At 65.7% G+C, this 57,671-nt stretch carries 46 protein-coding genes, 3 tRNA genes and 1 pseudogene (2 of these 50 only partly in view); 18 read left to right on the forward strand and 32 right to left on the reverse strand.

Annotated elements, in window-relative coordinates; all coding sequences use genetic code 11:
- Nucleotides 1-59, reverse strand: partial view of a hypothetical protein gene (locus tag E9229_RS12905; protein WP_183511721.1) — the 5' end (the start) only. Its footprint begins 232 nt before the window's first position; the window shows 59 of its 291 coding nt (coding positions 1-59); the start codon lies at nt 57-59; its stop codon lies off the left edge, out of view.
- Nucleotides 60-454: 395 nt separating this feature from the next.
- Between E9229_RS12905 and E9229_RS12910 the strand changes: the two genes are divergently transcribed.
- Nucleotides 455-1,579: a hypothetical protein gene (locus E9229_RS12910; RefSeq protein ID WP_183511723.1), complete on the forward strand. Its 1,125-nt coding sequence runs from the start codon at nt 455-457 to the stop codon at nt 1,577-1,579.
- A gap of 202 nt (nt 1,580-1,781) precedes the next feature.
- Nucleotides 1,782-3,296, forward strand: coding sequence for a sensor histidine kinase (locus E9229_RS12915; RefSeq protein ID WP_183511724.1), 1,515 nt, complete (start codon nt 1,782-1,784; stop codon nt 3,294-3,296).
- Nucleotides 3,297-3,310: 14 nt separating this feature from the next.
- Here the strand turns inward: E9229_RS12915 and E9229_RS12920 are convergent, their stop codons facing one another.
- Nucleotides 3,311-4,009, reverse strand: coding sequence for a response regulator (locus tag E9229_RS12920; RefSeq protein WP_183511726.1), 699 nt, complete (start codon nt 4,007-4,009; stop codon nt 3,311-3,313).
- Between the two features lie 1,028 nt (nt 4,010-5,037).
- On the opposite strand from E9229_RS12920, the gene E9229_RS12925 reads away from it, so the two are divergent.
- Nucleotides 5,038-5,598: a Dps family protein gene (locus E9229_RS12925; protein ID WP_183511727.1), complete on the forward strand. Its 561-nt coding sequence runs from the start codon at nt 5,038-5,040 to the stop codon at nt 5,596-5,598.
- Nucleotides 5,599-5,724: 126 nt separating this feature from the next.
- Nucleotides 5,725-5,994 (forward strand): GlsB/YeaQ/YmgE family stress response membrane protein, encoded by a 270-nt coding sequence (locus E9229_RS12930; protein ID WP_183511729.1) that lies wholly within the window; start codon nt 5,725-5,727, stop codon nt 5,992-5,994.
- 1,524 nt (nt 5,995-7,518) lie between these two features.
- Here the strand turns inward: E9229_RS12930 and E9229_RS12935 are convergent.
- From E9229_RS12935 to E9229_RS12945, 3 genes and pseudogenes are all read right to left on the reverse strand, one after another.
- Nucleotides 7,519-7,935, reverse strand: coding sequence for a hypothetical protein (locus E9229_RS12935; RefSeq protein ID WP_183511730.1), 417 nt, complete (start codon nt 7,933-7,935; stop codon nt 7,519-7,521).
- Between the two features lie 496 nt (nt 7,936-8,431).
- A pseudogene (locus E9229_RS12940) lies at nt 8,432-8,588 on the reverse strand (IS110 family transposase); the annotation flags it as partial.
- Nucleotides 8,589-8,851: 263 nt separating this feature from the next.
- Entirely contained in the window at nt 8,852-9,796 is a 945-nt protein-coding gene (locus tag E9229_RS12945; protein ID WP_183511731.1) for a threonine/serine dehydratase, read from the reverse strand.
- A 278-nt stretch (nt 9,797-10,074) separates the two neighbouring features.
- Here E9229_RS12945 and E9229_RS12950 point away from each other — a divergent pair, with 278 nt between their 5' ends.
- Genes E9229_RS12950 through E9229_RS12960 form a run of 3 tightly spaced genes read left to right on the forward strand, consistent with a single transcriptional unit; the run spans nt 10,075 to nt 12,776 of the window.
- Nucleotides 10,075-11,514 (forward strand): ferredoxin reductase family protein, encoded by a 1,440-nt coding sequence (locus E9229_RS12950; protein WP_312855686.1) that lies wholly within the window; start codon nt 10,075-10,077, stop codon nt 11,512-11,514.
- Complete coding sequence (locus E9229_RS12955) at nt 11,511-11,987, forward strand: FMN-binding protein (protein WP_312855687.1); 477 nt, start codon at nt 11,511-11,513, stop codon at nt 11,985-11,987. Before E9229_RS12950 ends, E9229_RS12955 begins: the two co-directional genes overlap by 4 nt.
- 6 nt (nt 11,988-11,993) lie before the next feature.
- Nucleotides 11,994-12,776 (forward strand): FAD:protein FMN transferase, encoded by a 783-nt coding sequence (locus tag E9229_RS12960; RefSeq protein WP_312855688.1) that lies wholly within the window; start codon nt 11,994-11,996, stop codon nt 12,774-12,776.
- Here E9229_RS12960 and E9229_RS12965 read toward each other — a convergent pair.
- Nucleotides 12,754-14,400 carry an ABC-F family ATP-binding cassette domain-containing protein gene (locus tag E9229_RS12965; RefSeq protein WP_183511734.1) on the reverse strand — a complete coding sequence of 549 codons (1,647 nt, stop codon included), beginning with the start codon at nt 14,398-14,400 and terminating at the stop codon, nt 12,754-12,756. The genes E9229_RS12960 and E9229_RS12965 overlap by 23 nt on opposite strands.
- A gap of 66 nt (nt 14,401-14,466) precedes the next feature.
- Nucleotides 14,467-15,606 (reverse strand): D-alanyl-D-alanine carboxypeptidase family protein, encoded by a 1,140-nt coding sequence (locus tag E9229_RS12970; protein ID WP_183511735.1) that lies wholly within the window; start codon nt 15,604-15,606, stop codon nt 14,467-14,469.
- Between the two features lie 259 nt (nt 15,607-15,865).
- Between E9229_RS12970 and E9229_RS12975 the strand changes: the two genes are divergently transcribed.
- Nucleotides 15,866-16,084: a hypothetical protein gene (locus tag E9229_RS12975; RefSeq protein WP_183511736.1), complete on the forward strand. Its 219-nt coding sequence runs from the start codon at nt 15,866-15,868 to the stop codon at nt 16,082-16,084.
- Between the two features lie 39 nt (nt 16,085-16,123).
- Here the strand turns inward: E9229_RS12975 and E9229_RS12980 are convergent, their stop codons facing one another.
- Together E9229_RS12980 and E9229_RS12985 are read right to left on the reverse strand one after the other, a co-directional pair.
- Nucleotides 16,124-16,615 carry a MarR family winged helix-turn-helix transcriptional regulator gene (locus E9229_RS12980; protein ID WP_183511737.1) on the reverse strand — a complete coding sequence of 164 codons (492 nt, stop codon included), beginning with the start codon at nt 16,613-16,615 and terminating at the stop codon, nt 16,124-16,126.
- Nucleotides 16,608-17,714, reverse strand: coding sequence for an LLM class flavin-dependent oxidoreductase (locus E9229_RS12985; protein ID WP_183511738.1), 1,107 nt, complete (start codon nt 17,712-17,714; stop codon nt 16,608-16,610). The genes E9229_RS12980 and E9229_RS12985 overlap by 8 nt, the downstream gene beginning before the upstream one ends.
- Before the next feature lie 143 nt (nt 17,715-17,857).
- On the opposite strand from E9229_RS12985, the gene E9229_RS12990 reads away from it, so the two are divergent.
- Nucleotides 17,858-19,360 (forward strand): MFS transporter, encoded by a 1,503-nt coding sequence (locus tag E9229_RS12990; protein ID WP_183511739.1) that lies wholly within the window; start codon nt 17,858-17,860, stop codon nt 19,358-19,360.
- 446 nt (nt 19,361-19,806) lie between these two features.
- Here E9229_RS12990 and E9229_RS13000 read toward each other — a convergent pair whose 3' ends face one another.
- The 15 genes from E9229_RS13000 to E9229_RS13065 form a co-directional block, all read right to left on the reverse strand.
- Entirely contained in the window at nt 19,807-20,037 is a 231-nt protein-coding gene (locus tag E9229_RS13000; protein ID WP_183511740.1) for a hypothetical protein, read from the reverse strand.
- A 604-nt stretch (nt 20,038-20,641) separates the two neighbouring features.
- On the reverse strand, nt 20,642-21,094 hold the full coding sequence (locus E9229_RS13005; RefSeq protein WP_183511741.1) for a pyridoxamine 5'-phosphate oxidase family protein: 453 nt from the start codon (nt 21,092-21,094) through the stop codon (nt 20,642-20,644).
- 85 nt (nt 21,095-21,179) lie between these two features.
- Nucleotides 21,180-24,506 (reverse strand): efflux RND transporter permease subunit, encoded by a 3,327-nt coding sequence (locus E9229_RS13010; RefSeq protein WP_183511742.1) that lies wholly within the window; start codon nt 24,504-24,506, stop codon nt 21,180-21,182.
- A gap of 264 nt (nt 24,507-24,770) precedes the next feature.
- Complete coding sequence (locus tag E9229_RS19025) at nt 24,771-24,980, reverse strand: hypothetical protein (protein WP_221184455.1); 210 nt, start codon at nt 24,978-24,980, stop codon at nt 24,771-24,773.
- A gap of 454 nt (nt 24,981-25,434) precedes the next feature.
- On the reverse strand, nt 25,435-26,415 hold the full coding sequence (locus E9229_RS13015) for a nucleoside hydrolase (protein WP_183511743.1): 981 nt from the start codon (nt 26,413-26,415) through the stop codon (nt 25,435-25,437).
- Nucleotides 26,416-27,258: 843 nt separating this feature from the next.
- Nucleotides 27,259-28,752: a malate:quinone oxidoreductase gene (locus E9229_RS13020; RefSeq protein ID WP_183511744.1), complete on the reverse strand. Its 1,494-nt coding sequence runs from the start codon at nt 28,750-28,752 to the stop codon at nt 27,259-27,261.
- Between the two features lie 77 nt (nt 28,753-28,829).
- The gene (locus E9229_RS13025) at nt 28,830-30,683 is read right to left on the reverse strand and encodes an ABC transporter substrate-binding protein (protein ID WP_183511746.1); all 1,854 of its coding nucleotides are present in this window, start codon (nt 30,681-30,683) and stop codon (nt 28,830-28,832) included.
- Nucleotides 30,684-30,790: 107 nt separating this feature from the next.
- Nucleotides 30,791-30,875: transfer RNA gene (locus tag E9229_RS13030), tRNA-Leu, on the reverse strand.
- 87 nt (nt 30,876-30,962) lie between these two features.
- On the reverse strand, nt 30,963-31,448 hold the full coding sequence (gene bcp / locus E9229_RS13035; RefSeq protein ID WP_183511747.1) for a thioredoxin-dependent thiol peroxidase: 486 nt from the start codon (nt 31,446-31,448) through the stop codon (nt 30,963-30,965).
- Nucleotides 31,449-31,587: 139 nt separating this feature from the next.
- Nucleotides 31,588-32,784, reverse strand: a complete 1,197-nt coding sequence (locus E9229_RS13040; protein ID WP_221184456.1) for a low temperature requirement protein A — start codon at nt 32,782-32,784, stop codon at nt 31,588-31,590.
- Between the two features lie 482 nt (nt 32,785-33,266).
- Nucleotides 33,267-33,339 (reverse strand) — tRNA-Lys (locus E9229_RS13045).
- Nucleotides 33,340-33,464: 125 nt separating this feature from the next.
- Nucleotides 33,465-33,986 carry an HAAS signaling domain-containing protein gene (locus E9229_RS13050; RefSeq protein WP_183511749.1) on the reverse strand — a complete coding sequence of 174 codons (522 nt, stop codon included), beginning with the start codon at nt 33,984-33,986 and terminating at the stop codon, nt 33,465-33,467.
- Nucleotides 33,983-34,276: a PadR family transcriptional regulator gene (locus tag E9229_RS13055; RefSeq protein ID WP_183511750.1), complete on the reverse strand. Its 294-nt coding sequence runs from the start codon at nt 34,274-34,276 to the stop codon at nt 33,983-33,985. Before E9229_RS13055 ends, E9229_RS13050 begins: the two co-directional genes overlap by 4 nt.
- Nucleotides 34,277-34,724: 448 nt before the next feature.
- Nucleotides 34,725-35,570: a GIY-YIG nuclease family protein gene (locus E9229_RS13060; protein WP_183511752.1), complete on the reverse strand. Its 846-nt coding sequence runs from the start codon at nt 35,568-35,570 to the stop codon at nt 34,725-34,727.
- 112 nt (nt 35,571-35,682) lie between these two features.
- Nucleotides 35,683-35,755: transfer RNA gene (locus tag E9229_RS13065), tRNA-Lys, on the reverse strand.
- A 170-nt stretch (nt 35,756-35,925) separates the two neighbouring features.
- On the opposite strand from E9229_RS13065, the gene E9229_RS13070 reads away from it, so the two are divergent.
- A complete protein-coding gene (locus E9229_RS13070) occupies nt 35,926-36,873 on the forward strand; it encodes a 2-hydroxyacid dehydrogenase (protein WP_183511753.1) in 948 nt (315 codons plus the stop codon).
- A 203-nt stretch (nt 36,874-37,076) separates the two neighbouring features.
- Nucleotides 37,077-37,577: a hypothetical protein gene (locus E9229_RS13075; protein ID WP_183511754.1), complete on the forward strand. Its 501-nt coding sequence runs from the start codon at nt 37,077-37,079 to the stop codon at nt 37,575-37,577.
- Here E9229_RS13075 and E9229_RS13080 read toward each other — a convergent pair.
- Nucleotides 37,574-38,029 carry a hypothetical protein gene (locus E9229_RS13080; RefSeq protein ID WP_183511755.1) on the reverse strand — a complete coding sequence of 152 codons (456 nt, stop codon included), beginning with the start codon at nt 38,027-38,029 and terminating at the stop codon, nt 37,574-37,576. The genes E9229_RS13075 and E9229_RS13080 overlap by 4 nt on opposite strands.
- A gap of 117 nt (nt 38,030-38,146) precedes the next feature.
- Here E9229_RS13080 and ilvD point away from each other — a divergent pair, with 117 nt between their 5' ends.
- The 4 genes from ilvD to ilvC all read left to right on the forward strand — a co-directional run bounded on the left by ilvD (nt 38,147) and on the right by ilvC (nt 43,571).
- The gene (gene ilvD / locus E9229_RS13085; RefSeq protein ID WP_183511756.1) at nt 38,147-39,850 is read left to right on the forward strand and encodes a dihydroxy-acid dehydratase; all 1,704 of its coding nucleotides are present in this window, start codon (nt 38,147-38,149) and stop codon (nt 39,848-39,850) included.
- A 267-nt stretch (nt 39,851-40,117) separates the two neighbouring features.
- Nucleotides 40,118-41,998, forward strand: coding sequence for an acetolactate synthase large subunit (locus E9229_RS13090; protein ID WP_183511758.1), 1,881 nt, complete (start codon nt 40,118-40,120; stop codon nt 41,996-41,998).
- A gap of 3 nt (nt 41,999-42,001) precedes the next feature.
- Nucleotides 42,002-42,520 carry an acetolactate synthase small subunit gene (gene ilvN / locus E9229_RS13095; protein WP_183511759.1) on the forward strand — a complete coding sequence of 173 codons (519 nt, stop codon included), beginning with the start codon at nt 42,002-42,004 and terminating at the stop codon, nt 42,518-42,520.
- A gap of 28 nt (nt 42,521-42,548) precedes the next feature.
- Entirely contained in the window at nt 42,549-43,571 is a 1,023-nt protein-coding gene (gene ilvC, locus E9229_RS13100; protein WP_183511761.1) for a ketol-acid reductoisomerase, read from the forward strand.
- Between the two features lie 393 nt (nt 43,572-43,964).
- On the opposite strand, the gene E9229_RS13105 is transcribed toward ilvC, so the two are convergent.
- The 3 genes from E9229_RS13105 to E9229_RS13115 all read right to left on the reverse strand — a co-directional run bounded on the left by E9229_RS13105 (nt 43,965) and on the right by E9229_RS13115 (nt 48,297).
- On the reverse strand, nt 43,965-46,253 hold the full coding sequence (locus tag E9229_RS13105) for a S8 family serine peptidase (protein WP_183511762.1): 2,289 nt from the start codon (nt 46,251-46,253) through the stop codon (nt 43,965-43,967).
- Nucleotides 46,254-46,463: 210 nt separating this feature from the next.
- Entirely contained in the window at nt 46,464-46,694 is a 231-nt protein-coding gene (locus E9229_RS13110; protein ID WP_183511763.1) for a hypothetical protein, read from the reverse strand.
- A 142-nt stretch (nt 46,695-46,836) separates the two neighbouring features.
- Nucleotides 46,837-48,297 carry an aldehyde dehydrogenase family protein gene (locus E9229_RS13115; protein ID WP_183511764.1) on the reverse strand — a complete coding sequence of 487 codons (1,461 nt, stop codon included), beginning with the start codon at nt 48,295-48,297 and terminating at the stop codon, nt 46,837-46,839.
- Nucleotides 48,298-49,809: 1,512 nt separating this feature from the next.
- Here E9229_RS13115 and serA point away from each other — a divergent pair.
- Together serA and E9229_RS13125 are read left to right on the forward strand one after the other, a co-directional pair.
- Complete coding sequence (gene serA, locus E9229_RS13120) at nt 49,810-51,405, forward strand: phosphoglycerate dehydrogenase (RefSeq protein ID WP_183511766.1); 1,596 nt, start codon at nt 49,810-49,812, stop codon at nt 51,403-51,405.
- 318 nt (nt 51,406-51,723) lie between these two features.
- Nucleotides 51,724-52,953: an AI-2E family transporter gene (locus E9229_RS13125; protein ID WP_246380491.1), complete on the forward strand. Its 1,230-nt coding sequence runs from the start codon at nt 51,724-51,726 to the stop codon at nt 52,951-52,953.
- On the opposite strand, the gene E9229_RS13130 is transcribed toward E9229_RS13125, so the two are convergent.
- The 4 genes from E9229_RS13130 to E9229_RS13145 are packed head-to-tail and all read right to left on the reverse strand — an operon-like array spanning nt 52,943 to nt 57,197.
- Nucleotides 52,943-53,758: a carbohydrate ABC transporter permease gene (locus E9229_RS13130; RefSeq protein WP_183511767.1), complete on the reverse strand. Its 816-nt coding sequence runs from the start codon at nt 53,756-53,758 to the stop codon at nt 52,943-52,945. The two genes, E9229_RS13125 and E9229_RS13130, sit on opposite strands and share 11 nt — an antisense overlap.
- Nucleotides 53,755-54,681: a carbohydrate ABC transporter permease gene (locus E9229_RS13135; protein ID WP_183511768.1), complete on the reverse strand. Its 927-nt coding sequence runs from the start codon at nt 54,679-54,681 to the stop codon at nt 53,755-53,757. The genes E9229_RS13130 and E9229_RS13135 overlap by 4 nt, the downstream gene beginning before the upstream one ends.
- A complete protein-coding gene (locus E9229_RS13140; protein ID WP_183511769.1) occupies nt 54,656-56,020 on the reverse strand; it encodes an ABC transporter substrate-binding protein in 1,365 nt (454 codons plus the stop codon). Before E9229_RS13140 ends, E9229_RS13135 begins: the two co-directional genes overlap by 26 nt.
- A gap of 49 nt (nt 56,021-56,069) precedes the next feature.
- Nucleotides 56,070-57,197, reverse strand: coding sequence for a PfkB family carbohydrate kinase (locus E9229_RS13145; RefSeq protein WP_183511771.1), 1,128 nt, complete (start codon nt 57,195-57,197; stop codon nt 56,070-56,072).
- 185 nt (nt 57,198-57,382) lie between these two features.
- Here E9229_RS13145 and E9229_RS13150 point away from each other — a divergent pair, with 185 nt between their 5' ends.
- Nucleotides 57,383-57,671: the 5' end (the start) of a DeoR/GlpR family DNA-binding transcription regulator gene (locus tag E9229_RS13150; RefSeq protein WP_183511772.1), read on the forward strand. 461 nt of this gene lie beyond the right edge of the window; only the first 289 of its 750 coding nucleotides appear in the window; its start codon is at nt 57,383-57,385; its stop codon lies off the right edge, out of view.

The following is a 57,671-nucleotide window of genomic DNA, read 5'->3' on the forward strand; positions in this document are numbered from 1 at the left end:
GCCCGTGCCTGTGGGGTGCAACCGCTGAGCAATGAGACGAGGGCCGCGGCCCCCGCCATGGGTTTCGGCGTAAGGCGCAGGTGTTCCCCGGACGAGCCTGTGACGCGTGGAAGGCCCGGCCCCAGCCTAAACCGAGCGGTGGCCGGTTCTGGTGACTGGCCACCGCTCGGCTCCCGTTGGAGGCAGCGGCGAATCGGATCCCCCGCAGTGGTGCGCCGCTTCGTTGTCCGATGGCGACGCCATCGTGCCCCAGGTGCCGGAGTAGCACCCGGCGAAGCTGCGGAAGCCCTGATCAGAGCCTGATATACGATGAATCTACGATCGGGTCGGTGACCCGGCCGGAACTGCCCTGCATGAGACAGATGCACGCCGTGGTGAACCCGTTTCCGGCATGGCAGGCGCGGGGCATTGATGCTGCGCGTGCCGGGACACCAACGAACATCAAGGAGAACGCGTGCCAGAACGCGGCAAATGGCCCACCGTCGGTTCGGGGTTCAGGGGATTGCGCATGATTGCAGCGGCACTGGCCATGGTGGGCCTGCTGGCCGGTGCGACGCCGGCGGTGGCCACGGCGGCCCCGGCCAAGTCAGCGGTGTCCGTGGGTGTCATTGCCACGAAGAGCGTGGCGCCCGGGAAGAAGACCACCATCAAACCGGTGCTGGTGAAGCGCGGAACCGTCAGGATCGCCTCCTCGACACTGAGCGTCACCCGGAGCAAGAAATCCGTGGCGAAGAACAAGAAGTCGGTCAGCCTGGCTGCCGGCAGCTATGTGGTCAAGACCAGGGTCACTTACCAGCTGAAGAGCGGTAGCAAGTGGGCCAGGGCGAAGACCGCGACGAAGTCGCAGAAGCTGATCATCAAGACTGCCAAGGCGTCGGCCAAGGTCAATACCGTGGCTGGCAAGAAGGAGCTCGTCTCCCGGATAAATGCCAAGCGCAAGAGCAACGGGCTCAAACCCCTCACGCTGGTGCATGAGGACGTGTTGCCGCCGGTGGAGCAGTTCCTCCACTCGGCCGGGGATAGTCTGACCTGGCCCTATTTCTTCGAGGGCAGCCACTGGCCCACCGCCAAGGAATGGCTGGAGGTCTGGTACGCACATGACTACCAGGTCAAGCGGCTGTTGAAGAACAAGAAGGCCGCCTCGATCACGATGGTCAATGCCGTGGCGCATGAAGTGAACCACGGGTTGACGCTCAACGTGCTCGACATCGACCTGTATCAGGGAACCAAGGGCGCAGTGCGGTTCAAGAAGGGGACCCGGCTCGGCCAGGAGCTGGGCCCGGCCGGAAGCCGCGACCGGATAGTGGGCGCCCTCCAGCAGGTGCGTGCCGCAGCCAAGCTTCCCCCGCTCAAGGTCGGCAAGGGCGAGCCGGTGCTGAAAAAGGGAGAAAAGTCGGGTGGTTCCATCGGAACCGGGCGGACCGGACGCTTCAGCCTGCGGGACGTGCTCGTCGACGAACACAGTGGAGTCATGCGCTACGCGATGGACAAGAAGTACACCCATCTGATGGTCTCCTTTAAGAAGCAGGGCTCGGGCTACCGCAGTTCGTTGACGTTCTACCAGATCGCTAGGTCCTAGCAACCGGCGCCAAGTCAGTGTCCCCCCACCTACGCCGGTGGGGGACGCTGCCGCCCCCCGCACAGGGAATTCTCCCTGGATGAGCACGATGGCTCCGGGGCCGGAGGACTACCGGGGACCGAGAGCTCCGGCGTATCGTGGGGAAAAACGGGCCCGGACGCCGCACCGCCGGGGCCCGACGTGGTGCCGGGAGGGCGGGGACATGGCCGAAGCGGGGGATGTGGATACCCGGATGCAGGCGCTACTGGAGCTCTTTGCCGCGCTCGCCGGTGACTTGGAGGTCCACGAGGTACTCCAACGCATGGTCGATGCCGCACGGCGGCTCTTCGAAGCACGTGGCGCCTGGCTGGTGGTGCTTGACCCGGCCGGCGCTACCGGAGACATCGTCTCCTCCGGCGGCGTGACAGTGGTCCGCGGACCACACAAAGTCCCGGCGTCCGGGCCCGGGGACCTTGAATTGGAGATCCCCGTGCGTGGGCTTCTCTACGGCCGGTTGTTCCTCGAGCATCGCAGGGCGGCCGCCGGCTTCACCCCGGCGGACCGGACCCTGGCCGAAGCGCTGGCGGCGGCGGCCGGGGTGGCCATCGACAATGCCGGGATCTACCGCGACGCCCGGCTGCGTGCCCGCTGGCTGGAAGCCTCGATGCATGTCGGGCGGATGCTTGTCGATTCGGCACCTGGGCGCCGCGGCGGAGGATTGGACCCGGTCACCGAACTGATCCGCCGTGAATCCGGCTCCCGGCAGGTGCTGCTGCTGATGCCGGTGGGCGAGGGTCCGGTGTACCGGGTTTCCTCGGCCGCCGGGTCCGGGCGTCGGCGCATGCATGGAAGGTTGTTGGAGCCCGGGACACCCGAACTGCTCACCGTTGCCGGAAACGGTGTGCCGGCGGTGTTGGGCGCGCTACCCGAACTCGGTGAGCTCGGGGCCATCGGAGGCGAATCCGAAACCCTGGCGGTCGATCTACATGCCCATGGGATCCACTACGGGCTGCTGCTGCTGGTCCGGGCGGCCGGAGCCGAACCGTTCACCGACACCGACCAGGAGATGAGCGCAGTGCTGGGCGCGAACATCGGGCAGGGCCTGGGATTGGAGCGGCTGCACCGGCTGCGTGAGCAGGTGCTGCTCTTCAGCGACCGCGAACGTATTGCGCGGGACCTGCACGACGTGGTCATCCAGCGGATCTTCGCCGCCGGGCTCTCCATCCAGGCGCTGGGCCGGCACCTGGATTCCGAGGCGGCCCGCACCCGTGCGCTGGACATCACCGGTGAGCTGGACGAGACCATCAGGGAGCTGCGCGAGACCATCTACGCGCTGCGCTCCAGCGCCGGGGAGGCCGAACAGCTCTCCAGCCGTATCCTGCGTGCCGTACGCACAGCGAGCGAGCCGCTGCCCTTCACCCCGCAGCTGCGCCTGAGCGGGCCCCTCGACGGGATCGACGACGAGGCGGTGATCTCCAACCTGCTCGCTGTGCTCACCGAATCGGTGTCGAACGCTGTGCGCCACGCAGCGGCCGAGAGCATCTCGGTGGAGGTGGTGGCCGGCCCCGACGCGCTGCGCCTGCAGGTGAGGGACGATGGCGCGGGCATGAGCTTCCCGGTGACCGAAAGCGGGCTGGCGAACATGGGCCAGCGCGCGCGGGAACTGGGCGGGCGCTTCAGCGTCGACTCGAAGCCGGGCGCGGGCACCACGGTGAAGTGGAGGGTCCCGCTGCCCTGAACCGCACCGGTTCCTCAGGTGCCGCCGTCGTTGGGCGAGGGCATCGGGTGGGTTATGAACACCGCCGCCTGGGTCCGGCGCTCGAAGCCCAGCTTGGCAAGCAGCGAGGAGACGTAGTTCTTCACCGTTTTCTCCGCCAGGCGCATGCGCTCGCCGATCTGCCTGTTGCTCAGCCCTTCTCCGACCAGTTCGAGCACCCGGCGCTCTTGCATGGTCAGCGTGGCGACGCGCGGGTCCACCTTGTCGGCGGAGAACAGGCCGTGGATGATCGCGGACTTCAGTCCGGGGGTGAACAGGGATTCCCCGCGCGCCGCACGGCGCAGTGCCCCGAGCAGGTCGTTGCCAGCAATCTGCTTGAGCACATAGCCGACGGCGCCGGCGAGCACCGCCCCGCGCAGCGCCTGCTCGTCATCGTAGGAGGTAAGAATCAGGCAGTTCAGGGTGGAGTCCACGGAACGCACGTCGCGGCAGACCTCGATGCCGGTGCCATCGGGCAGCCGGGCGTCGAGCACGGAGACATCAGGGCGCAACGCGGGAATCCTTCGGCGGGCGTCTTGGGCGGATCCGGAGGTGCCGACGACCTCGAACCCCTCGCCTTCGAGCAGCTCGCGCAGGCCGCGGCGCACCAGCTCGTGGTCATCGAGGATGAAGACCCTGATGGCGGGCGTGGGTGGAGCCGGGGCACCGGACGGCGAAATAGTTTCGGTGACCATGATCTCTTCCCTCTGCGCTGAAGCACGCTCCGCAATCCACAGGGGCGGCCGGATGGCTGCGGGGTTCCCCTCACAGTCATTGTGCTGGGCCGATGGCGTGACTACAAGGGGCAAAAGGCCCGCCATTCGGGGGTGTTTACGGGCGGGCGGGGGGGTCGGTTCGCCGCGTCCGACCCGGTGGCTTCGGCCCTACCGGGATTCTGGCCTGCGGAGCAAGGCCCGTGCACGGCGCGGCGGCTACGATGGCGTTTCACCGGCCCTTGATGGCTGGCGCGAACGGTAGCCAAGGACGGATTCGCCATGGAACGATGGATGTCCGGGCGTCCTGGAAACGGTGCGCCAGCGCGCCAGATACAAGGAGGAACCCCTCATGTCCACCTTCGAAACAACGGCCGGAATTTTGGGCCGTGTCCCGACGCCGTCGCCGCGGGATCAAAGTCTTCCGCCGGTCCACGAGCCGCCACCGGAACCACCCACCGCCCCGCCTCCGGGCCCGGATCCCGTGGGGCCGCCATTGCCGCCGACAGGTCCGTCCCCGGCGCCAGAACCCCCTCCGGGGCCCATGCCCGACCCCGGTCCGCTACCGGATCCGTTCCCAGTCCCCAACCCCCTGCCGGGTCCGGATCCGATGCCCCATCCCGATCCGACCACGATTCCTTTTCCCTCGGCGGGATAAGGGCCAAGGCGGGTTACCGCGCCACGTATCCGTTCCGGTCCCCGGCCCTGTGCTTCACGATGCGCACTGGCCGACGGCACGGCATGAGTGGATTCATATGTCCGGAAGGGACCGACTTGTGCCGGTGGGCGGACCCGGTTTCAACAGCGGTCCGAGGTCGGGCCTTCCCGGTCATACGGGGACGGGAAGGCCGTTGAAGACCTGAAAATTCACCGGCAGGTCATGGTTTCACACTGAAGCCCCCGTGGGCGCGGGGTGAATTTATGGCTGGACGATTCGCTTTGCATGGGGTTACGGTGAAGTAACAAGCCGACAGAAAGCGGCGGCGAAGAGGAACTCCAAGGAGCTGAGTATGGCTACGAAGAAAACTCCCCGGGCCGGATATACCGTCCCCGGAATGAGCATGGACGATGGGCAGAAGGTCGCCGAAATCCTGCAGGGTAGGCTGCATGCGCTCAACGATCTCCAGTTGACCCTGAAGCACGCGCACTGGAACGTTGTCGGACGCGATTTCATCGGCGTCCATGAAATGCTCGATCCGCAGATCGATCTCGTTCGGGCGATGATCGATGAAATGGCCGAGCGTATCGCCACGCTGGGAACCTCACCCAACGGCCTTCCAGGCGCCTTGGTCAAGGAGCGGGATTGGGATGACTATTCGATCGGCCGGGCCAGGACAAGCGAGCACCTGGCCGCACTTGACCTGGTGTACGACGGCGTCATCGCCAGCCACCGCAAGGCCATGGCCGCCACCGGAGAGCTAGATCCGATCACCGAGGACATGCTCATCGGACAGAGCGCCAAGCTGGAACTGTTCCAGTGGTTCATGCGGGCCCACCTCGAAGACGACGCCGGTAACCTCAGCGATGCCGGCGCCCGTACCGAGACCGCGGCCGCCAAGAAGGCCACCTAGCTGTTTTCCGCACCGGGCAAGGAGTTGGGCGCACTGAGTGGCTGAGGTTCATGGCTGGGGCCAGGAAATCCTGTCTCTGTTCCGCGGCGGAGAACGAAGAAACAGCATCTACTACGAGGAGGAATCATGGGTTTCATCGGTTGGATTATTTTGGGTTTGATCGTCGGCGCCATCGTCAAGGCGGTTCTTCCTGGCAGGGTCGGCGGCGGCTGGGTCACCAGCTTGATCCTGGGTGTGGTCGGAGCCATCGTGGGCGGGTGGATCGGTGACGCGCTCTTCAATGACGGCAGAATGAGTTTTTGGAGCGTGGGCTCGTGGCTGCTGGCCATCGTCGGTGGATTGGTGGTCGCGGGGATCTATGGCGCCATCACCGGACGGAACAAGTCCACGGCCTGACGCCGGTCATATGAACCCTCGGGGCCGGTCGGTGCATACGCATCGACCGGCCCCGTTAGATCACGGCGAGCGGGAAATTCAGGCGCCACAGCGGTGGCGCAAGCATCTTGGTGGGTACGGCCGGAGCGGCCTGGCACCTGACGGTCTGCCAATCGTGGCCCATGCACCACAAAACACGAGGGCGGCCTTCTCCCACACGCTGCCGGGGGCCGGTTCCGCGTTGCCCTGGCATCCACGGATTCACGGAGCCCAGGAGCGCTGGATCAAGGGCCTGAACGCGACCTCCCGTAACGGCCATGGCCGTTCCCTGCCCGCCCCCACTGAGCCAACTGGACAGGAGATTCTGTGCGTAGAGCTCCCACCAGCGCTTTCCGATGCAAACGCCGAAAGGGTCGGGATCTTGGAAATCGTTTCGCGATGGGTGGACCTCATTCTGTGTCGGGTCCGGCGTGGGGGATTAAACGTTCGCCCACGCAATGCCGGGCCGCAGAGCCGGTACCGATCGTGGTCTGGAAAGTCCGGCCCGGGATTCACATCGCGCAGGAACGCGGCCAAGCCACGGGGCGTAAGAGCGTTCAATGGCGAGGATGTCGCGACGCGTAAGGACGCGGTACGTGCAATTCGTGGCCCGCATCACTCGATCAACGAAGCAGGCTGAACATTCTCGTCAGATTTCAGCGTGGCGAAACCGTCTACGCCCCGGTAGGTTGTAGCAATCAGGGCAAGGTTCGCACAGTGTACGCGGACGAGGCGTAGGCCACTGAGCTGGGCCCGCTCGCTGGACGGCGCGATCCCCTCGGGGCCGGGACCTACGGTTCCCATGAGAGCATCCACTCTCCTCTCCAGACCGCCAACCCCGTTCCGGGCTGACGCGCGCGTCGGCGTGGGTGCAGACCACCAGTGTTCTGGTTGCACTGCATCGAAGCCCGGACCAGACACGGACCATGCCTGCGGAGCGGGCGCACCATCCCAGTTCTCCGAGGAAAATGATCTGAACCCTCCAGCGACTCCGAGCCGCCATTGCCGAGATGCCCGGCCAGGTAGACCGGATCCCACGACGCACTGTGGGAAGTACAGCCCTCGGGAAGTGTGCTCCCCGCGTGTGGGTTTGGATCCGAAGCCGAGCGTATTCACATGGCCTCTTTTCAAGGTGGTCATGGGGCCATCGGGCATCGTTGTCACCAGGTTGTCGGGTGCCAAGGATACGGTGTTCCTCAGCCGCTGTGGACCGTCAGCGGACTACACGCAGTCCAGTGCGAATAAGGGATATGCCCGAGTGTCTGGCCCAGCCGAATCCGCACAATAGCGTGGGGATTCCGGGCGCCTGCGATCACCTCTAGGTTCCATGACTCAATGGACAGACCGATGCATGCCGCCAGCCCCCTGACGGCGTGGATTGACAACCGAAGGGTGCCTCCGATGGCGGCCAACAGGGGAACCAGCAGGATAGGAAAGCATGGTTCCGTTGCGGTGCCGTAGCTCCTTCGACTGGTTTACCTCAGGGTAGAGCGTAGCCGGTGCTGACTAGCTGCTACTCAAGTCTGGATCGGTATGCGTGCCAGACTGATCCTGCTCGCTGACGGAGGCCAGCGGTGCCCGGGCGACAACCCCGGTCCTTCGAGTAGCCTTCCAAGCCCAGAAGGAAATGATGCCGGCAGCAAGGACAGCGGCCCCAAACCAAAACATGGTTCGGCTCCGGGCGGGCTTTTTTCCGGTAAGTTTCCGTTGGGCCGATTCCAGCGCATCCTCCACGCTTTCACGAGCCTTCCGTGCCAGTTTATGGTTGCCGGTCAGAGTGGCCACTACTTGTTCGGATGCCCTCGAAATTGCCGATGGGTCCAAATGGTTGACGGCCTGCTGGAGGCTGGCCTCAAGCTGGCGCGGATACTCCTGTCCAGCCTTCTTCGCCCAGCGCTGAAGTTGTTTCTGGATGTCTTCCATGCTTTTTTCGGACCGTGACATTCTTGCCTCCCGTAGTGCTGTCGGTGATCCTGGCTGTTTGGTTCGGGCCCCTTGGCGTGAGGTGCGGTCACACCCGGCTATCTGCCGGTTGCTGCCCATCTGGCCATGTCGAATCTCCAGGTTTTCCGGCCAATGATTCGGCTGATTCGATATTGAGGGCCCGTCATCCCGGTCTGTCCGGATGCGGAATTCAAGGACTACTTTCCCATGCGGATTCATGGGGTACCGGGATCCGGTAGTCCGACTCGACTATCGGATTTCCTCTTCGGCCAACCTATCCGGCGAGGGCCTTCGCTGCAAGTGGGTATCTGCACGGCTCTGCCAGTCAGGCCGATGGCTAGCCCGGGGGGGCCTATCTTTTTCGCAAGGTCTTTTCGGGGCTTGCGAAAGAATCGTTGGCTCCGGATCCGGGCATGAGGCAGTGCTCCGGTGCGGGTGTTTCGAGCCAAAATGCACCTGCGCAGGGTGGTGGGGTTTAGGCTGCGGCGGTCTCCAGACCTTGATAGGGGACTCCGTCACGTAGCATCGCGAAGCGCACGTTGCAGCGTCGGCGGGGCCAGAGCGATCAGTATCTGGTTGTGTTTCTTGCCCTCCGAGCGTTTCCTCTCGTCGTAGATCCGCGAAGTCGGGTCGTTGCATTGATGCAACGTGAACGCGCAAGCGGTGTCCGGGTAGCGGGTGTTAAAGCCATGGACCATTGATATTGATCCCCTCGACAGATATCGCAGTGCAGTCTTTTATCCTGACCCCGACGAACCGGCCGGCCCACTGCGGATGCGGGGCCTGAGTATCTGCGTGGGGCATCAGCTGGCACATTGGGAAAACATCGACGCGGTCAGGGATGCAGGAACCCGGAGGTGGCCAGAACGCTGGAAGGGGGCACTGCTGTGCCGCGCTAGGCCCTGGCGACCAGGCTCGCCGGGTCCGTGTTCGCTCCGCAGAGCAGCAGCCCTACCCGTTCCCCGGGTGCTGCGAGGTAGGCCCCCGAGCGAATGGCGGCGATCACCGCAGCAGCTCCGTGTTCGAGCGCCATCCGCTGGTTTTCCCACATCCATGCACGCCCCTCGGAGATTGACTCATCCGTTACCAGAGGCGATTCAACGCCATGGGCAACCGCTTGGGTGAAGCCGATCGCGCCAATCTTGGCGGCTCCGAGTGAATCGGCAGCAACGCCCGAGACGCTGATGTCCACCGGCGCTCCGGCCTCGAGAGCCTGGCGCAGCGTCGGGCAGATTCCGGGCTCGACGCCGATCACCCGGATCCGGTGGCCCACCGCGGCCGCGATGCCGCCCATTAGCCCACCGCCACCCACGGCGACCAGGATGGTATCCAACCCGGTGGATTGTTCGAGTATTTCGAGCCCAATGGTGCCAGCCCCGGCAACGATCTCGTCTTGGTCGTAGGCGTGGCAGACCAGGGCGCCGGAGGCCCGGGCGTGGTCCATTGCCGCGTCGTAGGGGTGGAGGTATTCGGTTCCGGACAGGTGCACGATGGCCCCGTAGGAGCGCAACCGGGCGACTTTGACCTCCGGTGCGGTCGCGGGAACGAACACGTGGGCCGGGACGCCGAGCTCGCGCGCCGCGTAGGCGTGGGCCATGCCGGAGTTGCCGCCGGAGGCGGCGACGATTCCGACGGCCGGATCCAACATTTCGGCCTCGTCTGCGGCCAGCTGCCGGTTGAAGGCTCCGGGAGCCTTGAACGTGCCGGTGTGCTGGGTCTGCTCGAGTATCAGGAAGGCAACGCCGGGAAGCTCCGGTTCGTCGAGTTTCATCGTCGGGGTGGTGCGCAGGTGCCCGGCGATGCGGTCGCAGGCCACTTGGATATCGTCGGGGACTAGCATTTTTACTCGTTTCTGTGGGGTGCGGTGGGCGGGCGGCCGGGATTTCATTCATATCTAACGCGTTGCGCCGTGTGGCGAGGCGCGGAGCTCGGAAGGTGTGACCGTCGCCATGCTCCGAGGGGCGGTCGGGGGATGCGGGAAGAAAGCGGGAACGGGTATTCGGATGCAAGTCGGCGGTTTCTCCAAGCCGATGCATAGCTTCAGCGCGCATGCTCAAGGCAGGAAAGCGGTCGACGCAGCGTCTGCTGCACGCCCCCTGCGAGCGGAAGGAGCCTGACGTGAGCACCTTCCATGCCCGGGCCCATCGTCCCACCCGCAGCTCCCGCGGTGCCCACGGCCTTAACCGCCTGCCGGTGGCCGAGCAGCGCCGGCGCCGACAGCGGGGCCGAATGCGTTCGGCCGACCTGCTCGCAACGGCCTGCTGGAGTTCGGTGGCGGTGGCTGTGGCGCTGTTTCTGGCCAGCGGCGGCGCTCAGGTCACCGACGTCGCCTCCGGACTCACCGTGGCGGGGATCGTCGCGGGTCTGGTCGCAACGGACCTGATTCTGGTGATGGTACTGCTGGCGGCACGCGTCCCGCTGATCGATCGTGCCGTCGGCCAGGACAGCGCGATGGTGCTGCATCGGCGGCTGGGCAAGCCGGTGCTGTATCTGGTGCTCGGGCACGTCGTGCTGGTGACGCTCGGCTATGCGCGCAGCGACGGCGTGGGTTTCGTCGATGAATCCGGGATGCTGCTTTCCGGGTCGGACCTGGTGCTGGCCCTCATCGGAACCATCCTGCTGATTCTGGTGGTCGCGACGTCGATCGTCGCGGTGCGCCGACGGTTCCCCTATGAGGTCTGGCAGGGCATCCACCTGTTGAGCTACGCCGCCGTGTTCTTCGCGCTGCCGCATCAGCTTTCCAGCGGCATGGTGCTGGCTACCGGAACCTGGCAGCGGGTCTACTGGATCGCGCTGTACGTGCTGGTGTTCGGCGCGATCGCCTGGTATCGCCTGACGGTACCGGTGATCCGCACGCTACGCCACCGGATTCGCGTGGAGGCCGTCGAGGCCGTGGCTCCCGGGGTCTTCTCCATCCACCTCAGCGGGCGCGACCTGGACCGCCTGGGCGCCCTGGGCGGTCAGTACGCCATCTGGCGCTTCTGGACGGCGGGAACCTGGTGGCATGCCCATCCCGTCTCCTTCTCCGCCGTGCCGAACCGGACTTCGGCACGCATCACCGTCAGGGAACTCGGCGCCGGGACCGGCAGGCTCGGCCTGCTCGCGCCCGGCACCCCGGTATCGATCGAGGGCCCCTACGGCATTTTCACGCCGATGACGCGCACCTCCCCGAAGTTGGCGATCGTCGCCGCCGGCATCGGCGTCACACCGGTCCGTGCGCTGCTGGAACACTCCACTTTGGAAGCCGGAGAGGTCACGGCGGTGTTGCGCGGTACCGAACACGGCCACCTGTATCTCTGGGACGAGATGGAGGAGCTGACGGTGCGCCGCGGCGGGATGCTCTATGCGATGTTCGGCCGCCGGCCCCCGGGGAGCGAGACCTGGCTCTCCGCGGAGGCCGCTTCCCGCGGTGTCACCCTCCTCTCGGTATTCCCCGACCTGTTCCAATCAGACCTGTACGTATGCGGCCCGACTCGCTGGGCCATGCTGGTCGTGCGTGATGCACGCGAGGCCGGGCTCCGGGAAGAGCAGATCCACCTAGAAAGGTTCGACTGGTGAGAACACGAGGAGCAGTTGCCAGCGTGCTCGCTTCCGCATCCATCCTCCTGGTGAGCTGGGAGATGGGCCTGGGACAGCTGGCTGCCGAACACGCGGCCGCCACGGCCCCTGCGGAACGGGTCGCTGTGGCATCCACCCGGCCGGGCGCCGGCCCGTCGACCACGTCGCCGACGCCTGCCAAGGCGAAGGCGCCGGCCTCCGGCAGCTACGCCGGCCTGACCGAATCCACCCAATACGGCAACGTACAGGTGCGGATCACTGTCGTCGCCGGCAAGGTCACCGACGTCGCAGCGTTGCAGCTGACTGACAGGGATACCCGGTCGGTGTCGATCTCCAATCAGGCGGCTCCCATCCTGCGCCAGGAAATTCTGCGTGCGCAAAAGGCATCGGTGCAAACGGTCAGCGGGGCGACCTACACCAGCGATGCCTACCTGTCCTCGCTGCAGTCGGCGCTGGACCAGGCCGGGTTGTAGGTGCCCGTGATCCATGCGTTCACCACCATGGGCACGATGGCGAGCCTGCGCCTGCCCGGCGAGGATCAAGCGCGTTGGCCGCTGGGCGCAGTGCGGGAGGTCTTCCGCCAGGCCGATTCCCGGTTCAGCCTGTACCGCCCGGAATCGGAGGCGAGCGCGATGGCGCGTGGCGAAACGGCGGTGGCGGACGCCAGTCCAGTCATGCTCGATGCCTATGCGGACGCCCTGGAGTGGAGGGGTGCCACCGAGGGGGCCTTCACCCCGCACCGCGCCGACGGGGTCATCGACCTCTCAGGCATCGTCAAGGCGCTGGCGATGGCGGAGGCCGGGCGTACGCTCAGGGCCGCCGGGTGCGCCAGCTGGCTGCTGAACGTGGGTGGGGACGTGCTGTGTGCGGGAACCGACGGGCCCCGGGGCTGGTGCGCCGGAATCGTCGACCCACAGGCACGCGATGCCCTGCTCTGCGCCGTCGCGCTGGGGCGCCACCGGCATGCCATCGCCACCTCGGGCATCGCCGAACGCGGCGAACACATCAGGCGCACCACTCCCGGAACCGGCCCCTCGGACCTGGTCCAAGTCACCGTGATGTCGGCAGGCATCGTGCAGGCGGACGTGCTGGCCACGGCAATCCTCGCCGGGGGCCGGCAAAGCCTGGATACGGCCACCGGGCGGTGGGACATCGACGTGCTCGCGGCCACCCGGGACGGAGAGCTGTTGGCCAGCGCCGGGATGCGCGCGATGATCACCCGGGAGCCGGGCCAGGTCCCTAGGCCAGCACCCCTGTGGTGAGTTGCCCGTCCTGGACCTGCCAGCGCTCATCGAGCCGGACGTTGTCCAGCAGCCGGCGGTCGTGGGTGACCAGCAGCAGGGCGCCCTCGTAGGCTTCCAGCGCTTCCTCAAGCTGCTCGATGGCAGGCAGGTCCAGATGGTTCGTCGGCTCGTCGAGCACCAGCAGGTTCACCCCGCGGGCCTGCAATAGCGCCAGCCCGGAGCGGGTGCGCTCGCCCGGGGACAGGTCGGCGACCAGGGACGTGGTCTGGTCGGCCTTGAGCCCGAACTTGGCCAGCAGCGTGCGGGCCTCGGCGGCGGAGAGTTCGGGCACGGCGTCCTCGAAGGCGGTGCCCAGGTCCTGGTCCTCGGCCAGCTGGCTGCGGGTCTGGTCGATCTCGCCGATGGCGACCGAGGAGCCCAGCGACGCGGTGCCGGTGTCCGGTGCCAGATCGCCCAGCAGCAGGCGCAGCAGCGTGGATTTACCGGCTCCGTTGGGTCCGGTGATGCCGATCCGGTCCCCGGCATTCACCTGCACCGAAACCGGGCCGAAGGTGAAATCACCGCGGGTGACTGACACGTCGTTGAGCGTGCTGACCACCGAGGAGGAACGCGGGGCGGAGGCGATTTCGAACTGCAGCACCCATTCCTTGCGTGGTTCGAGGACCTCGTCGAGCCGGGCGATCCGCGATTCCATCTGGCGGACCTTTTGTGCCTGCTTCTCCGAGGACTCTGTGGACGCCTTGCGGCGCATCTTGTCGTTGTCGGGATTCTTCTTCATGGCGTTGCGCACGCCCTGGGACGACCATTCGCGCTGGGTGCGGGCGCGGGAGACCAAGTCGGCCTTCTTGTCGGCAAATTCGTCGTAGGCCTCGCGGGCATGCCGGCGGGAGATAGCGCGCTCCTCCAAATAGGAGTCATAGCCGCCGTCGTAGACCGCCACCGAGTTCTGGGCCAAGTCCAGTTCGACGATGCGGGTCACGCAGCGGGCCAGGAACTCGCGGTCGTGCGACACCAGGATGACGGCAGTGCGCAGCGAGGAGACGAAGGACTCCAGGCGCTCCAGGCCGGCCAGGTCCAGGTCGTTGGTCGGCTCGTCGAGCAGGACCAGGTCGAAGCGGCTCAGCAGCAGCGCGGCCAGGGCCACGCGGGCCGCCTGGCCGCCGGAGAGCGCCGTCATCGCGGTGGCGGGGGGCAGGGTCAGGCCCAGTTCGGCGAGCACGCCCGGGGCCCGGTCCTCGATGTCCGCCGCGCCGGAGGCCATCCAGTGGTCGAAGGCAGCGGCGTAGGCATCATCGGAGCCCGGGGCCCCGGAGCCCAGTGCCTCGGCGGTTGACTCCATGGCGGCTGTGGCCTCGGCACATCCGGTACGTCGGGCCAGGTAGCCGGTGATGGTTTCCCCGGCGAGGCGTTCGTGTTCCTGCGGCAGCCAGCCGATGAACGCGCCCTGCGGGGCCGTGGAGACGGAGCCTCCCATGGGGGTATCGACACCGGCGAGCAGCCGCAGCAGCGTGGATTTGCCGGCGCCGTTGGCGCCGACGACACCGATCACGTCGCCGGGTGCGGCGGTGAAGCTGAGCTTGGAAAAAAGGGTGCGGTGGGCGTGGCCGCCGGCCAGGTCCTTGGCCACGAGTGTTGCAGTCATTTGACCAGTTTAGTGAGTCCGCGGGCAGGTCTCCGACCGGCCCCCTTCGCGGACTCCGGGGCGGGCCTACTTCAGGAAGCGCCCGGACAGCCATCCGGTCTTCTTGGCGTATGCGACCTGGTACCAGGTGCCGCTGCGCCGGCCGGTCGGGCGGACCACCGTGCCGCGGGGAAGGGATGCGAGCCTGGTGCCCGTGATCGCTGGGAGGGAGTAGAGGTTGAGGGCAAGCGTGGTGGTCTTGGCCGCAGGCGTTGCCTTCCGGGAGTTCCCGGTCTGGATCCAGCCAGTTCTTCCCTGATGCTGCACCTTCAGCCAGCTGCCCCTGTTGGCCGAATAGTAGAGCTCGGTGCCCGTGGGAATGATGGCCAGGAGCTTCGCCGAGGTGCCGGCGGTGGCGTACATGCGCACGGGGGCAGTGGTTTTGCGAACGCCCCACTGGGCCGGGGGCCCGGGAACCAACCCGTCATACTGCTCCAGGGTCGTGGCCCCGCTGGCAGTGTAGGCGGCGGCGAGCCTCGGGCCGAGGTAGCGGAAGTGCCAAGGTTCGTAGATGTAGCCGGTGACAGCCTCCATGCCCGCGGGGTAGCGCAGGATGAAGCCGTAGGTGGCCGCGTGCTTCCGCATCCACCTGCCCTCGGTCGTGTTGGCGAAGCACTTCGCCACCCGGCATGATCCGCTTGCCGTTCCGACGTCCATTCCCCATCCGGTTTGATGTTCAGAGTAGCCGGGGCGTGCCGAAAAGCGGCTGGCCGCCTTGGCTCCGTCCCGCCGGGCATAGCTGGCGAAGAGCGCTTGCTGCGTGGAATATGAACGGTAGCCGGAGACCAGCCGGATGCGGGCACCGTCCTTTTTGGCTGCGGCGGCCATCTTGTTGAAGGCCAGTGCGGCTTCAGGCTGGAGCGAGGCTCCGCTGCCGGGGACGGCCCGGAGCCGGGGGACGAACTTCAGCGGCTGCAGCGGGTGTTTCTTGTTGACCATGACATTGGGCAACCTGGGATCGCGCGGCAGTGGTTTCCCGGCCGCAGTGGCCGATGACATGGCGGCCGTGGCCGCACGTGCCGTCGGTGCGTTGCCAACACCGGTGGCCGCCGTGGTGGGCGCCATGCCGAGCCCGAGCGAGGAAACCAGGGCAAGGATGATGAGGGCCGGGGCAAGCGCGGGGGTCAAGCGCATCGGGAATGCCGCCAATCCGGTAGTCGAAGCCAAGTGCAGCGAGCCTATCGCGGCGGCGAGGCTCCGGTGAAGGGGGCGGACCCGGAATCCGGGGTGGGACGGGGCATCGAAGACGCATAGCCGATTCCCAGCAGCCTGTCCCTTGTGTCCGGGGTGAGGCAGTCGTAGCGTGGGCACTAGGGGCAGGGAACAGAGCCGGAGGACCGGTGGCCCCGATATCGGATCCAAGCCGCCCCCACGCGTGCGCGCCGACGGCTTCAGCAAGAAACGGGGCAGGACCATGGCAGGGCAAATGACCAAGAAACCCAAGAACCACGTCCATGTCGGGGTCTTGTGGCTGGTCGGTGGAGTGGTGACGATGGCGGTCTTCCTCGGGTCCATCGCCAGCGGGACCCACCAGGACTACGGCACAGTCAGCCCGATCTGGTTCGTGGTGCTCATCGGGGCGGTGATGACGATCTTCGGGATCATCGGATTGACCAAGCGCCGGCATACCGGCGACAGCCACTGATGCGTTCCGGCGTCCGCGGGCCTGCTGGCGTGCGGGCGCCTATTTCCGCTGCCCGCTGACGTCCCGCCGCGGGGGAGTACCGGGTGGCCGGGGCAGTGCCTCAGAAATTTTCCGAGCAAGTTTCGTCAGCTCCCTGAACTGGGCAGGGGTCATGGCGTCGCCGAGCAACCGGTGGATGTTCTGCACGTGTTCACGACCGATGTGCTTTTGCAGCGCGCGACCGGCATCACTCAGCGAAACCAGGACTGCGCGTTGGTCCTCGGGGTCAGGCTCCCGGGTGACCAGGCCCTTGGCCTCCAACCGCTCGGCCATGCGGCTGAGCGAGGGTTGGCTGATCAGCAGGTGTTCGTTCAGGTCGCCCAGGCGGCTGCTGCCGTCTTCGCAGCGGCTGAGGTTGAAGAGCACATCGTATTCGCCCATGCCCAGTTCCTTGAACTCGGGCAGCTTGCGCAGTTCGCGCATGACCGACACCTGGCTGCGGAAGAGCGCTTCCCAGGCCTCGGAGACCTCCCTGACGCTGGCCTTAGGCATTCTCGGTCCTTCCGGCAGCGAGTTTCGCATCCCGGGCGGCGACCCGGTTGGCGTGCGTGGGTGCCTCGGGGTGGTCGGCCGGGGCGCGTGAGGCGAGCTCCTTGCGCAGTTCGGGCAGCACGTGTTCGCCGAACAGGTCCAGTTGTTCCAGGACGGTCTTCAGTGGCAGGCCGGCGTGGTCCACGAGGAAGAGTTGGCGGTGGTAGTTGCCGAAGTGTTCCTGGAAGGAGAGCGTCTTTTCCAGCACTTCCTGCGGGGAGCCGACGCTCAGCGGGGTCTGCGCGGTGAAGTCCTCCATCGAGGGTCCGTGGCCGTAGACCGGGGCGTTGTCGAAGTAGGGGCGGAACTCGTTGACCGCATCCTGGGAGTTCCTGCGCATGAAGAACTGTCCGCCCAGTCCGACGATCGCCTGGTCCGCACGGCCGTGGCCATAGTGCTCGTAGCGTTCGCGGTAGAGGTCGATCAGCTGTTGGTAGTGCTCCTTGGGCCAGAAGATGTTATTGGCGAAGAACCCGTCGCCGTAGTACGCGGCGATCTCGGCTATCTGCGGGGTGCGGATCGAGCCGTGCCAGACGAAGGGCGCGACGCCGTCCAGCGGGCGCGGGGTGGAGGTGAAGTTCTGCAACGGGGTGCGGAACTTGCCCTCCCAGTTCACCGTGTCCTGATCCCAGAGTCGGCGCAGCAGGTTGTAGTTCTCGATGGTCAGTTCCAGCGAGTCCTGGTTCCGCTTGCCGAACCAGGGGTAGACCGGGGCGGTGTTGCCGCGGCCCAGCACCAGGTCCACGCGTCCCCCGGAGAGGTTCTGCAGCATGGCGAAGTCCTCGGCGATCTTCACCGGGTCGTTGGTCGTGATCAGCGTCGTGGTGGTGGAGAGGATGAGCTTTTCGGTCTGTGCCGCGATGTAGGCCAGGGTCGTGGTGGGCGAGGAGGAGAAGAAGGGGCGGTTGTGGTGCTCGCCGATGGCGAACACGTCCATGCCGATCTCCTCGGCCTTCTTAGCGATGGCCACCGCGGCCTGGATGCGCTCGTATTCGGTGGGCGTCTTGCCGGTGGTGGGGTCGGTGGTCACGTCACTGACGCTGAAGATGCCGAACTGCATGGTGTTCCTCCTGGTCTTCCGAGTCCAAGTGTCTCAGAATTTCTATGCATTTGCATGTAATAGCGCACAGGCCGGCCAAAGCATTCCCGGTACGCATCGTGAGGATCCTCACGTCACGGCCGAATCCGGGGTAGTCTGCCGCCATGAGCCAAAAGCCCCCTCCCGCCACCGGCGCCACCCCTGGAACTCCGGTGCGCTGGGGAGCGGTGGCCGGCATCGTCGGATTCCTGGCCATCGTCGAACTGACCAGCGGCATGCTCCAGGGTTACTACACCCCGCTGATGACCGACATCGCCCGGCACCTGGGCATCCACGACGCCGACGTGAACTGGTTCGAGGCGGCCCAACTGCTGGTCTCGGCGCTCGCCGTGCCGCTGCTGGCCTCCATGGGCGATATCTTCGGGCACAAGCGCATCCTGCTCTACTCTACGATCATCACCGCGGCGGCGTCGTGGGCTGTGGTGTTTTCCGGAAACTTCACCACGTTCCTGCTGGCCTGGGCGCTGCAGGGCTTCTACGCCGTTTGGCTGCCGTTGGAAATCGCGCTGGTCTTCAGCCGGGCCCGGAAGCTGGGCACGCCCGGCCCGATCACCCGGAGGGCCGCCGGTTTGCTGGTCGGCGCGCTGGAAGCCGGCGTCATTGCCGGTGCCCTGCTGGGCGGCGCGCTGATCACGAGCTTCGGCGGGAACCTTGCGCTGACCCTGACCATTCCCGCGATCGCCACCACGCTGTGCATCTTCGCCGTGGCCTTCGGCGTGCCCGACGGCGGGGAGCGCAACGGAGCGAAGATCGACACCGGCGGCTTCGCCTATCTGGCGGTGGGCCTGCTGCTGCTCTCGGGTGGACTGAGCTTCCTGCGCATCAACGGTCCGGCGAGCCCGCTGGTCTGGGGTTCGATGGCGGCCGGATGCGCCGTGCTCTACCTCTTCTACCGGCACGAAACCAAGCAGTCCGACCCGCTGATTGACTTCACCGTCCTGTTCCAGCGTTCGATGTGGCCGCTGCAGCTGACCGCCGGGCTGTTCGGCGTCTCCGTGCTCGGCGCGCAGATCCCGATGAGTACCTTCGCGCGCACCGACCCGGCGGTCTACGGCTACGGGCTGGGCCTGAGCGCCTCATCGGTCTCGATCATCATCGGGGTCTACGTGCTCTCGCTGCTGGTCGGGGCCCTGCTCTTCCCGACCGGTGCCCGCCTGGCGGGGACCCGGCCCACACTGATCATCGCCAGCACGCTGGTGGGCATCGGCTATCTGATGTTCCTTCCACTGCACGGATCGCTGGGCCAGGTACTGCTGAACATGATGGTTGCCGGGCTCGGCTCCGGCGCGCTGGTCGCGGCGCTTCCGGCAGCCGCTGCCGCTGCCGCACCGTTCCACCGCACCGGCATGGCCACCGGGCTGACCAACGCGGTGAAGACCATCGGCGGGTCCTTCGCCTCGGCGGTCTTCGGGCTGGCGCTGGTCGGGCACGTTGTCGCCTCCGGTCCGGGTGCGGGCGCCGAATCGACCGCCGCGCCACTGGCCGGCTACATGACGGTGTGGGCCATCTGCGGAATGACGGCCATCATCTGCGCCATGATCCTGCTGGTGGTCCCGCGCGGAGCACTGGAGGACGTGCCGGAACAGTCCCCGATTCCCACCCGATAGCCGACTTGCCGTCAGTCGTGGACAGGGCCCCTGACAGTGCCCCGGCCATGCGACCGGGTCACCGACGGGACCTGTGGGCCAAGTAGGGGTGGGTAGCCGACCTCGCCCTGGAACCAGCGGGCCCACGGGCTGTTCTGGTGCCACCAGGTGCTGCCTTTAGCGGGCCACCACCGGGACCAGCGTCCGGTCCCGGGCTGTGAGCGCGGCCAGCGGGCCGATCCAGTCCCGGATCACCAGCGGCACATGGCGCAGAAGGGGGCGCCGAGGTTGCCCATCTTGCAGGCGCGTTCGGGGCGGAAAGCACCGCAGCCGTAGGAGCGTGCGCCGTTGAAAGTGCCGAGGGCCCCGCCGGATGGTGGTCTGGCCCGGTCTCGGTGCCGCCAGCAGAGACCGGTTCCTCGTCGGCCAGGCCGAATGCCATCTGGGCGGACGCGTGGATGACTAGCTCAGATGCGCCCGGATGCCAGCGAGAGCGTGCCGATAGAGCCGTGTGAACCGGCGCGGGTCATGCAGTTGGCCACGAGCAGGGCTGTCAGACCGGTGGCAGATTTGCAGACAAGCAGCCACCTGATGTCGTTGCAGCCGGAGCCCGCATCGAAGTAGGTGCGTGCGTCGGCTTTCGTGCTACCGCCGGAAACCGGATCGCCCGCGCCGGCAGCGGTGGAATTCCTGTTCACCTGGAAGGCGTTGATGGTCGTGGACAGGTCGGCGAACGGCGGGGTGTGCCCAATCGCGCCGTGGGGAAGGCGGTGCAGACGGTGTTGCAGGTGGCCTGTTATACGGCCTGGAATCCGTCGCCGAGCATCATGATGTTGAATGCCATGTCGGGCGGGTTCGATCCGGGGAATTGGGTGATTCCAATGCGGGGACCAAGCCGATGACCGTCTCGCGGGACGAGGGAGGTACTGAGGTGTTCGGAACCCGGCTGCCAGCCGGGGCCTCGACGTCGAGCAGTACCCCGCCGGCAGCCGCGGCCGACGCCGGTACGACGACGGTGAAGACGCCTCATGGATGACCGATCCGCCTGCCAGGCGTCGTGGTCTTGGCGGGGACGGCCTCTGCGGTGCAGGGGCTTCCGTTGATCTAGTCCCTGGCCAGTGCCCGGGTCATCCGCGTCGCCTTGCCGCCGTCGTGTTCGAAGATCAGGCCCAGGGCGCCCTGGGTGCGTGCCGGGCCGCTGTCGGGGGGGCAGGTGCATCACGCGGCTTCCGTTAAGGGACTAGCGGATCCAGTGGACTCCCGGTCACAGGAAGCCTCGAGGTGCGGTAATGCGCCACGCCGCTAACCGTGGTCCATATGCTTCCACCAGGTCAATGGCGCGGCGATGTGGAAACGCCGGCCGCTGATGATTGTGGGCACGATGCGCACGAACGCGTCCTTCGGCCCGGCCTCCCAGGGGAAGAGCATCAGTGAGAAGGAATCAACCATTTCCTCGATGCCGCCGAACACCTCGGCCCGGCCCTTGATGATCACCGACCAGGCCCGGCCGGACTCGGTATCGACAGAATCCACCTCGAAAGCCACCCGGTCGTCGTTTCCCACCATCGAGAGTTTGGTCCCGGCCCTGGTCCGGAAGACCACCGTTCCGTGGTCTACCGCGTAGTTGACCGGGAAGAGTTCCGGCCCGTCATCGCCGCAGAGGGCCAGATGCCCGACGGAGATCCGTCGCAGCAGTTTCCAGCACTCGTCGGCAGCCAGTGTCTCGGTGGCTGGCATCTCCTGATCATCGGTCATGGCCAGAGCCTACGTCCGGGACGTCCCCTGCGCCAGAGGCAGGATGCTCAGCCACCCTCGGCCGGAGCGGATGTTGGAGTGCCGCCTACTCCGGGGGCGCGTGGTGCTTGTGCCCCAGTTCCCCTTCGACTTCCTTTCGTTCGCGCCGGGTCAGCGGGATGGAGCCGGTTGCCGGGTTGATCAACAGGTGCGGCTCGTGGACCGGGGCCGCATCCGGGACCGCCGACCGGTCCACATGCGCGGCCCGGGCATGGTGTTGGGCCGTTGCGGTACCCGCGGGGGCCGTGCCTGCCAGGGCGGGCACCGGCTGGTGCTTGGCCGCACGGCGTGCTTCGCGCTTGGCGGTGCCGCGTTCCTTGGCGCCCTCGACCAGATGGTAGAGCACCGGAACCAGGATCAGCGTCAACGCGGTGGAGGACACCAGGCCGCCGATGACCACCACCGCCAGCGGCTGCGAGATGAACCCGCCGCCGCCGGTCAGGCCCAGGGCCATCGGAATCAGCGCGAAGATGGTGGCCAGCGCCGTCATCAGGATCGGGCGCAGACGTTGGCGGGCGCCGTGGTGGATCGCGTCGGCCAAGCTCATCGCCGGTTCCTTGCCGCGCGGGTGGCGGTACTGGTTGATCAGGTCGATGAGCACGATGGCGTTGGTGACCACGATGCCCACCAGCATCAACATGCCGATCAGCGAGGGCAGGCCCAGCGGAACGCCGGTGAGAAGCAGCAGCCCGATGGCTCCGGTCGCGGCGAACGGGATAGACACCAGCAGGACCAGCGGCTGGACCAGCGACTTGAACGTCGCCACCATCACCACGTACACGATGGCGATGGCGGCGAGCAGCGCCAGATAGAGCTGGCCGAAGGACTCGGCCTGCTCGGTGGCCGCTCCGCCCAGTGCGGCCGTCGCCCCGTCGGGCAGCACGAGCGCATCAAGGCGCTTGGTGACCTCGGCGGAGACCGAGCCGAGGTCCTTTTCGCCGGGGGTGATCGAGACGGTAGCGATCCGGTCCCCGTTGGAGGAGGTGATGGTCGCCGGGGATTCGGTGCGTTGAACGCTCGCGACGTCGCCGAGCCGGACCAGTCCGGTGGCCGTGGGCAGCTTGAGGTCGCGCAGCTGGGCCAGCGAGGTCAGGTCGGTTCCCTCGCCGATGCGCACCGGGAAGTCGGTGTAGCCGATGCGCACCGAACCGGCTGGTACCGGGGAGAGCGTGCCGGCGGTCAGCGCGCCGACCTGCACCTCGCTGAGTCCGGCCTTGGCTGCCTTGACCCGGTCCACCTCGATGGAGACCTGGGGGCGGGCCGAGCTCAGGTTGTCTTCGACGCCGGTGGCGCCGTCGATCCCTTCCATCGCTGCCGTCGTCTTCTTGGTTGCTGCCTCGAGGATCTCGGGGGTAGGCGCTCCGACCTGGATGGTGACGGAGCTGGATCCGGTCGGGCCGCCCTCGGAACCGGAGACGGTGACCTCGGAGTCGCCGGCCGCCGCTCGTGCCGCGGTGCGGGCCGCATCCTGAATGACCTGCTGGTCGCCCCCGGTATCGGTCATCACGGTGAAGCTCGCCGTATCGGTCCCGGCGGCAAGGAAGGCGGCGAATCCACCCGAGGGGGTGCCTGCCGTCATCTGGACGTCAACGACCCCGGGAACCTTGCGCAGTGCCTCTTCGACCGGGGTGGCGGCCTTCAGCGTGGTCTCCAGCGAGGATCCGGCTGGTAGCTTCTGCGAAACGGAGAAGGTGTTCTGTCCGGTGCCGCCGAGCAGGTTGGTCGGCACCAGCGGCACCATGGCCACCGTGCCGGCCAGGACGGCGACGGCGGCCATCAACGTGATCGCCGGGTGGCGTTGGGTGCTGCGCAGGATCGGGGCGTAGCCGCGCTGCAGCAGCGAGTTGTGTTCCTTGGCCTCGGCCTTTGCGCGGGCCGCTCCCAGGTCGGCGGCGCCCGGCTTGGTGTGGCCCAGGAACCAGTAGGCGAGCACCGGCACGATGGTCAGCGATACCAGCAGCGAGGAGAGCAGGGCGATGGTGACGGTGAGCGCGAACGGACGGAACAGCTCGCCGGCCAGGCCGCCGACCAGGGCCACGGGCAGGAACACGGCGACGGTGGTCAGCGTCGCCGCCGTCACGGCCGTGGCGACCTCACGCACTGCGGTGAGGATGGCCGTTGCCTTTTCCTCACCGTAGGAGAGGTGCCGCTTGATGTTTTCGATGACCACGATGGAGTCGTCGACCACGCGTCCGATGGAGATGGTCAGCGCACCCAGGGTGAGCATGTTCAGAGAGTAGCCGCCGATGCTCAACCCGATGAAGGTGGCCAGCAGCGAGAGCGGGATGGAGATCGCGGTGACCAGGGTGGAACGGACGGAAAGCAGGAAGACCAGGATGACCACGACGGCGAACCCCAGGCCGAGCAGCCCCTCGACTGTCAGGTCGTGGATGGACTGCTCGATGAACGGGGCTTGGTCGAAGACCGTGGTGAATTTGGCGTCGTGTCCCAGTTGGGTAGCGAGCTCGGGCAGCAGCGCGTTGACTTCGTGCGATATCGAGACGGTGTCACCGTCTGGCTTTTTCGTCACCGATACTGCGAGGGTCTGGATGCCATTGGTGCGGGTGACCGAGGTGGCAGTGTCGTCCTGCATCGAGATGGTGGACAGATCCGCGAGCGTCAGCACGCCGGTGCTGCCCTTGACCGGAAGTGCCTTGACGGCGGCCAGCGAGTCGATGAGCGAACCGCTGGTGACCGGCAGATCCAGGCCATCGGTGTCCAAGCGGCCCACGGGCATCAGCCCGGACCCTTCCTCGATGACCGATTTCAGGTCGGCTACGCTCAGGCCGGCCGCGACGAGCTTCGTGTTGTTGGGCAATACCGCGATGTGTTGGCCGGTGCCACCGGAAACATCCGCAGTGCGCACTCCGTTGAGTTTGGTCAGCGTGGGCAGGACCAGGCGTTCGACGTCGGCACGCAGCGTGTTCAGGTCCGCTCCGCCGGAAACGGCCAGATACACGATGGGGAAGTCGGAGATGGAGCCGGCGAACGCGGTGGGTTCGACGTCCTGAGGCAGCAGGGGCTTGGCGTTCGAGATCGCCTTGTCCACCTGCGCTCGAGCGCGATCAAGATCAGTCCCGTAGACGAAGGAGAGCGAGATGGTGGTGAAGCCCGTCTGCGAGGTGGACGCGGAGGATTCGAGCCCCTCCACTGCCTGCAGCGAGCTTTCCAAGGGCTGGGCTACCTGCTTGTCGATCACCGCGGGGGAGGCTCCGGGCTGGGAGGCGACGACCGAGATCTGCGGAAATTCCAGGGCCGGAATCAGTTCCTGCTTCAGCTGGCCCATCGTAATGACACCGAAGACAGCGACGAAAACGGTGATCAGGGCGATGAGGGCACGGTTGCCCAGGGAGAGTACGGCGAGCCGATACATCTGCCATCCTTCGTGGTTCGGGGGTACGCATTTGCTTGTGCACCACTCTAGTTGCAGTGAAGCAATCACTTGCGACGTGAGTCTCCCGATCACGCAACGTTGAGGGGTAATCAGCATCCGTCAGCGGCTTGCGGCCCGTTTGAAGACGTCTTGCGCCGGAGGAGGGCATCGGAGCGGAAGCGGGTTAAGGAAGGCGGAGGCAGTCCGGCCTGTATCACGTTCGAACTGAACGCCGCGGGGCACGCGGCCGTGGCCAGCGGCCAATCAGAGGGATACCAGTGATGGTTTCTCGGCTGCGATGAGTGATATCTCGGCTGGACTCAGGCCGCTGGACTGAGCCACCTGAGCCTCCGATGCCCCATGCTCCAGTGCCGTCCGAATGATCCCCTGAAGGGCGTGCGTGCGTTCGTTGAGTAGTACTCGGGCCGAACTGAGATCCTCGGCGGCTGCCCGGATCATCTCCAGATGGGGCATGGGACTGTCCTTTTGGTTGTGTCAATGGTTCGCACATCGATTTTAGTGAGTAAAGGGTCGGGGTTCAACATTGACAAGACCCGCGGGGTGCGCATTTGGTCCGCCGCCCTGATGAAAGCAGGACCGACTGTCGTTACCGGAGCGGCCCGCTTGCCTCCAGCCGACGGTCTCGTGGCCGCACGCCCCTTGGCCCGGCTGACGTCGAGCTTTATGCCCAGCTCGACGTCCGTTGTTGGCAGCGAGCAAAACGGCATCGCGGCGGACAGGATATTGCCGGCTGCCCGGTACCGGTCCTAGCAGAAGGCGCGGGAGCGGAGTACGGCCGCTCCGCTCGACCGGCTCTGCCCTTCGGTTTCGACTATCGACGATACCCGTGGCAAAGCCGGTGGGAGGGTGGGTGGCCGCCGTGCCCCACTCGTCGGGTACCGCCGAATCGCCGGGCCCGGTTCTCGACCTAGCGTTCTGCCGGGATTTTGTAGGCAAGCAGGTGTTCGACAAGGACCGGCGGCAGCGGGATGTCGGTGCCCAGGACCACGCGGCAGTGTGCCCCGGGCTGGTCCACCGGACCCATGCGTTGGCCACGCAGGTCGCAGATGGTTTGGCCCCGGCCCGGCCCGCGGGTCGTGTCGACCTCGATGGCGACCCGGGGTGCGTTGGTTGGAATGATGGCACCGGTGGCGATGGCCGCGGCAAGCGGGTCATGCATGGCTGATGCTCGGCGGCCGTAGAGCCCAACATAGAAATCGAAGTAGAAGTCCAGGATTCTTCCGATCGAGGAAACCACCGGGATTGGGGATTCCTCCAGCGCGACCCGCTGCTCCTCCTCCAGGATGTTCTCGAGCGTGACGTCCAGAGGGACCAGGGTGAGGTCCCACCGGGCGGCAAGCGTCAGGGCGGCAGCCTCGGGATCGTTCCAGATGTTCGCCTCGGCAACGGGGCTGACGTTACCGGCAACTAGCGCGGCGCCGCCCATGATGGTGACGTCCTTGATGCGCGTGGGAAGAGAGGGATCGATGGCCAGGGCCAGGGCGATATTCGTCAGCGGGCCGATGGCCACGATGGAGAGTTCTCCCGGGTGGTCATGGGAGAGCGAGATCAGCAGCTCGGCCGCGCTGGTGCCGGTGGTTGTTGCCTGCGCCGGGTGAAGCTTGATGTTGCCGATGCCGTTGTCGCCATGGATGTGCGGGACCCCGCCGTCGAAGTGGCCGGCCAGCGGATCATGGGCTCCGATGGCTACCGGGATATCCCCTCGACCGGCAAGCTCGAGCAAGTCCAGGGTGTTTTGTGCGCCCTGGGCGGCGGATACGTTTCCGCTGACCGCACCGATGCCGACCAAATCGGTGCCGGGCGCCGCCAACAGGAAGGCCAATGCCAGCGAATCGTCGATGCCGGTGTCGCAATCGAGGTAGATGGTGCGGGTGTCCTTGATGTCCATGGTTTTCCTGTCGGTGAGGCGGGCGCTGGTGGTGAAGGGTGCGGGGCCAGGATCTCCGGATCCCGGCGAGGGGTGTCCCTCAGGCCGGCAGCCAGGGCCGGGACGGTGATTCGGGCGGAAAACCAAGGCACAGTGCGGTGCCCTGCACAATTCCTCTGCCCGGAGCGGGGAGCGGGGAGCCTGGAGCCGCGATGCGGTTGCCGTGCTCTGGATAAGGTCGGTCTCGATGATGCCGAGGATGGCCACGAGCACCCCGCTGCCCCGGGGACCAGTTGGAATGATCGACACCTGTCGGGGCCAACAGGTTCGGCAACAGGACGATGAGCAACAGCTCGATCCAGCCGGAATTTTCCGCGAACCGGCTTGCCGGCGACGCGGAGGAGAAACTTGATCGGGACGGCGGTCAGCACAATCATGCGCGTGCGAGGCCCTGCGTGCTCATCCCGAAGCCTTGACGGTGCAGGCCCCGGTGCGGAGCGCCCCCTGGTCCTCAACGTGGTAGTCCACACGTGCCAAGCGGCCAGCCGTTGCCACACCGGGACGAGAAGTCTCCCGGCTTCAGGACGGCCGCGGTGAGAACGGGATTACCTCCTTGGACGAAGAATCTTTCGGGGATTCATGTTTCGTCCGTGGATCACTTGGCGTGGGAAACGCATGGCTGATGGGTTGGCGGGCGGACGGCCTCACATCCTGCAGGAGGATGCCGTTTCCTCGTGTCAGCCGACCTTTCCGCTCCGGACTTGCCGAAGCGGTAGCTGGTGTTCCACGCAACGCAACGCAGGCCCGGCATCCGGCCGCGGTTGCTGCGGGGAGCCGGGCGCCGAGGCGTGCCTCGTGCCAACGCTAGGCCAGGTCCAGGACCTTATTGGTCGCTGCGGTTACTTCGGCGAGCAAGGCCGGGTTGTCGTTCAGCGTGGAGCCGTAAGACGGGATGAGCTCGGTCAGTTTGGGCTTCCAGCCAGCGAACTGCTTCGGGAAGCAGCGCTCGAGCAGCTCGAGCATGATCGGGGTCGCGGTGGATGCTCCCGGGGAGGCGCCGAGCAGGCCGGAGATGGTGCCGTCGGACGAGGTGATGACCTCGGTGCCGAACTGCAGCACGCCGCCCTTCTTCGCGTCCTTCTTGATGACCTGCACGCGCTGGCCCGCTGTGATCAGTTCCCACTTGTCGCCGGTGGCTTCGGGGAAGTATTCACGCAGGGCCTCGTCCTTCTTCCCCCTCGACTTCAGCACTTCCTTGATCAGGTAGGTGGTCAGGGACATGTTGTCCTTGGCCACGGCCAGCATCGGGATGATGTTGTGCGGGCGGATCGACAGCGGCAGGTCCAGCAGCGAGGAAGTCTTCAGGAAGTTGGTCGAGAAGCCGGCGTACGGGCCGAACATCAGCGAACGCTTGCCGTTGACGAAACGGGTATCAAGGTGCGGCACGCTCATCGGCGGGGCGCCGACCGAGGCCTGGCCGTAGACCTTGGCGTTGTGCTGGTTGATGATCTCCTCGTCGGTGCAGCGCAGGAACTGGCCGGAGACGGGGAAGCCGCCGAAGCCCTTGATTTCCGGGATGCCCGCCTTCTGGAGCAGGCCCAGTGCGCCGCCGCCGGCTCCGACGAACACGAATTTCGCGTTGACCGTGCGCTTGGCCTTGGTCGCGTTGTCCTTGACCATGATTTCCCAGCCGGTCGAGGTGCGGTTCAGCGTGGTGACCTTGTGGCCGAAGTTCAGCTCGACTCCGTTTTCGCCGATGTGGCTGGTCAGCTGGCGGGTCAGCGAACCGAAGTCCACATCGGTGCCGCCGACGACGCGGGAAGCGGCAACGCGCTGGCTGCCGTCGCGTCCGCGTGCCACGAGGGGCGCCCACTTCTCGATCACGGAGAGGTCCTCGGTGTGCTCGATGGACTCGAAGAGAGGATTGGGAGCCAGTGCCTCAAACCGGGTCTTGAGGTAGTCGGAGTGCTTGTCGCCCAGCACGAAGCTCATGTGCTGCAGCGGGTTGATGAAGCTCTTCGCGGCGCCAATGTGCTGCTGCTCGACCATGTGCGCGTAGAACTGGCGCGTGATCTGGAACTGCTCGTTGATGCCGATGGCCTTGGCCGGATTGACCGATCCGTCGGGTCCGGCGGCACTGTAGTTCAGCTCGCAGAGGGCCGAGTGCCCGGTGCCCGCGTTGTTCCACGGGGAAGAGGATTCGAGGCCGGCCTCCTGAAGGTTCTCGAAGAGCCCGATGGTCCACCCCGGTTCAACCTGCTTGATCAGGGTTCCAAGGGTGGAACTCATGATGCCGGCGCCGATGAGGACGACGTCGAAGTTTTGTGAAGGGGTGGAAGAAGGCACTGTGATCTCCATTGAAAGTTCTGCTGGCTCCCTGCAAGGGTAGCGCGGTGCGTGGAGCTGGATGAAATCAGGCCTTGAGGTATTGACCCCTAAGTGGTGAGGGTCACCTTGTCGAAGACCTCATCCAAGACCGGGGAGGACGGATAGGACCGGACCCGGTCCGCGAATGCCAGCGCCGAGATCGGGAAGGTGAGCGGGATCGCGGGAAGGTCGGTGGCCAGGAGGTCCGAGAGCTGTTCGTAGGCGGCAACTCGTTCCGGACCATTGGGCATCGAGCGGGCCAACAGGATCTGTGCACGGGCCGCGGGGGAGTTGTAGCCGAATTCGTTCCGCTTGGATCCGAAGAGCGAGCCGACGAAGTCGTCCGGATCGCGGTAGCTCCCGTTGTAGCCCAGCAGGTGCAGGCCCGGATGTTCACCGGAAAGCACCGACGTCAGGTAGCCCTTGGACCAGTCGATGGGTACCGGGACGATGTTCAGTCCGGCGGCGGTGAGCTGGCGTGAAAGCTCGGCATAGATCAGTTCGGGCAGTGGCAGGTAGGCCCGGGCGATGTTCAGCGGGTACAGGAACGGGATCGGCTCGCCGGTGTAGCCGGACTGGGCGAGCAGCTCCTTGGCCTTGGGCAGGTCGTAGCCGTAGTAGGTGTCCGACGTCTTGATGCCCAGGGAGGGCGGGACGAAGCCACGTGCTTCCTTGGTCCCGTCGATGTAGAACTGGCCGATCAGCTTCTGCCGATCGATGGCGTGGGCGATGGCCTGACGGACGATCGGGTCGGCCAGCTGCGCGTTCGCGCTGTTCATGCCCAGGTAGGACACGGAGAATGGGTCGCGCTGGACGATCAGTTGGCCCTCGCGGACCAGGTCGCGAAGCCCATCGACCGTGACCATGTCGAAGCCGTCGATATCCTTGCGCAGCAAGGCCCGCAATCGTCCGGAGGGGGTGCGGTGCTCGATGAAGTGGAGTACCTCGGGCCGGGTGGACTCCTTGTCCAGGCCGGCGGCCTTTTCCTCGGCCAGCAGCCAGTGTTCGGTATTGCGATCCAGGTTGACCGTGCCGCCGTTCCAGCTCTCGAAGCGGTAGGGGCCGGTGCCGACCGGGGACTTGCCGAAGGAGCTGAGCCCGGTGGCTGGGTTGACCGTGTTGGCGTCCAGGGTGATCAGTGCCAGCGGGGAGGCCAGGCCGAAGCCGGGCAGCGTGAGCGCGTCGATGAGCCCGGTCAGTGGCCGGCGCAGGGTGAGGATCACGGTCGAGTCGTCCACGGCCTTGATGCCGCCGTAGTAGCTGGCGCTGCCGCCGAAGCTGCGCCCGGTGAAGGGGAAAGCGTCAAGCGCGGCCGCAGTGTCCTTGTTGTCCTGCACCATCTTTTCCCACGCGGCGATGGCCGCCGCATTCTCCGCGTCGGTCGCATCGGGATCGGGTTCGGGTTCGGCGGGGGGCTTGGTCGGGATCACCGGCAGGTCTTCGTGGTGGCGGAAGACCGCTTCGAAGCCCAGGGCACTGCGTCCGGATTCCGGGGCGGGAAGGGCCGCCCACCGCTTGAAGTTCGCCACGACGGCTGCCGCGTTGAATTCCGTTCCGTCGTGGAATCTGACGCCCTGGCGCAGGGTGAAGCGCACGTCCAGCCCGTCATCGCTCACCAGCCATTCGGTGGCCAGCGACGGGATCGGGGAACCGGTTTCCGAGTCGAGTCCGATCAGGCCCTCGAAGATCTGCCGCGTGATCCGAAACGATTCGTTGTCGGCGGCCAGGGCCGGATCGAGGGTCAGTGGATCTGCCGCCGTGCCAAAGGAGAACGGACGGAGGTCTGGGCGTGCGGCGGGATCGCCGTTGGGCGAGGGCGGTGTCGCGGTGCAGCCCGCCAGGGCCAGCGCGATGGCACCGAAGCCGAATCCCAGGACCGCTCGGCGGCTGGGCTCCATGGGACCGTCGGTGGTGTTCTGCACTGTGTGACTCCTGTGTCCGGCCGGATGGCTGATGGTACCCGTTTCTCTAACGAGCAGGGCCCCCGGAAAGATCCGGGGGCCCTGCGCCGATCGGTCCAGCCGATCCCTGGTGCGAGCGGGGGGACTTGAACCCCCACGTCCGAAGACACTGGAACCTAAATCCAGCGCGTCTGCCAATTTCGCCACGCTCGCAAGGCCGCACCACCACGTGGTCAGCATCAACCAGTGTAGCGGAAGCAATTGACTGGTATGGACGAATGCCGTGGTGCGGGTCGAGTATTACTCCGATTCGACTCCCAAATCACGGCGCAGCTTGGCAACATGGCCGGTGGCGCGCACGTTGTACTGGGCGAGTTCGACCTTGCCTGCTTCGTCGATGACGATGGTCGAGCGGATCAGGCCCTCGTAGGTGCGGCCGTAGTTCTTCTTCTCACCCCAGGCGCCGTAGGCCTCGGCCACCGCGTGATCCTCGTCGGCCAGCAGCGGGAAGGTCAGCTCCTCCTGGGCCGTGAACGTGGCGAGCTTGGCCGGCGCATCGGGGGAGATGCCCACGACCTGGAAGCCGGCGGCGGCCAGCGAGGCCAGCGAGTCGCGGAAGTCACAGGCCTGCTTGGTGCAGCCCGGGGTGGAGGCGGCCGGGTAGAAATATACGATGGCCTTCTTGCCGAGCAGCGATGACAGGGAGAGTTCCTCGCCATTGGCATCGGGCAAGGTGAAGTCCGGGGCGGTGTCCCCGGCATTCAGGCGGGTAGCGGGTACGGTCATGGGTGTGCCTCCTGTGGTGGGTTGCGGCGCCTGGGGCGCGCGTTGCCGGATGTCCTCGACATTACCGGGATCGGAGGCAAAGCCCCGAAACCGTTTCGGGACGGTGGCCCACCGCGGCGTGCCCGGGATCCTGGCCGGCCTATGCGGGCCGCGTGGCGGCCCTCGCCCTCCGCCGGATTCTGCCATGGAGCTCGACATAGGCGGTGACCAGGAGCAGCAAGGCCACCGCGGCGCTCAGGACGGCGCTGGACGAAACCGTGGCGCTCAGCGGGATCAGGACCAGGCTGAGCACTACCGTGGGCAGCGCCCACGGTAGTACCGTGCCGGGGCGCTGCCCGTAGCGCAGGGACACCACGGCATTGGTCAGGTAAAACAGGGCGATGCCGCCTCCGAGGCAGATCCCGGAACCCAGGGGGAGGCTGTCGTGAGGCCCGGGGATGGCCGTGGCGATGGCCCCGGCGATGGCCGTCACGCCCAGTACGAGCAGGAACGGCATGAACAGGGTGGTCTGCAAGATTCCGGCATAATCCGAACGTGAGCGCAGCGCCTCCAATCCGGCACTCATGGTTCCGGTTCCGTAGTGGAAGAAGGCCCACCCGAGCAGCGCCACGATCGCGAATCCCAGCGACGCATCCAGCCCGGCCCCGGGTGTCCAGGCATCGGAGAGCTCGGTGACAATGGTGAACACCGATTCGCCCAGCACGATGATGACAAACTGGCCCAGCCGCTCGGCCGCATGTTCGATATTGATCTCGGCGATCCCGCGCTCGGCCCAGAACCATCCACTCAGCGCCGCCATGGCCACCTCCGCCACGATGGCAGCCGCCCACAGAATCACCGCTGCCGCGAAGGGCAGGAGCGCCGCGACGAACCAGAGTACGGCGGTTCCGCCGTTGTAGGCCCAGATCCGCCAGGGGATGCCGTTCGATGTCTCCTGATGGCGGTAGAGCCACAGGATCAGCAAGATGGTGCGCAGTACCGCGTTTGCCAGCGAAAAGGCCCAGGCCCGGTTGCCCAGCGCTTCCGGGGCTGCGGCTGCCATCACGCCGGCGGCTGCCATGGCAGCTAGCATCGCCAGGCCGAGCGCTCGGGAGGAGAGCCCGGGTAAGAGGTTGATGATGGAAACGATGTTGACCCATGCCCACCAGGCGGGGAAGAAAAGCAGCACGTAGGTGCCGAATTCGACCCAGCCGGGGTCACCGTGGATTCCATGGGCGAGCTGCCCGACGAAGACGACGAAGACCAGGTCGAAAAACAGTTCCGTCCAGTGGACGCGACCCGGAATCCGAGCAGGTTCGCGGGCTGGCCCGTCCACCGCCGGAGCCTTGTGCATCATGGGGCCATGGTATTCCCGATTGTTCGTGGGGGAGGGTGTGGGGGAGTCCTGGATTCCGGAGGCTGAGACGCATCGTCTGCGGATCACCGGCAACGGTCTGGCGGGGTTCACCTGGGGGCGGAGCAATATGAGCGATTGAAATAAATCAGTCTTTTGGTGGGAAAGCGGGACATGGGACATAAGAAGAAGTCGACGACTGGTGGAATGGCGCTACCCGGGGGGTTGCTTACCCGGAGGGTGGCATTTGTATCATCGGGAGTGGCAGAAACACCTGCAGGCCAGGCCATGCGGGTCCACCGGGTCGGGACGAGCCGGCGGGTGGGTTCGCGCGCGGCGCGCAAGCCTGCTGCCGCGAATAACGGGGGCTGGTGGAGCGCCACCCAGCGAGCGTCATGTGCGGCCCGTTTAACGGGGGATGGCCTGCGGGGCAAACAAGAACAGCCTCGGATCGCTTTCGCAATCCGAGGCTGTTCTTTCCCATGTGCACCCCTCGGGACTTGAACCCGAAACCCATTGATTAAGAGTCAATTGCTCTGCCAATTGAGCTAGGGATGCATTGTGCTCTTCGGCCTTCTCCGTGGAGAAGACGCCATGACCACGGAAAATATCATAACCATAAAGTGGCTTGAGAGTGAAATCGGGGCGCGGGGTGTTTATCGGGAGTGTTCTTGTGGTTGCATTCATGCCGCCCGGCGCCGGGACTTCCCTGTCATGACGCGCCAGGGGGCAGCGAAGAGGACGAAGGCGGTCACGGCGAAAATAATGACCGGCCATGCGAATCCAGCGAATTCGACACCCATCGAGGACGAAGTGAATACAGTGATTAGGCGCACACCGAGGAATGACGACTCGGCTTGGTGCTGACCCGTTGATTCCAGAGTCCCGAGCATGCCCAGTATGTAGACGAGGGTGCCGAAGAGCCAGAGTCCGAACACAACTGTCACAGCGAGGGCTCCGAGGCCCCAGTTCGGACGACCCTTGGGCTCCAGCTCCACGTATTGTCGGGCCAGTTCGCGAGGCTGCCCCAGCTCGGTCAGGGCCGATGTCATTCCGTTGACGGCCACCGCTTCGCTCAGGTTCTCGCGCAGCTCGGCCAGGATGGCCCGCCTGCGTTTTCCGGGAACGGGGTCGAGCCAGAATCCCAACGTCTGGAAATACCAGAAGCTGTTCCAGCGGTCAGAAATTTTCAGTCGGATGCTCAAGGCGCCTCCTTGGTGGGCAGGATTTGCTCGACGACGGCAACCAGCGCATTCCATTCGTCGTGGATAGTGGCCAGGGCATTGAGTCCCTCGGCGGTCGCGAGGTAGTACTTTCGCGCAGGACCTGCTGCGGAAGCAACAAGTTGAGAGGTCAGGCGACCTTCGCGCTCAAGTCGGGTGAGGACCGGGTAAACCGTTCCGGGCGAGATCCCGTCAAGGCCGGCGCCATGCAAACGGGTAACCAGTTCATAGCCGTAGGACTCCGCTTCGGAGAGCAGGGCGAGAATCAGCATGGGGAGGACCCCCTTGAGTAACTGGGGATCCCGGGCATGGGCAGCGGTTTTGGTCACGATGTTAGGCTATGAGCGCTATTCGGTTAAGTCAAGTAGTTGGCTATGCTGATATAAATGTTTGTTCGAAGAGTCCGATGGGAGAAGGCCGTCAGGCGCCCGTGGCACGCATCGCGCGGTCAAGCCGGAGATGCGGAACCTGCGGGGGGCCCCGGCTTGCGATCTGATGACGAATTGACGTAGTTGGCCTAGTGTGCCGAGGTTCGGGGCCCACCCCTGCGCTCTGCGTCGCGGGATCGTTCTCGCGGTTGACCGTGATCTCCACTCGTAGTCTCGCCGTGTCGCTCGCCAGTGGGTTGGTTGAGTGTCCCGAGTGCGGAGCCGGGGCACCTTGGATCGGGCACTCGGAAAGTGGCGGGCCCTCTCGCGACGACGGGACGTCGAAGAAGCATCAGTTCCGGTTGAGTCCGAATTTCCTGGTGAGCAGGGCACGCTTGTAGTGGTTCTCGGATGCATCGATTTCCATCGTTGATGCGCCGGGGCCAAAGACCCGCAGGATACTGAACTGGAAGTGCTCCCGATGGGTAAGGTCCAGCTCGGATAGCTCACGCAGGGCAACGTTGCCCCCGTGGCCCGTTTTGGCATAGTTGCTCCAGCGTCCGAGGATGCGTTCTGCGCCGTCGGCCTTTCCGACGTAGAGCCTTCCCGTTTTGGTGTCGGCTATCAGGTAGATTCCCTGCACGGAACCGAGCGCTTGGCGCCAATGGTCATAGCGCGAGTCTTCAACGACCGATTGGAGCTCGTTGAACGTCAGCAGTAACTGGTCGAATCCGGGGAAGGGTTCCGGCCGCGGATCGGAAATCTCCATGATCGGGAAACTCATGGTGTTTTTGGCGCTCTTTGCCCAGTTCACTGCATCTTTCGACCATTCGATGACAAGTCGGCCTTGAAATGAGGCGAGGAACTGGGTCGGTCGAAGATCAAAGCACCGAAGTGTGGGGGTTCGTTCGTGAACGATTTCGCCGTGGTTCTCGTAAGCGCCGAGGAATCGTGAGCGTCGACCGCCGGCGGCGATGAAGTTCATCCAGATGAACGGCGGGGTCCTGCCGATCTTGTTGTCGATTCCCTGCAGGCGAACGTACTCATGAATTTTCTCGGGGGTGAGGTCGGAGGGGCCGGTCAAGCCGTCTGCCGTATAGGTGTGTCGAAGGAGCAGCACTTGGCTCGAGTCGACTCCGGTCGCGTCAAAGAAGTTGCCGAGAGTGAGCTTCCCTGCGGCTGAGGTTGTGAGTGTCATCTGGCTGAGCCTAGCCCCGCTTCCGCCGTCCGGGCCCCGTTCGTGGTGGAGGGTCGAACATACAGGAAAAGCCTCGGACTGCTTTCGCAGTCCGAGGCTTTTCCTTCCCATGTGCACCCCTCGGGACTTGAACCCGAAACCCATTGATTAAGAGTCAATTGCTCTGCCAATTGAGCTAGGGATGCATTTGTGCAGGTTGTCGGTTTCTTTCGGCCCCGTCGCTCTGCAACGACATGAAACACTACCAGTCTGACGGGGGATTGCAAGTCGAGGAAGCCCTTTGAGGCGCACTTCACAACTTTGAACCATTTCGGCGGCTTTTGGTGTGGTCAATCTCGGGTTCTAGGCTGTGGTTATGGAACAGATCACCGTTGTCACGCTGCCCGACCAGAAACTTCTTGATGCAGTATCGCCCTTGCCTGAAGGAATGCGCGGGGGAGTGTGGGACTGTGTGGGCCGACCGGCGGGTGTCGAACTGGAAGAGATCCAGATGGTCGTGTTGCCGTATGCGACCCGGATCGGCAACCTCGTCGCTGTACGCGGGGCTACGAACCTGCGACTGGTGCAAACCCAGTCCACGGGGTTTGACGCAGTCCCGGAACTCGTGGGGAAGGACGTCGCCGTTGCGTCGGCCAGCGGCGTCCATGCGGCGGCAACGGCTGAACTTGCGGTAGGGCTGGTCCTCGCCTCCGTTCGCGGCATCGCCGAATCCGTTCGAGACCAGGCGAAGGGGCACTGGAACCCTTCCCGATGGCCGGGACTGGCTGATCGCAAGGTGGGCATCATCGGTGTCGGTGGGATCGGCGAGGAAATCCGCCGCCGGCTGGATCCCTTCGAGGTAGAGATGACCCGCTTCGGCTCGAGATCCCGCATAGACGAGCACGGTCGGGTGCGGGGCATCGATGAACTGTTGGCACTTGCGCCGGGACTGGAGGTGCTGATCTGCATCGTTCCGCACAACGAGTCCACCCATCACCTGATAAACGCCGAGGTGATGGCCGCCCTGCCCGATGGCGCGGTGATAGTCAACGTGGCCCGCGGGCCGGTGGTCGATACCGACGCCCTGGTCGCCGAGGTGGCCTCTGGACGGTTGCGAATGGCCTCGGATGTCTTTGATCCGGAGCCGCTACCGGCCGGCCATCCGCTCTGGAAGCTACCCAACGCACTGATCGTTCCGCATAACGGGGGCAATACCAACGCCTTCCCTCCGCGGATCGCGGCCTTGCTCAAGCGCCAGCTGGCCGCCGTATCGCGGGGGATCCTGCCCGAGAACGTGGTGCGGACCGGAACCCGGCTGGGCTGAGCCGCCGGACGGCGTCACCCGAAGACGATGCAGGGCGGCGGACCGGGCAGGGTAACTCGCCTGCATCCCGAGGAGGACCGATTGTCGACGGGTGGCAGGCGTGAGCATGTTGCGCCCCGCCCGGTAGCATCGAAGCTGCGAATCATCGCGCTTACGGGAGAGTGCGCCACCGACATTCCCGCCATCCACTTTCGAGGAATCCGATGCAGTTGAACAAGCAAACGCTCAAAGCCGAGGGGTTCACCGGGTTCCGGCCCATCGCCGCCGTCGAGATCAACAGGATTCCGCAACGCCCGGGGATCTTCGCCATACTGCGCCCCGCCGGCTTCGAGGCCCGGTTCCTGGCCAAGAGCACGGCCGGGGTCTTCAAGAAGAAGGACCCGACCTTGCCGCAGGACGCGCTGGCCGCGGAATGGGTCGCCGACGCGGATGTCCTGTTCATCGGCAAGGCCGGCCCCGGCAGCAAGGGCAACCGGGGCCTCCGACGCCAGATCCAGGAATTCGTGGACTTCGGCAACGGCAAGCCGCCGGGGCACTGGGACGGTCGGCTGATCTGGCAGCTTGCGGATCCCGGGACCCTGCTCGTGGCCTGGCAGGAATTGCCTGCGGAAGCGCTCAATGCGGCCCAGGCAAACCACCATGCGCAGTTCATCCAGCATCACGGCAGGCTGCCGTTCGCCAATCTCATCCAGGCCCGCGCCTAGGGCATGTCCCGGGGTGCGCGGTCCAGGGTGTCCATGAACAAATCCATGAACTCGGTGAAGTCCAGCGAGTCGACGTCCTGGTCCAAGAGGACCCGGTGGCCGGTGTCGGGCAGATCAAGGCTCGCGCTCGCCGGGACCTTGAAGCGGAAGACCCTCCCGGTGCTGGTGCCGATCTCGTAACCTCCGTCGTTGACGAGTGCAAGGTGGGAAAGATTTGTGATGTTGATTTCTATGGCTGCGGACTTCGGGGTCAGGCTTATCGGGTTCAGCGGCGCCAGCACCACCTCGATCGGTTCGCGCCGGTAGCCGATGACGGCGGGCGCCGATGACCCCGAGGTCCCGGTGGCCAAGACGAGGTTGTAGCTGCCGAAATTCGGTATCTGGCTCTCGAATGCGATGCGCAGGAGAGCCTTCAGCTCCGCATCCTCGGAATCTTCCTGGGCTGTATCCATGGTTTCCACTGTAGCGACGGCCAACCTCTGCGGCGGCCCAGGCTGACGGGCGGGGAAATGTGTCGCTTCGTTGTCACGGGTTCGATACCCGATGGCAACGGCAATAGAATCGGACCCATGAGCCAGGACACCACACCAGATATCAAACCACGCAGCCGCGTCGTGACCGACGGCATCCATGCCGCCCCGGCACGCGGCATGTTCCGCGCCGTCGGCATGGGCGACGATGACTTCGCCAAGCCGCAGATCGGCGTCGCCAGCTCGTGGAACGAAATTACCCCCTGCAACCTTTCGCTGAACCGCTTGGCCCAGGGGGCCAAGGAAGGCGTTCACGCCGGCGGTGGCTTCCCGATGCAGTTCGGTACCATCTCGGTCTCAGACGGCATCTCCATGGGCCATGAGGGCATGCACTTCTCGCTGGTTTCCCGCGAGGTCATTGCCGACTCGGTCGAGGTCGTCATGCAGGCCGAGCGCATCGATGGATCGGTCTTGCTGGCCGGCTGCGACAAGTCGTTGCCGGGCATGCTGATGGCAGCGGCGCGGCTCGATCTCGCCTCGGTCTTCCTCTACGCCGGTTCGATCATGCCCGGCTGGGTCAAGCTCGAGGACGGCTCCGAAAAGGAGGTCACCTTGATCGACGCCTTCGAGGCCGTCGGCGCGTGCGCCGCGGGCAAGATGTCGCTCGAGGACCTGACCCGCATCGAAAAGGCCATCTGCCCCGGCGAGGGCGCCTGCGGCGGCATGTACACCGCCAACACCATGGCCTGCATCGGCGAGGCCCTGGGCATGTCGCTGCCCGGATCGGCCGCCCCGCCCTCGGTCGACCGCCGCCGCGACGTATTCGCCCACAAGTCCGGCGAGGCAGTGGTGAACCTGTTGCGCCTGGGCATCACCTCGCGCCAGATCATGACCAAGAAGGCGTTCGAGAACGCCATCGCCGTCACCATGGCCTTCGGTGGCTCCACCAACGCCGTGCTGCACCTGCTGGCCATCGCCCGCGAGGCCGAGGTCGACCTGACCCTGGCCGATTTCAACCGCATCGGTGACAAGATCCCGCACCTGGGCGACCTGAAGCCTTTCGGCCGCTACGTCATGACCGACGTGGACAAGATCGGCGGCGTGCCGGTCATCATGAAGGCACTGCTCGATGCCGGTCTGCTGCATGGTGACTGCCTGACCGTCACCGGCAAGACCGTTGCCGAGAACCTGGCCGAGATCAACCCGCCGGATGTCGACGGCAAGATCCTGCGCGCGCTGGACAATCCGATCCACAAGACCGGCGGCATCACCGTGCTGCACGGTTCGATGGCCCCCGAGGGTGCTGTCGTGAAGTCCGCCGGCTTCGACGCGGACGTCTTCGAGGGAACCGCCCGGGTCTTCGACCGCGAGCAGGGAGCCTTGGCAGCGCTGGACAATGGCGAGATCAAGGCCGGCGACGTGGTGGTCATCCGCTACGAAGGTCCTAAGGGGGGCCCCGGCATGCGTGAGATGCTTGCCATCACAGGCGCCATCAAGGGTGCGGGCTTGGGCAAGGACGTATTGCTGCTGACCGATGGCCGCTTCTCCGGAGGCACCACCGGCCTGTGCATCGGCCACGTGGCACCGGAAGCCGTCGATGGCGGCCCGATCGCATTCGTCCAGGACGGCGATAAGATCCGCGTCGACATCGCTGCCCGCTCCTTTGACCTGCTGGTCGAGGAGGCCGAGCTCGAGGCCCGCAAGGTGGGTTGGGAGCCGTTGCCGGCCAAGTTCACTACGGGTGTGCTGGCCAAGTACGCCAAGCTCGTGAAGTCCGCTTCGACCGGCGCGTACTGCGGCTAGTCCGATGACTGTCCAAGGGGTGGATGCGTCCACCCCTTGGACGACCGTCTCACATTGTGAGATTTGCAACTGTTTTGTTTGACTATCATTTCTGCGGCGAGCAGACTGGGGTCATGAAGATCCGCACTGAACTCCTAGTAGTTATCAAGCGCTGAGCCGGCGGCCCCCACAAGGGACCCAGGTGCAGCGCATACCCCAACTCGCCGTGACGGTGCCGAGGGGTTTTTTTATGTGCAGAACGAAGAGATAGAGAAGGAAGAATCCAACATGAGTAACGGAATTCCCGCCAGCCCATCGCTGGCGGCCAAAGCCGCCAACCGCACCAAGGATGCCGCTCCTGTCTCTTCCGTCGTGGAGGCGTCGAGCCCCGTCCAGGGCCCGAACAACATCATTGCCCCCACCGAGATGACTGGCTCACAAGCCATTGTTCGCTCACTGGAAGAATTGGGCGTCAAAGACGTCTTCGGGTTGCCCGGTGGAGCCATCATGCCCACCTACGACTCGCTCATGGACTCGACCGGGATCAACCACATCCTGGTCCGCCACGAACAGGGCTCGGGCCACGCGGCCCAGGGCTACGCCATGGTCACCGGAGAGGTGGGCGTGTGCATCGCCACTTCCGGACCCGGCGCCACCAACCTCGTCACCTCACTGGCCGACGCGCACATGGACTCGGTCCCGATGGTTGCCATCACCGGCCAGGTGCACAGCGCCTTCATCGGCTCGGATGCTTTCCAGGAAGCCGACATCGTGGGCATCACCATGCCCATCACCAAGCATTCATTCCTGGTGACCAAGGCGGAGGATATTCCCCGGGTCCTGGCCAGCGCCTTCTACATCGCAGCCACGGGCCGTCCCGGCCCGGTCCTGGTTGACATCACCAAGGACGCGCAGCAGTCCAAGATGACGTTCTCCTGGCCTCCGAAGATCGATCTGCCCGGTTACAAGACCGTGGTGCGTGGCCACAACAAGCAGGTCCGCGAGGCGGCCAAGCTGATTGCCTCCTCGATCCGCCCGGTGTTCTACGTCGGCGGCGGCGTCATGAAGGCCCATGCATCGGCCGAACTGCTCGACCTGGCCGAACTGGTCGGCGCCCCGGTGGTCACCACGCTGCAGGCCCGCGGCGCGTTCCCGGACTCGCACGATCTGCATGTCGGCATGCCCGGCATGCATGGTTCGGTTTCAGCGGTCACCGCGCTGCAGCAGGCCGATCTGCTGATTACCCTCGGAGCCCGCTTCGATGACCGGGTCACCGGCGTGCTGTCGTCCTTCGCCCCCAACGCGAAGGTCATCCATGCCGACATCGACCCGGCCGAGATCTCCAAGAACCGTACCGCGGACATCCCGATCGTCGGCTCGGCGAAGGAAATCATTCCCGAACTGACAGAAGCCTGCCGCACCCGCTTCGCCGAGGACGGCCACCCCGACCTCGCCGCGTGGTGGGAGGTCATCGGCCGCCTGCGCGAGACCTACCCGATCGGCTACACTCCGACCGGCGACGGACTCTCCGCCCCGCAGCACGTGATCCAGCGGATCGGCGAGCTGACCGGACCCGAGGCGGTGTATGTCTCGGGCGTCGGCCAGCACCAGATGTGGGCCGCGCAGTTCATCAAGTACGAGCGCCCGCATTCCTGGCTGAATTCAGGTGGACTGGGAACCATGGGCTACTCGGTTCCCGCCGCGATGGGCGCCAAGGTCGGCAACCCTGACCGCGTGGTCTGGGCCATCGACGGCGACGGCTGCTTCCAGATGACCAACCAGGAGCTCGCCACCTGCGTCATCAACAAAATCCCAATCAAGGTCGCCATCATCAACAACTCGTCGCTGGGCATGGTCCGCCAGTGGCAGACCCTGTTCTACGACGGGCGCTACTCGAACACCGACCTGAACACCGGCCACGGAACGGTCCGGGTCCCTGACTTCGTGAAGCTCGCCGACGCGTATGGCTGCGTGGGCCTGCGGTGCGAACGCGACGAGGACATCGACGACACGATCCGCCAGGCACTGGCGATCAACGACCGCCCGGTGGTCATCGACTTCGTGGTTTCCCGCGACTCGATGGTCTGGCCGATGGTGCCGACCGGCGTTTCAAACGACCAAATTCAAATTGCTCGCGGCATGACGCCGGAGTGGGAAGAGGAGGACTAGAACATGGCACGCCACACTCTTTCCGTGCTCGTCGAGGACGTACCGGGCGTGTTGACCCGCGTGGCGGGGCTCTTTGCCCGCCGTGCGTTCAACATCCACTCCCTGGCAGTGGGCCCCACAGAGGTTCCCGGGATTTCCCGGGTCACCGTCGTGGTCGACGCCGAGGGCGACTTGCTCGAGCAGGTCACCAAGCAGCTGAACAAGCTGATCAACGTCATCAAGATCGTTGAACTCACCTCAGAAACTTCCGTGCAGCGAGACCATATCCTGGTCAAGGTCCGCGCGGATGCCGCAAACAGGCTGCAGGTAACCCAGGCAGCCAACTTGTTCCGGGCCACAGTGGTGGATGTCTCTACAGAATCCGTCATCATTGAGGCCACCGGCAACGCCGATAAGATCACGGCTCTGCTCGCAGTGCTCGAACCCTTCGGTATCCGCGAAATCGTCCAATCCGGAACCCTGGCCGTCGGCCGCGGCTCCAAATCAATGTCGGACCGCGCACTGCGTTCCGTCTCTGCCTGATCTTTCCCATTTACAAGGAGTAATCAAAGTGACCGAAATGTTTTACGACGACGATGCAGACCTGTCGATCATCCAGGGACGTACCGTCGCCATCATCGGCTACGGCTCCCAGGGCCACGCCCACGCGCTGAACCTGCGCGACTCGGGCGTCGACGTACGCGTCGGCCTGAAGGAAGGCTCGAAGTCGCGCGCCAAGGCAGAGGCCGAGGGCCTGCGCGTCCTCTCCGTCGCCGAGGCCACCGCCGAAGCCGACGTGATCATGATCCTGACCCCGGACCAGGTCCAGCGCTTCGTCTACGCCCAGGAAATCGCACCGAACCTGCAGGCTGGTGACGCCCTGCTCTTCGGCCACGGCTTCAACATCCGCTACGGCTACATCACCCCGCCGTTGGACGTCGATGTGGCACTGGTTGCCCCGAAGGCTCCGGGCCACACCGTGCGCCGCGAATTCGAAGCCGGCCGCGGCATCCCGGACCTGATCGCCGTGGAGCAGGACTTCACCGGTGCCGCCAAAGCGCTGGCGCTGTCCTACGCCAAGGGCATCGGCGGCACCCGTGCCGGCGTCATCGAGACCACTTTCACCGAAGAGACCGAGACCGACCTGTTCGGCGAGCAGGCAGTGCTCTGCGGTGGCGCCTCCCAGCTGGTGCAGTACGGCTTCGAGACCCTGACCGAAGCCGGCTACAAGCCGGAGATCGCCTACTTCGAGGTGCTGCACGAGCTGAAGCTCATCGTGGACCTCATGTGGGAGGGTGGCATCGCCAAGCAGCGCTGGAGTGTTTCAGACACCGCCGAGTACGGCGACTACGTCTCGGGCCCGCGCGTGATCACCCCGGAGGTCAAGGAGAACATGAAGGCAGTTCTCGCCGACATCCAGTCCGGCGCGTTCGCCAAGCGCTTCATCGACGACCAGGATGCCGGAGCACCTGAGTTCCTGGAGCTGCGCGCCAAGGGTGAAGCCCACCCGATCGAGGCCACCGGCCGCGAACTGCGCAACCTCTTCTCCTGGAAGACCACGGATGACTACACCGAGGGCTCCGTCGCCCGCTAAGGCCGACAAACCCGGTTTGCCCAGGCCCAGTGCCCTGGCCATCCACCGACAATGCCCGTCCCGAAGCAATTCGGGACGGGCATTGTCGTGCCAGCCGTTGCCCTAGCCGTCGTCCCGTAGCGGGCTCCTGGGATTGTTGGCGCGGCGGGGGATCACTGGTCCCGGGGCGAAGCCTGGCAACAAGGCGATGGCCCCGGGAACGGTGTGCAGCGGTATTGTTCATCCCTCATACCCGCGCCACGGTGTGTCAGGCAAACCGGTTGAACCCGAGCTACGGGCAAGTGGCCCGGCTCCAAGCATCGATGCCCGCCCTGAATTGTTTTGGGGCGGACATCGACGGTTCGTTACCGCTACTGGAGCATGGAGGTGGCCGGCATGCGGGATGAGGGAGTGCTAGCGGGGCACCCGGGGGCTCGAGGGCGAGGTCCGGGCCACGGTGGCGTAGCCGGCCTTCCGCCCGGTGACGCGCACTTTGAGGGTCTTGCCCGCGTCGGCGCGTACCACCTGGTAGGTCTTCTTCTTGGCGCCGGTGATCTGCTGGCCCGAGCGGTACCAGCGGTAGGTCAGGGCGACGGGCGAAGGCCCCCATTTCTTCATCGAAATACTCAGAGTGGAGCCGACCTGCGCCTTCCCGTTGGTTTTCGGGCCCGTGGTGGTGAGTTTGCCCTTCACCACGGTCCCGGTGGGCGTCGAAACCTGTCGCGATGGGGAATAGCCGTCCTTGATTCCGGTCACGGCGAGTTTGAGGCTCTTTCCCGCGTCGGCCCCGACCAAGGTGTAGGTCTTCTTCGTGGCGCCGGTGATCGGCTTGCCCGAGCGATACCAGCGGTATGACAGCGTCACCGGGGTCGAACCCCAGGCGCCGGGAACCGCTGTGAGCTTGGAAGCGACCCGGGCTGTTCCGTCGACCCGGGGGATCTGGGTTCTAAGCTTTCCCCGGGCGACTGCCGTTGTCGGTGCCGAGGTCTTCCGGAGGCTCGAGTAGCCCTTCTTACTGCCGGTGACGGCGACCGTGATGGCCTTTCCCGCATCGGCGGGGAGCAGCGCATAGGTGCTGGCGGTGGCCAGGGGAATCGGATTCCCCGCCCGGTACCAGCGGTAGGCAAGCGCCACCGGGGCCGGTCCCCATGCATTCGTCGAGGCCGATAGAACACGCCCCACCCGTGACGTCCCAGAAATCAGCGGAACCGAGGGTTTCAGCGGCGGGAGAGTGGCCCTGACTGCGGCACCGGCGTCAATGATCCCGGCCCCGCAGCCATGGGCGATGTTGCACTTCAGCGGACGTGCGGTGGCCTTCAGCAGCGATTCGACGGCCGCCGGGGTGAGAGTCGGGTTGCGGGCCAGCATCAGTGCAATGGTTCCCGCTACATGCGGGGTGGCCATTGAGGTTCCGATATCCATGGCATAGGCCTCGGTCGTTGGCCCCTTCGTTCCCTTGTTGCTGGTGGAGAGGACGCCAAGCGGATCCAGGGACTCGGGATCATCGCCGCCCGGGGCCATGACGTCCACGTTGCTGCCGTAATTCGAGTATGCGGCCCGGGCGCCGGCGCTGGTGACGGCTCCGACCACTATGACGTTTCGGCAATTCGCCGGGGAGGAGTCGGAGACCTTTCCGTATTCGTTCCCGGCCGCGACGACCACGGGGATGCCCTTGCCGACCGCGAAGTCGATGGCCGCCTGATAGGTCCTGGAACAGGTCCCCGAACCGCCGAGGCTCAGGTTGATGACATCGGCCCGGTGTTTGTTTTTCCGCGCAACTCCTGGCACCGAGCCGCCGGCAGCCCAGATGATGCCGTCGGCGATGTCCGAATTGTAGCCCCCGCAGACACCCAGGACGCGAACGGGCAGGATGGACGCGTCCGGCGCCACTCCCGCCACGCCCTTGCCGTTGCCGGTCACCGCGGCAATGGTCCCTGCCACATGGGTTCCGTGCCAGGAGGAAGGCTCGGCCGGCAGGTCGTCATCGCACTGTCCGAACCGGGTGGTCCAGTCCCCGGGATCGGAGGGGTCCGGGTCACGGCCATCGCCGTCGTTTGCCGTGCTGAAATCGTTCTTCGCCGCATCGTCGGCGGAGACCATGTCGTATCCGGGCAGGGCCTTCGCTAGCCGGCCGGGAATCGCCGGATATTCTAGGTCCGAGTGCCTGGCTATTCCCGTGTCAACCACGGCAACGACCGTGCCCTTGCCTCTCGACAGCTCCCAGGCCTTCTCCATATTGATACCAGCGGCAGTGGACGCCAGGTCCCATTGCTGGGCGTAGTAGGGATCGGTGGGCACGGAGGCCGTCCTGGAGCGGCCGTCTCGTTCGGCGAATTCGACACCGGGCAGCGCGTTGAGGTCCGCCAGGAAGGCATCGGCCTGATCGGCGCCGAGCTCCCGGTCGGTGGTGATCACGTTGGTCCCCAAGGAGGTCTCATGCAGCTGCTCCACCACCACGCCGGCATCGCCGCCGACCGCCCCGTAGGCGTCGTCGCGCCACCGCGAGTCGTCCTGTGACTCGTGGGTGAACTTCACGATGAACCGGTCGGTGGGCTGCTCCCCGCTGCCGGGCAGCTGGGCTGCGGGAGGGCTTTGCGGGGAATCGGGAGCCGGGGGAAGGGCCGCAGCCGAAGCAGCCACCAGCAGGGTGGAAACAAGAATTGACAAGGCGGTGGCGGCAACCCGCCTGGCTTGTGCGGGCATGCTGAGTCCTGGAAAGGGCATCGGCGGGTGGACCGGTTCTCTCGGGGAGCGGTGTCGGGAATCGGCAGCGGATATCCGCCCGTCCCGTCCGTTCCGTGGTGGCTGTACGGCGAACCGTCGAGCCAGCCTAACAGCCGCACTTGCCACGATGCCGCAGTGGCGGAGCTCCGTGTCCCATTCGTTGTACTAGGTGCGGGGGCCGACGGGGATTCAGCCGGCGCGGCGGTTTAACTCGCGCACGATGGCCTTGGCCACCAGTGAGGACTCGGCATCGTGGTTCAGCGGTTTGCCGGCGAGGAACAGGCCGTGGGCCATGTGCTGGACCCGAAGCTCGGCCTGCTTCATGATCGCTTCGATGTCATCGGAGCTGAGGGATTCGATGTAGCGCCGGACCAGCTCCTCGTGGGCAGGGGTGGGCATGGCCCCGGCATTCTCGTTCATGTCCATCATGTTCCTCCCTGGTATCAGTTTGGCACCAGCGGCTCTCCTCCTCAACAGGGAATTCGCCTCATGGGAGGCCGGGCATGAAAACGGTGCCGACCCGTCCGGGCCGACACCGTTTCACGGTGGCGCCAGCGGGGACCTAGAACGGATAGGGCGCGATTTCCGGGCGCATGGTCAGCCACTGCATCTCGGTGAAGGCCTCGATGTTCGCCTTGTGCCCACCGATGCGTCCGCCATTGCCCGAGTCCTTCACCCCGCCGAAGGGGGAGTTGGGCTCATCGGACACCGTCTGCTCGTTGATGTGCACCTTGCCCGATTCGAGCCGGTCGGCAATCGCCATTGCCGTACCGACATCTCCGAGGATCGAGATGGAGAGCCCATAGGCGCTGTCGTTCGCCATGGCCACCGCCTCGTCGATGGTGGAGAACTTGCGTACCGGTGCGACGGGGCCGAAGATCTCCTGGTTCCAGGCATCGTGCTCGTCGGTGAGGTCGGCCAGCACCGTCGGGTGGTAGTAGAGCCCGTCGCGGATGGACCCTCCGGCGGCCAGCCGGGCACCGCCGGACACCGCGGCTCCGACGAGGGAATCGATCTTTGCCAATTGGTTCGCATCGATGATCGGGCCGATGGCCACCGTTCCGGATTTAGGATCGCCCATGGGCAGGTGCTCGGCCTTTTGTGCGAGGGCTGCCACGTAGTCCTCATAGATGTCCTCGTGCACGATGTGCCGGCCGGTGGCCATGCAGATCTGTCCCTGGTGCATGAACGAGCCGAATGCCGCGGCAGAGGCGGCCTTGGCCAGGTCAGCGTCGGGAAGCACGATCATGGCGCTGTTGCCACCCAATTCCAGGTGGGCTCGCTTGAGCAGACGGGCGGCCGCTTCGCCGATTTTGCGGCCGGCCGCCGTGGAACCGGTGAACGCGATGACCCGCACCTCGGGGGCCTCGACCACGGCGGCGCCGACATCGGCGCCGCCGGGCAGCAGCGAGAGCAGCCCCGAGGGCAGCCCGGCCTCCTCGAAGATGCGTATGATGCTCACCCCGGCACAGACGGTGGTGCGTGGGTCCGGCTTCAGGAGCACCGCGTTGCCCAACGCAAGGGCCGGGGCCACGGCTCGGATGGCCAGAATCAGCGGGAAGTTGAACGGTGCGATGACCGAGACGACACCGACCGGGCGATGCCGGGCAAAGGACCAACGATCGTTGTTGCTGGTCAGCACGTCGCCGGCGGGAAGGCTGGGCAGGGCCGAGGCCTCGTAGCATTCACTGGCGGCTGTGTGGGTCTCCAGCCCCGCTTTTGCCGGAATGCCTCCGGATTCGCGCACGATCCAGTCGTTGACCTCCTCGGCGTGCTCCTCCCAGAGCAGGCCGGCCCGGCGCAGCACCGCGGCGCGCTCCTCAGGGTTCCGGGCCGCCCATTCCTTCTGCGCGGATGCGGCACGGGTCGAGGCCTCGAGCACGTCGGCTGCCGATGCAACGCCGTAGCGGCCCAGGGTTTCTCCTGTGGCCGGCTCGAGCACGGCGCTGGAGCCGCCGCCTCCGTCGCGCCAGCCGCCGATATAGACCTTGGAGTCCCAGAGCTTGGAGTTCAGTAAATTCATGGTGCTGTCCTTATCGAGAGGTGACCCGGGAATGGCACTGCCGGGAAACGGCTGGTTGATGTCGAGCAGGGGCGAGCGGTGCCGACGCACAGCACTACTGCCTTGATCGTTGCATCGGATGAGCATTCGGCCAAGGCCTGTTCGATACCGGCGAATTTGTCATGGCGAACCAGCTCGCCAAACGGGGAGTCTGACGGCCGATGTCGTCCACTTGGAACCGAGCCCAAGACGCCATTGGAGGCGGTGGAGCCACTCGGTGGCCGGCCGGAACCACGCAATCCGGGTGAAACACTCTGCCGCTGCCTACGGCGGCTTGTTGGACTGCCAGTGGGAGCTGGCAATGCCCTATTGGCGCGAGGCTAGTGTGCGCGAGGGGACGCTGGAGTGCACACGAGCCTCGAGCTGCACCCGCAAAACCTGTTCGTCTATCCGGCCAAGCTGGTCCGCTTGGTCGAGCGGACGGGGCGAGGAACCTCGGATCCGAAATGGATCCGAGCCATTTTGTTCTGGCAGGGCACTGATCCGAGAGCCGCCATCCGGTCATTGGAACCGCTCATGTTGCATGCGCCGTCAACGGGGTGTTCGATGACCGATTCCGCACTTTGCAGCCGGATGCGCGCCACGCTACTAGCAGGGGAGTCTACTTCGTCAACTCCTGTCCGGAGGACTCTAGCTGGGATTTCGGCTCGGCCGGCAAGGGCATGAGTTTGACTTCTGGAACGGGTTTCTGGCCGCGCCGACGGCGATCGATCCGGAGACGGACGTGAAAATCGAGCACGAGGATGCCGATCTGGGGCGCTTCGATGGGCTGGCCGTGTCCTTGGCCAAGGCGCGGGGATCCCGGCAGCCAGCAGTAATCAGGGCATCGGTGTCTTTGCCGACCTGGGCTTGTTTACGCACTTCGGTACCGACGCGGTCGAGACCGGCCGGGCGGTGGGCGAACGGCTAGCGGCAGGGGAGGCCTGAAATCTTCGACAGCTCGAATCCACGCCGAGCACCAGGCCCCAAGGCACCAGCAAGGCAAAGTCAGCCTCGGCGGACAGCAGCGGGGACCTGGCCTGGAACATCATCGAGGGCACGCTGTTCTTCGGAGCCAACCAGCAGCGCTGGCTGCAGGGCCAGAGGGGCCGTCCATGCCCGCTGGCAGAACAACGGCAAGGGCTTCAAGGTTGGCGGTGGTCTTCCGGTATTGAGCGGACCGACCAGCATTGATGCCGCCAGCGAGGAGCAGGTCATCTCCTGCGGAAAAAGACTTCCGATAGTAAATCGCGGGCTTGCCGCGAAAGCCGGGGCGTAGTGGTTGGCGCGAAGCCCCCCGGCAGGACCGCGTGGCCCGCTGATGCTCCGGAGGCTCCGCGCAAGCGTCTGTGAAAAGGTTCACAATCATGCTTTTTGCAACGTAACATCCGGGCCGACACGCATAATGCCGTACAGGATGGCGATACCGTGGCCTTTGGCCCGGTTGATTCCGGACCAAGCATCAGCCCACTGAAATAGCAAAGGTGCCACTCCGTGTCAGAAAACAAGCCCGTCGTCCTCTTGGCCGAAGAACTCTCGCCTGCGACCGTAGCAGCGCTCGGTCCCGACTTCGAGATTCGGCAGACTGACGGTGCGGACCGCGCCCAGCTGCTTGCCGCCATCGCCGACGTCGATGCCATCCTGGTCCGCTCGGCCACTCAGGTCGACGCCGAGGCCATTGCCGCAGCGAAGAACCTGAAGGTCATTGCCCGCGCCGGCGTCGGTCTGGACAACGTCGACATCAAGGCCGCCACCCAGGCTGGTGTCATGGTCGTGAATGCCCCGACCTCCAACATCATTTCCGCCGCCGAGCTCACCGTCGGCCACGTCGTATCGCTGGCCCGCCGCATCCCGGCGGCCAACGCCTCGCTGAAGTCCGGCGCCTGGAAGCGCAGCGCCTACACGGGTGTGGAGCTCTTCGAGAAGACCGCGGGCATCATCGGCCTGGGCCGTATCGGCGCACTGGTCGCAGCGCGGCTGCAGGGCTTCGGCATGGACGTCGTCGCATACGACCCCTACGTCACCCCGGCCCGCGCACAGCAGCTGGGTGTGCGCCTGCTGACCCTGGACGAGCTGCTGGCCCAGTCCGACTTCATCACCATCCACATGCCGCGCACCCCGGAAACCTTGGGCATGCTGGGCAAGGCCGCGTTCTCGAAGATGAAGAACAGCGCCTACGTCATCAACGTCGCACGCGGCGGCCTGGTTGACGAGGCAGACCTCTACGAGGCACTGAAGACCGGCCAGATCGCCGGCGCCGGCATTGACGTCTTCGTCAAGGAGCCGAGCACCGACCTGGACTTCTTCCAGTTCGACAACGTCGTTGTTACCCCGCACCTGGGCGCCTCCACCGAAGAGGCACAGGAAAAGGCCGGCGTTTCGGTCGCCAAGTCGGTGCGCCTGGCGCTGGCCGGCGAGCTGGTTCCGGACGCCGTCAACGTCGCCGGCGGCGTCATCGACGAAAACGTCCGCCCCGGCATCCCCCTGATCGAAAAGCTCGGCCGCATCTTCAACGCACTGACCAACGCACCGCTGACCACCATCGACGTTGTCGTCGCCGGTGAGATCTCTTCCCTGGACGTGAAGGCACTCGAGCTTTCGGCACTCAAGGGCGTGTTCATGGACGTCGTCTCCGAGCAGGTCTCCTACGTCAACGCGCCGGTGCTAGCCGAGCAGCGCGGGGTGACCACCCGCCTTCTCACCACCAGCGAGTCCCCGGAGTACCGCAACGTGCTCACGATCAAGGGCGCCACTGCCAACGGGGAGCAGCTCTCGGTCTCCGGCACCCTGACGGGCCCGAAGCAGATCGAGAAGCTGGTGGGCATCAACGGCTACGAGCTGGAAATCCCGGTTACCGACCACCTGCTGGTGCTGCGTTATGCCGACCGCCCGGGCGTCATCGGCACACTGGGCAACGTGCTGGGCGAGCAGGGCGTCAACATCGCCGGCATGCAGGTGGCCCGCAAGGAAGACCGCAGTGAGGCCCTGGCCATCCTGTCGATCGACTCCACGCTTCCGGCCGGCGTGCTGGACATTGTCGGTGCCGCCATCGGCGCCACCGCCGCCCGCGAGGTCGACCTGGAGGCCTAGGGCCCCAAGCGATGACGAGCGCCCCGGCGCGGTCCCTTCCACCCTGGGTGGCTCGGAGCGCGCCGGGGCGCTCTTCTTTTCGCCGTATGCGCGTTGACCGGCGCCGTTGGTGCCTCCCCGCTTCGGCCGCCGGCGTGTTGCCTGTCAGCCAAAGTGGTGGACACCGCCAGCCTCAGGGGCCACCTTGGTCCCGCCGGCGTCATGTCATGGGCTCCATGGATCTTCGGAGGAAAGGGGGAGTAGATTCAAGACCACGGCGCGGGCCCGGGGTAGTGCACACGGAACCCGCTCCGGATCCGTTATCGGGAGGGTGGGAACATGGAGCCGAAATCAAGCGGCAACCGGCAGGCGAAGGCATCGAGGTTGCCCGCATCAGGGGTGGGCACCGTCCATCCACGGCTGCCACCGGGCATCGACCTGGCCGGACAATGGTCCTGGCGGCTCCTGGGTGTCATCGGTGTGCTGGCCATCTTCGGGTACCTGATAGCGACCTTGGAAGAGATCGTGGTCCCGTTCCTCATCGCCCTGCTGCTCACGGCGTTCCTCAGGCCGCTGGTGAACTTCCTGGTGCGTCACCGCTGGCCCAGGTGGGTGGCGGTCCTGGTGTCGGTGCTGGCGGCGTTCGGTGTCATCGCCGGACTGGTGCTCCTGGTGGAAACGCAGGTCAGCTCCGGGCTGCCAGAGGTCGAAAAGCGTTCCCTGCAGGCATACCAGCAGTTCCGAAACTACCTGAGGACCTCGCCGCTGCAGGTGTCAAGCACCCAATTCGACGCCTACCTGGTCCAATTGGGCCAAGACCTCAAACAGCATGGAAGCGAGATCTTCAGCGGGGCGCTGGTGGTCGGAAAAACGGCCGGACGAGTCCTGGCCGGGACGCTGCTGACGGTCTTTGCCACGATCTTCATGTTGATCGACGGCGGACACGTCTGGCGCTGGACGGTGCGGCTCTTCCCCCGTGATGTCCGTGCCGCCGTGGATGGCGCCGGTCAGGCGGGGTGGCTGACGCTGACCAACTTCGTGCGGGTGCAGATTCTGGTCGCCGCGGGCGATGCAGTGGGCATCGGCCTGTTCGCCTTCTTCCTTGGACTGCCGATGGTCATCCCGATCGCCATCCTGGTGTTCCTGGCCTCCTTCATCCCGGTTGTCGGCGCGATAGTCACTGGCGCGCTGGCGGTGCTCGTCGCGCTGGTCTACGTCGGGCCCATCCAGGCACTGGTCATGCTCGCCGGGGTGCTATTGGTGCACCTGCTCGAGGCACACGTGATCCAGCCGCTGGTCATGGGCGCTGCGGTCAAGGTGCACCCGCTGGCAGTCGTCTTCGCCGTGGCAGCCGGTTCGTACATCGCCGGTATTCCCGGCGCGCTGTTCGCCGTGCCCACGGTAGCGGTGCTGAACGTGATGGTCGGGTACATCGCCGGTGGAAAGTGGCGGACCGAGAGGGAAGCCGGGGATCCCGACAGGAGCGCCGAAGGCGGCGCCGCCCTCCGCGCAGATGAAGGTGCCCTGGGCGGAGGGGAAGAAGCCGGTCCCGCCGGGGCTACTCCTTGATTGCGCCCTCGAGCATGCCCTTGATGAAGTGGCGCTGCATCAGGAAGTAGAGCACCACCACCGGCAGGGCGACCATGACGGCGGCGGCAGCCAGGAGCGCGGTTCCCTGGGTGTACTGGCCCTGGAAGAAGGCCAGGCCGAGCGGGGCGGTCCTGAATTCGCCCGAGGGGGACATGACCAGCGGGATCAGGAACTCGTTCCAGGTCCACATGAACATCAGCACGATCATCGTGGTGATGGCCGGGCGGCCCATCGGGACCAGGATGGAGAACAGGATCCGGGTCTTGGAGGCACCGTCCACCCGGGCGGCGTCCATCACCGAGGGGCTCACTCCCTTGAAGTAGGCACGCATCCAATAGGTGCCGAACGCAACCGACTGGGCAACCTGCGGCAGCGCCACCGCCCACACGGTGTCGGTGATCCCGAGCGTGCGCAAGTCGAAGAACAGCGGCACGATGATCGCCTCGGACGGCACCATGATGCCGAGCAGGAACAGGTAGAACAACACCTGCTCACCGCGGAAGCTCATGGTGCCGAAGGCGTACCCGGCCAGGATCGAGAGCGTCACTGCCAAGGTCACCACAATCACCGCGACGAGCACCGAGGTGGCCATGTACTGCCCGAAGCGGCCCTGGACCCAGGCCTCGGCAAAGTTGCCCGGGTGGAAGGAACCTTCGCGCGCGGCGGCGGCGTTGGCCGGACCGAACGCGGTGACCAGGATGGAGAAGATCGGGGTCAGCACGATCAGCGAGAAGACGATCAGGATCGCGTAGTTCAGCGTGCGTTCGGTGCTCGATACCTTCATGCTGCACGCTCCGAGATCCGGTTCACGCCGAGCGTGATCACGAAGATCAGTGCCGTCAGCGTGACGCCGATGGCCGCGGCCGAGCCGACCTGCCCGGTTTCGAATGCCCTGCGGTAGACCTCGTAGCTGGGCACTGTGGTGGAGGAGCCCGGACCGCCGGCCGTGGTCATGTAGATCAGGTCGAAGGTCTTCAGCGAGGCGACGATGGTCAGCGTGAGTGCCACGGTAACTTCGGCGCGGACCGCCGGGACGATGATGGAGAAGAACTCGCGCACGGCGCCGGCCCCGTCGAGGCGCGCCGCCTCGAACTGTTCGGTGGGGATCTTGGACATGCCGGCCAGCAGCAGCACGGTGACCAGCCCGGTGGAGACCCACGTGCCGATCAGCCCGACCGCGGGCAGCGAGAAGGCATAGTCGCCGAGCCAGGGCCGGGTCAGCACATCCAGGCCGATGGCCCGCAGTGCGGTGTTCAGTCCGCCGTCGGGCGCGTAGATCTGCTTCCAGGCAACGGAGACGACGACCATGGCGATGACCTGCGGCAGGAAGACCAGGGTGCGGAACAGCGGCAGTCCGTGCACCTTGGCCCTGGTGAGCACCGCAGCGAGCACCAGGCCGATGGCCGTGGGCAGCACGGCATAGAAGAAGATGAAGCTCAGCGAGTGGCCGAACGCGGCACGCAGGCGCGCGTCGGCGAAGATGTCCGTGTAGTTTCCGAAGCCGACGAACGTGGCCAGCGTCAGCCCATCCCAGTCGAAGAGCGAGAGGTGCACCGAGCGTGCCAGCGGATAGAGCATGAACGCGGCGTAGACCACCAGCGCCGGGGCGATGAAGAGGTAGGGAGTGAGGGCACCGCCCTGGCGGGCCGAGCGCTTGCCCGGCCCGCCAGCGGTGGTGGTCTTACTTGGCTTGGGTAAAGCCCGCATAGTCTGCTTCCATGGCTTCGGTGAACTTCTTGGCGTCCAGCTTGCCGTCGAGCAGTCCCTGCAGGGAGTCGCCGAGGGTATCGCCCATGGTGGGGGTCGCGTAGTCCAGGTACGGCAGCAGCGTGCCCTTGGTGGTCACGTTCTCGAACTCGGTGAAGACGTCCTTCTGCACACCGGCGGCCGGTGCGTACTTCTGGGTATTGAGCACCGGCAGGTTGCCGGTGTCGGCCAGGATCTGCATCGCGTCGTCGTTGGTGATGAAGTCGATGTAGGCGGCGGCCAGGTCCGGGTTCTTGGTCTTGGCTGTGACGGTGAACGGCAGCCCGGTGCCCCCGGTGGTGTTGGCGCCCTCGCCGGCCTTGACCGGGGGGGTGAAGAATCCGACGTCATCGCCCATGGCGTCCTCGAGGTCGGCCGACATCCACGAGCCGCCCATGAGGAACACGCCCTCGCCCTTGGTCAGCTTCTGCCAGGCGGCATCGTATTCGGTGCCGTTGACGCCCTTGTTGAAGTAGCCCTGGGCGTTCCAGTCGGCGAGCTGTTGTGCCGCAGCCTGGTTCTCCGGGGTCAGCCAGCTGGCGCCGGCGTTGCCGAAGCCCAGCTTCTCGATCTGCTCGGCCAGGACCTTGGAGCCCTGGATCGGGCCGAAGACGTGGCCGGCCGGCCACTTCTCGATGTTGCCCAGCAGCATCGCGGTCTCGCCCTTGTCCTTGGCGGTGGTGGCGGCCGCCTCGAACGCCGCCCAGTCCCGGGGCACCTCGATGCCCAGGGACTTCAGCTTCTTCTTGGAGTAGAAGACGCCGACGACCTCCCCGACCTGCGGCAGGCCGAAGACGGAGCCGGAGCCGAACGTGGTGCCATCGGTGGAGTACTGCGAGTACTTCAGCACGCTGGCCGGGTAGCGGTCGGCCCAGCCGTAGGCCTCGGCCCAGGGATCCAGCGGCAGCAGTTGCCCGGCCTTGACGAACGCGCCCATGGTGTTGCGGGCATTGTTCGCCTGGACCACATCCGGGGCGTCGGTGCCGGACAGGGCCAGGCGCAGCGTCTTGCCCAGGTCCTCGAAGGACTGGGAGTTGCGCTTGATGGTGATGTTCGGATACTTCGCCTGGAAGGCGGCGTTGAGCTTGGTCATCTGCTCGTTCTGCCCGCCGCGGACCTCCTGGTCCCAGACCGTCAGGGTCGTCTCGCCCATCTTGGCGACGTCCTTCTCGATGGCTCCCGTGGACTGCGGGGCCGAGGGTGCGGGGGTGTTGGAGCCGGGGGTGCAGGCCGAAAGCGTCAGCGCCAGGGCCGCGGCGGCGGCCAGTGCGCCGGTGAGGGTCTTGCCTCGGAGTTTCATGGTGTTCCTTTCATGCGGTGATGCAGGCGTCGATGGCTGCAGGTCAAAATCAGTGGCTGGAGGGCAGCGGACGGTGCTCCCCGGGCCGGTAGTGGGCCTCGGCCTCGGTCAGCAGGCCGAAGGTGGCTTCGGCGCGGCGTACCGCGTTGAGCTTGTGTCGCGGCAGCACGTCGTCCAGGAAGCCGTAGCGGCGGGCGATGTCGGCGCATTCGGCGTTGTCGCGGGCGCGCAGCTTCTTGTATTCCCACCAGTCGGCGATGTCGCCCCAGCCGGGGGAAGCCAGCGAACCGCCGAAGTGCTTGACCGCCAGGCCCGAGCAGAGGGTGGAGAAGAGCAGCCGCTGTTCCAGCGGCCATCCTGCCAGCGTGCCCAGCACGATGCCGGCGGAGAAGACGTCACCGGCGCCGGTCGGATCGATCGCAGGGACCGGTAGGGACGGCACCTTGGCCCGTTCCCCGGTGCTCGAATCGATGGCCATCGCGCCCTCGACGCCCTGGGTGACCACCACCAGCGGAGCGCGGCTGGATAGTGCCTCGAGCGCCGCCTCCGGCGTATCGGTGCGCGAGTAGGCCATGGCCTCGACGTGGTTGGGCAGGAAGCCGTGGCAGAGTTCCAGATCCCGCAGGATTCCCTGGTCCCACTTCTCGGTGGGGTCCCAGCCGACTGCGGCAAACACCTTGCCCTGGTGCGGGACGGTGTCCCTCCACCACGGGGCCTCGTCGCCGGGCAGGGCCAGCTCGGCGATCATGGCCCGGGAGCTCGGCGGCTTGCCGATCAGTTCGCGCTGGGTGATGGGCATCGGGTGCCCGTGGGTGACCATGGAACGGTCCCCGCCGCGGGCCAGGGAAACGGTGACGGCCGAATGCCATTCGGGGAAGACCCGAGAGCGGCTCAGGTCGATGCCCTCCTGTTCGCCGAGCAGCGACCATGACCAGGTGCCGTAGGCATCGTCGCCGAACCCGGCTGAGAGCCCGGTCTTCAGGCCCAGCCGGGCAGCTGCTACAGCGAGGTTGGCGATGCCGCCGGGGACTGATCCCATGCCCTCGGCCCAGACCTCGGTACCGGGCTGCGGCGCGGAGGGCAGTCCGGTGAAGATGATGTCGAAGAAGAGCGAACCGGTCAGGAACAGGTCAAGCTCCGTGTCGCCGGCCGCTCCGGGGTCTGATGCTGTGTTCACCTGCGGGGTCCTCCACGTGTGCCGCTGCCGGCAAGGGGGGTTGGTGCGCTCCATGGATCCTGCGTAGGACATGCGCAAGGACGGTGGTTCACCGCCCATGGGTTGGACGTTAGCACGGGCAAAATGGCGGTACAAGTGATTGTTTCTGATCGTTATTGCGCGGTTATGACTGATACTCTGGGCGCATGCTTATCAGTACGCGACAGGGGTCGATCCTGCGCCGGATCCAAGAGACCGGAGATGTATCGGTCCTGCAACTCGCCGCTGACTTGGGTGTGAGTCCATCAACGATCAGACGCGACCTGAATCTGCTCTCCCGGGAAGGCCACATGCGCCGCGTTCACGGCGGGGGCGCCTTGGACTCGGACAAGATCCCCTTCCACGAAGTCCTGGCCCGCGGCTCCGCCACCAAGGAAAAGATAGCCGTCCGCGCCGCCGGACTCGTCAACGACGGCGACGTGGTGCTGCTGGATA

The organism is Paeniglutamicibacter cryotolerans, from assembly GCF_014190875.1.
GTDB classification, from domain to species: Bacteria; Actinomycetota; Actinomycetes; order Actinomycetales; family Micrococcaceae; genus Paeniglutamicibacter; species Paeniglutamicibacter cryotolerans.

Coding starts and splice junctions, on each gene's coding strand:
- E9229_RS12915 (WP_183511724.1), top strand. CDS start 1,782: ATGGCCGAAGCGGGGGATGTGGATACCCGGATGCAGGCGCTACTGGAG.
- E9229_RS12920 (WP_183511726.1), bottom strand. CDS start 4,009: ATGGTCACCGAAACTATTTCGCCGTCCGGTGCCCCGGCTCCACCCACG.
- E9229_RS12925 (WP_183511727.1), top strand. CDS start 5,038: ATGGCTACGAAGAAAACTCCCCGGGCCGGATATACCGTCCCCGGAATG.
- E9229_RS12930 (WP_183511729.1), top strand. CDS start 5,725: ATGGGTTTCATCGGTTGGATTATTTTGGGTTTGATCGTCGGCGCCATC.
- E9229_RS12935 (WP_183511730.1), bottom strand. CDS start 7,935: ATGGAAGACATCCAGAAACAACTTCAGCGCTGGGCGAAGAAGGCTGGA.
- E9229_RS12945 (WP_183511731.1), bottom strand. CDS start 9,796: ATGCTAGTCCCCGACGATATCCAAGTGGCCTGCGACCGCATCGCCGGG.
- E9229_RS12965 (WP_183511734.1), bottom strand. CDS start 14,400: ATGACTGCAACACTCGTGGCCAAGGACCTGGCCGGCGGCCACGCCCAC.
- E9229_RS12975 (WP_183511736.1), top strand. CDS start 15,866: ATGACCAAGAAACCCAAGAACCACGTCCATGTCGGGGTCTTGTGGCTG.
- E9229_RS12980 (WP_183511737.1), bottom strand. CDS start 16,615: ATGCCTAAGGCCAGCGTCAGGGAGGTCTCCGAGGCCTGGGAAGCGCTC.
- E9229_RS12985 (WP_183511738.1), bottom strand. CDS start 17,714: ATGCAGTTCGGCATCTTCAGCGTCAGTGACGTGACCACCGACCCCACC.
- E9229_RS12990 (WP_183511739.1), top strand. CDS start 17,858: ATGAGCCAAAAGCCCCCTCCCGCCACCGGCGCCACCCCTGGAACTCCG.
- E9229_RS13005 (WP_183511741.1), bottom strand. CDS start 21,094: ATGACCGATGATCAGGAGATGCCAGCCACCGAGACACTGGCTGCCGAC.
- E9229_RS13010 (WP_183511742.1), bottom strand. CDS start 24,506: ATGTATCGGCTCGCCGTACTCTCCCTGGGCAACCGTGCCCTCATCGCC.
- E9229_RS19025 (WP_221184455.1), bottom strand. CDS start 24,980: ATGCCCCATCTGGAGATGATCCGGGCAGCCGCCGAGGATCTCAGTTCG.
- E9229_RS13015 (WP_183511743.1), bottom strand. CDS start 26,415: ATGGACATCAAGGACACCCGCACCATCTACCTCGATTGCGACACCGGC.
- E9229_RS13020 (WP_183511744.1), bottom strand. CDS start 28,752: ATGGAGATCACAGTGCCTTCTTCCACCCCTTCACAAAACTTCGACGTC.
- bcp (WP_183511747.1), bottom strand. CDS start 31,448: ATGACCGTACCCGCTACCCGCCTGAATGCCGGGGACACCGCCCCGGAC.
- E9229_RS13040 (WP_221184456.1), bottom strand. CDS start 32,784: ATGATGCACAAGGCTCCGGCGGTGGACGGGCCAGCCCGCGAACCTGCT.
- E9229_RS13055 (WP_183511750.1), bottom strand. CDS start 34,276: ATGCTGATTCTCGCCCTGCTCTCCGAAGCGGAGTCCTACGGCTATGAA.
- E9229_RS13060 (WP_183511752.1), bottom strand. CDS start 35,570: ATGACACTCACAACCTCAGCCGCAGGGAAGCTCACTCTCGGCAACTTC.
- E9229_RS13070 (WP_183511753.1), top strand. CDS start 35,926: ATGGAACAGATCACCGTTGTCACGCTGCCCGACCAGAAACTTCTTGAT.
- E9229_RS13075 (WP_183511754.1), top strand. CDS start 37,077: ATGCAGTTGAACAAGCAAACGCTCAAAGCCGAGGGGTTCACCGGGTTC.
- E9229_RS13080 (WP_183511755.1), bottom strand. CDS start 38,029: ATGGATACAGCCCAGGAAGATTCCGAGGATGCGGAGCTGAAGGCTCTC.
- ilvD (WP_183511756.1), top strand. CDS start 38,147: ATGAGCCAGGACACCACACCAGATATCAAACCACGCAGCCGCGTCGTG.
- E9229_RS13090 (WP_183511758.1), top strand. CDS start 40,118: ATGAGTAACGGAATTCCCGCCAGCCCATCGCTGGCGGCCAAAGCCGCC.
- ilvN (WP_183511759.1), top strand. CDS start 42,002: ATGGCACGCCACACTCTTTCCGTGCTCGTCGAGGACGTACCGGGCGTG.
- E9229_RS13105 (WP_183511762.1), bottom strand. CDS start 46,253: ATGCCCGCACAAGCCAGGCGGGTTGCCGCCACCGCCTTGTCAATTCTT.
- E9229_RS13110 (WP_183511763.1), bottom strand. CDS start 46,694: ATGAACGAGAATGCCGGGGCCATGCCCACCCCTGCCCACGAGGAGCTG.
- E9229_RS13115 (WP_183511764.1), bottom strand. CDS start 48,297: ATGAATTTACTGAACTCCAAGCTCTGGGACTCCAAGGTCTATATCGGC.
- E9229_RS13125 (WP_246380491.1), top strand. CDS start 51,724: ATGGAGCCGAAATCAAGCGGCAACCGGCAGGCGAAGGCATCGAGGTTG.
- E9229_RS13130 (WP_183511767.1), bottom strand. CDS start 53,758: ATGAAGGTATCGAGCACCGAACGCACGCTGAACTACGCGATCCTGATC.
- E9229_RS13135 (WP_183511768.1), bottom strand. CDS start 54,681: ATGCGGGCTTTACCCAAGCCAAGTAAGACCACCACCGCTGGCGGGCCG.
- E9229_RS13140 (WP_183511769.1), bottom strand. CDS start 56,020: ATGAAACTCCGAGGCAAGACCCTCACCGGCGCACTGGCCGCCGCCGCG.